At 65.0% G+C, this 56022-nt stretch carries 54 protein-coding genes, 2 pseudogenes and 2 riboswitches (2 of these 58 only partly in view); of the genes and pseudogenes, 26 read left to right on the top strand and 30 right to left on the bottom strand.

Annotated features, from left to right (window positions below; genetic code table 11):
* The 3 genes in view from cobN to ESZ60_RS10360 are tightly spaced (at most 9 nt apart) and all read right to left on the bottom strand, a layout consistent with a single transcriptional unit that may run on beyond the window.
* Positions 1–1015, bottom strand: partial view of a cobaltochelatase subunit CobN gene (gene cobN / locus ESZ60_RS10370; RefSeq protein WP_134680504.1) — the beginning only. The gene continues 2222 nt to the left of window position 1, outside the view; the window shows 1015 of its 3237 coding nt (coding positions 1–1015); the start codon lies at positions 1013–1015; the stop codon falls past the left edge of the window.
* A 9-nt stretch (positions 1016–1024) separates the two neighbouring features.
* Positions 1025–2077 carry a cobalamin biosynthesis protein CobW gene (cobW, locus tag ESZ60_RS10365; protein WP_134680503.1) on the bottom strand — a complete coding sequence of 351 codons (1053 nt, stop codon included), beginning with the start codon at positions 2075–2077 and terminating at the stop codon, positions 1025–1027.
* Positions 2078–2422 carry a DUF1636 family protein gene (locus tag ESZ60_RS10360; RefSeq protein ID WP_134680502.1) on the bottom strand — a complete coding sequence of 115 codons (345 nt, stop codon included), beginning with the start codon at positions 2420–2422 and terminating at the stop codon, positions 2078–2080.
* A 90-nt stretch (positions 2423–2512) separates the two neighbouring features.
* Positions 2513–2722, bottom strand: a riboswitch (cobalamin riboswitch).
* A gap of 38 nt (positions 2723–2760) precedes the next feature.
* Here ESZ60_RS10360 and cobO point away from each other — a divergent pair.
* Entirely contained in the window at positions 2761–3369 is a 609-nt protein-coding gene (cobO, locus tag ESZ60_RS10355; RefSeq protein WP_134680501.1) for a cob(I)yrinic acid a,c-diamide adenosyltransferase, read from the top strand.
* Between the two features lie 2 nt (positions 3370–3371).
* Positions 3372–4817 (top strand): cobyric acid synthase, encoded by a 1446-nt coding sequence (locus tag ESZ60_RS10350; protein ID WP_134680500.1) that lies wholly within the window; start codon positions 3372–3374, stop codon positions 4815–4817.
* On the opposite strand, the gene cobD is transcribed toward ESZ60_RS10350, so the two are convergent.
* Genes cobD through ESZ60_RS10335 form a run of 3 tightly spaced genes read right to left on the bottom strand, consistent with a single transcriptional unit; the run spans position 4797 to position 7503 of the window.
* A complete protein-coding gene (cobD, locus tag ESZ60_RS10345; RefSeq protein ID WP_134680499.1) occupies positions 4797–5768 on the bottom strand; it encodes a threonine-phosphate decarboxylase CobD in 972 nt (323 codons plus the stop codon). The two genes, ESZ60_RS10350 and cobD, sit on opposite strands and share 21 nt — an antisense overlap.
* Positions 5769–5770: 2 nt before the next feature.
* On the bottom strand, positions 5771–6715 hold the full coding sequence (gene cbiB / locus ESZ60_RS10340) for an adenosylcobinamide-phosphate synthase CbiB (protein ID WP_134680498.1): 945 nt from the start codon (positions 6713–6715) through the stop codon (positions 5771–5773).
* Positions 6712–7503 carry a propanediol utilization protein gene (locus tag ESZ60_RS10335; RefSeq protein WP_134680497.1) on the bottom strand — a complete coding sequence of 264 codons (792 nt, stop codon included), beginning with the start codon at positions 7501–7503 and terminating at the stop codon, positions 6712–6714. The genes cbiB and ESZ60_RS10335 overlap by 4 nt, the downstream gene beginning before the upstream one ends.
* Before the next feature lie 336 nt (positions 7504–7839).
* A riboswitch (cobalamin riboswitch) is annotated at positions 7840–8031 on the top strand.
* Positions 8032–8181: 150 nt separating this feature from the next.
* Between ESZ60_RS10335 and ESZ60_RS10330 the strand changes: the two are divergent.
* From ESZ60_RS10330 to ESZ60_RS10280, 11 genes and pseudogenes are all read left to right on the top strand, one after another.
* Positions 8182–9188: pseudogene (locus ESZ60_RS10330) on the top strand (ABC transporter substrate-binding protein).
* Positions 9185–10217 (top strand): annotated as a pseudogene (locus ESZ60_RS10325) (FecCD family ABC transporter permease). Before ESZ60_RS10330 ends, ESZ60_RS10325 begins: the two co-directional pseudogenes overlap by 4 nt.
* Positions 10214–10984, top strand: a complete 771-nt coding sequence (locus tag ESZ60_RS10320) for an ABC transporter ATP-binding protein (RefSeq protein WP_134680496.1) — start codon at positions 10214–10216, stop codon at positions 10982–10984. Before ESZ60_RS10325 ends, ESZ60_RS10320 begins: the two are co-directional and overlap by 4 nt.
* A 67-nt stretch (positions 10985–11051) precedes the next feature.
* On the top strand, positions 11052–11486 hold the full coding sequence (locus tag ESZ60_RS10315; protein ID WP_134680528.1) for a pseudoazurin: 435 nt from the start codon (positions 11052–11054) through the stop codon (positions 11484–11486).
* Positions 11487–11510: 24 nt separating this feature from the next.
* A complete protein-coding gene (locus ESZ60_RS10310) occupies positions 11511–11945 on the top strand; it encodes a hypothetical protein (RefSeq protein ID WP_134680495.1) in 435 nt (144 codons plus the stop codon).
* 54 nt (positions 11946–11999) lie between these two features.
* Positions 12000–12506, top strand: a complete 507-nt coding sequence (locus tag ESZ60_RS10305; RefSeq protein ID WP_134680494.1) for a copper chaperone PCu(A)C — start codon at positions 12000–12002, stop codon at positions 12504–12506.
* Positions 12507–12567: 61 nt separating this feature from the next.
* Positions 12568–13914, top strand: a complete 1347-nt coding sequence (locus ESZ60_RS10300) for a PepSY-associated TM helix domain-containing protein (protein ID WP_134680493.1) — start codon at positions 12568–12570, stop codon at positions 13912–13914.
* 124 nt (positions 13915–14038) lie between these two features.
* Positions 14039–14770, top strand: coding sequence for a DUF1007 family protein (locus tag ESZ60_RS10295; RefSeq protein WP_134680492.1), 732 nt, complete (start codon positions 14039–14041; stop codon positions 14768–14770).
* Positions 14755–15687, top strand: coding sequence for a nickel/cobalt transporter (locus ESZ60_RS10290; RefSeq protein ID WP_134680491.1), 933 nt, complete (start codon positions 14755–14757; stop codon positions 15685–15687). The genes ESZ60_RS10295 and ESZ60_RS10290 overlap by 16 nt, the downstream gene beginning before the upstream one ends.
* 148 nt (positions 15688–15835) lie before the next feature.
* On the top strand, positions 15836–17926 hold the full coding sequence (locus tag ESZ60_RS10285) for a TonB-dependent siderophore receptor (RefSeq protein ID WP_134680490.1): 2091 nt from the start codon (positions 15836–15838) through the stop codon (positions 17924–17926).
* A gap of 1 nt (position 17927) precedes the next feature.
* Positions 17928–19154, top strand: a complete 1227-nt coding sequence (locus tag ESZ60_RS10280) for an MFS transporter (RefSeq protein WP_134680489.1) — start codon at positions 17928–17930, stop codon at positions 19152–19154.
* Positions 19155–19200: 46 nt separating this feature from the next.
* Here the strand turns inward: ESZ60_RS10280 and ESZ60_RS10275 are convergent, their stop codons facing one another.
* From ESZ60_RS10275 to ESZ60_RS10260, 4 genes are read right to left on the bottom strand one after another with little or no spacing between them, the layout of a single operon-like run.
* Positions 19201–19986 carry a heme ABC transporter ATP-binding protein gene (locus tag ESZ60_RS10275; protein ID WP_134680488.1) on the bottom strand — a complete coding sequence of 262 codons (786 nt, stop codon included), beginning with the start codon at positions 19984–19986 and terminating at the stop codon, positions 19201–19203.
* Positions 19983–21053 (bottom strand): FecCD family ABC transporter permease, encoded by a 1071-nt coding sequence (locus tag ESZ60_RS10270; RefSeq protein ID WP_134680487.1) that lies wholly within the window; start codon positions 21051–21053, stop codon positions 19983–19985. Before ESZ60_RS10270 ends, ESZ60_RS10275 begins: the two co-directional genes overlap by 4 nt.
* Positions 21053–21928 (bottom strand): heme/hemin ABC transporter substrate-binding protein, encoded by an 876-nt coding sequence (locus ESZ60_RS10265; RefSeq protein WP_134680486.1) that lies wholly within the window; start codon positions 21926–21928, stop codon positions 21053–21055. Before ESZ60_RS10265 ends, ESZ60_RS10270 begins: the two co-directional genes overlap by 1 nt.
* Positions 21925–22965, bottom strand: coding sequence for a hemin-degrading factor (locus ESZ60_RS10260; RefSeq protein ID WP_134680485.1), 1041 nt, complete (start codon positions 22963–22965; stop codon positions 21925–21927). Before ESZ60_RS10260 ends, ESZ60_RS10265 begins: the two co-directional genes overlap by 4 nt.
* A gap of 144 nt (positions 22966–23109) precedes the next feature.
* On the opposite strand from ESZ60_RS10260, the gene ESZ60_RS10255 reads away from it, so the two are divergent.
* Positions 23110–25152: a TonB-dependent receptor domain-containing protein gene (locus ESZ60_RS10255; RefSeq protein WP_134680484.1), complete on the top strand. Its 2043-nt coding sequence runs from the start codon at positions 23110–23112 to the stop codon at positions 25150–25152.
* Positions 25153–25197: 45 nt separating this feature from the next.
* Here the strand turns inward: ESZ60_RS10255 and ESZ60_RS10250 are convergent, their stop codons facing one another.
* From ESZ60_RS10250 to ESZ60_RS10230, 5 genes are all read right to left on the bottom strand, one after another.
* Complete coding sequence (locus ESZ60_RS10250; RefSeq protein WP_134680483.1) at positions 25198–25677, bottom strand: HugZ family pyridoxamine 5'-phosphate oxidase; 480 nt, start codon at positions 25675–25677, stop codon at positions 25198–25200.
* Between the two features lie 66 nt (positions 25678–25743).
* Complete coding sequence (locus tag ESZ60_RS10245; RefSeq protein ID WP_134680482.1) at positions 25744–26478, bottom strand: ATP-binding cassette domain-containing protein; 735 nt, start codon at positions 26476–26478, stop codon at positions 25744–25746.
* A complete protein-coding gene (locus ESZ60_RS10240) occupies positions 26478–27503 on the bottom strand; it encodes an ABC transporter permease (protein WP_209021282.1) in 1026 nt (341 codons plus the stop codon). The genes ESZ60_RS10245 and ESZ60_RS10240 overlap by 1 nt, the downstream gene beginning before the upstream one ends.
* Positions 27504–27566: 63 nt before the next feature.
* Entirely contained in the window at positions 27567–28514 is a 948-nt protein-coding gene (locus ESZ60_RS10235) for a sugar ABC transporter substrate-binding protein (protein ID WP_134680481.1), read from the bottom strand.
* Between the two features lie 76 nt (positions 28515–28590).
* Complete coding sequence (locus ESZ60_RS10230; RefSeq protein WP_134680480.1) at positions 28591–30111, bottom strand: aldehyde dehydrogenase family protein; 1521 nt, start codon at positions 30109–30111, stop codon at positions 28591–28593.
* A gap of 89 nt (positions 30112–30200) precedes the next feature.
* On the opposite strand from ESZ60_RS10230, the gene ESZ60_RS10225 reads away from it, so the two are divergent.
* Positions 30201–30896 carry a GntR family transcriptional regulator gene (locus ESZ60_RS10225; protein WP_134680479.1) on the top strand — a complete coding sequence of 232 codons (696 nt, stop codon included), beginning with the start codon at positions 30201–30203 and terminating at the stop codon, positions 30894–30896.
* Here ESZ60_RS10225 and ESZ60_RS20750 read toward each other — a convergent pair.
* The 10 genes from ESZ60_RS20750 to ESZ60_RS10175 all read right to left on the bottom strand — a co-directional run bounded on the left by ESZ60_RS20750 (position 30893) and on the right by ESZ60_RS10175 (position 38854).
* The gene (locus ESZ60_RS20750) at positions 30893–31381 is read right to left on the bottom strand and encodes a hypothetical protein (RefSeq protein ID WP_167620113.1); all 489 of its coding nucleotides are present in this window, start codon (positions 31379–31381) and stop codon (positions 30893–30895) included. The two genes, ESZ60_RS10225 and ESZ60_RS20750, sit on opposite strands and share 4 nt — an antisense overlap.
* 1583 nt (positions 31382–32964) lie before the next feature.
* Positions 32965–33204 carry a hypothetical protein gene (locus ESZ60_RS10215; protein WP_134680477.1) on the bottom strand — a complete coding sequence of 80 codons (240 nt, stop codon included), beginning with the start codon at positions 33202–33204 and terminating at the stop codon, positions 32965–32967.
* A gap of 285 nt (positions 33205–33489) precedes the next feature.
* A complete protein-coding gene (locus ESZ60_RS10210; RefSeq protein ID WP_134680476.1) occupies positions 33490–33933 on the bottom strand; it encodes an FAD/NAD(P)-binding protein in 444 nt (147 codons plus the stop codon).
* A gap of 23 nt (positions 33934–33956) precedes the next feature.
* Positions 33957–34241: a hypothetical protein gene (locus ESZ60_RS10205; RefSeq protein ID WP_134680475.1), complete on the bottom strand. Its 285-nt coding sequence runs from the start codon at positions 34239–34241 to the stop codon at positions 33957–33959.
* Positions 34242–34457: 216 nt separating this feature from the next.
* Entirely contained in the window at positions 34458–34970 is a 513-nt protein-coding gene (locus ESZ60_RS20745; protein ID WP_245155656.1) for a LysR substrate-binding domain-containing protein, read from the bottom strand.
* A 41-nt stretch (positions 34971–35011) separates the two neighbouring features.
* Positions 35012–35389: a LysR family transcriptional regulator gene (locus ESZ60_RS10195; RefSeq protein WP_209021281.1), complete on the bottom strand. Its 378-nt coding sequence runs from the start codon at positions 35387–35389 to the stop codon at positions 35012–35014.
* A 465-nt stretch (positions 35390–35854) separates the two neighbouring features.
* Complete coding sequence (locus ESZ60_RS10190; protein ID WP_134680472.1) at positions 35855–36673, bottom strand: sulfite exporter TauE/SafE family protein; 819 nt, start codon at positions 36671–36673, stop codon at positions 35855–35857.
* Positions 36673–37542 (bottom strand): NAD(P)-dependent oxidoreductase, encoded by an 870-nt coding sequence (locus ESZ60_RS10185; RefSeq protein WP_134680471.1) that lies wholly within the window; start codon positions 37540–37542, stop codon positions 36673–36675. Before ESZ60_RS10185 ends, ESZ60_RS10190 begins: the two co-directional genes overlap by 1 nt.
* On the bottom strand, positions 37539–38156 hold the full coding sequence (locus ESZ60_RS10180) for an RraA family protein (RefSeq protein WP_134680470.1): 618 nt from the start codon (positions 38154–38156) through the stop codon (positions 37539–37541). The genes ESZ60_RS10185 and ESZ60_RS10180 overlap by 4 nt, the downstream gene beginning before the upstream one ends.
* Positions 38153–38854, bottom strand: coding sequence for a fumarylacetoacetate hydrolase family protein (locus ESZ60_RS10175; protein WP_134680469.1), 702 nt, complete (start codon positions 38852–38854; stop codon positions 38153–38155). Before ESZ60_RS10175 ends, ESZ60_RS10180 begins: the two co-directional genes overlap by 4 nt.
* 179 nt (positions 38855–39033) lie before the next feature.
* Between ESZ60_RS10175 and ESZ60_RS10170 the strand changes: the two genes are divergently transcribed.
* From ESZ60_RS10170 to ESZ60_RS10155, 4 genes are read left to right on the top strand one after another with little or no spacing between them, the layout of a single operon-like run.
* On the top strand, positions 39034–40071 hold the full coding sequence (locus ESZ60_RS10170; protein ID WP_134680468.1) for an ABC transporter substrate-binding protein: 1038 nt from the start codon (positions 39034–39036) through the stop codon (positions 40069–40071).
* Complete coding sequence (locus ESZ60_RS10165) at positions 40068–40880, top strand: ABC transporter ATP-binding protein (RefSeq protein WP_134680467.1); 813 nt, start codon at positions 40068–40070, stop codon at positions 40878–40880. The genes ESZ60_RS10170 and ESZ60_RS10165 overlap by 4 nt, the downstream gene beginning before the upstream one ends.
* The gene (locus tag ESZ60_RS10160; protein WP_134680466.1) at positions 40877–41725 is read left to right on the top strand and encodes an ABC transporter permease; all 849 of its coding nucleotides are present in this window, start codon (positions 40877–40879) and stop codon (positions 41723–41725) included. Before ESZ60_RS10165 ends, ESZ60_RS10160 begins: the two co-directional genes overlap by 4 nt.
* An 18-nt stretch (positions 41726–41743) precedes the next feature.
* Positions 41744–42433, top strand: a complete 690-nt coding sequence (locus ESZ60_RS10155) for a GntR family transcriptional regulator (protein ID WP_245155655.1) — start codon at positions 41744–41746, stop codon at positions 42431–42433.
* Between the two features lie 640 nt (positions 42434–43073).
* Here the strand turns inward: ESZ60_RS10155 and ESZ60_RS10150 are convergent.
* Entirely contained in the window at positions 43074–44021 is a 948-nt protein-coding gene (locus tag ESZ60_RS10150; RefSeq protein WP_245155654.1) for a response regulator, read from the bottom strand.
* Positions 43981–47310: a hybrid sensor histidine kinase/response regulator gene (locus ESZ60_RS10145; RefSeq protein ID WP_134680464.1), complete on the bottom strand. Its 3330-nt coding sequence runs from the start codon at positions 47308–47310 to the stop codon at positions 43981–43983. Before ESZ60_RS10145 ends, ESZ60_RS10150 begins: the two co-directional genes overlap by 41 nt.
* A 206-nt stretch (positions 47311–47516) precedes the next feature.
* Here ESZ60_RS10145 and urtA point away from each other — a divergent pair, with 206 nt between their 5' ends.
* From urtA to ESZ60_RS10110, 7 genes are all read left to right on the top strand, one after another.
* Entirely contained in the window at positions 47517–48782 is a 1266-nt protein-coding gene (urtA, locus tag ESZ60_RS10140) for an urea ABC transporter substrate-binding protein (RefSeq protein ID WP_134680463.1), read from the top strand.
* Positions 48783–48877: 95 nt separating this feature from the next.
* Positions 48878–49804: an urea ABC transporter permease subunit UrtB gene (gene urtB, locus ESZ60_RS10135; protein WP_134680462.1), complete on the top strand. Its 927-nt coding sequence runs from the start codon at positions 48878–48880 to the stop codon at positions 49802–49804.
* Between the two features lie 10 nt (positions 49805–49814).
* Positions 49815–50948, top strand: coding sequence for an urea ABC transporter permease subunit UrtC (gene urtC, locus ESZ60_RS10130; RefSeq protein ID WP_245155653.1), 1134 nt, complete (start codon positions 49815–49817; stop codon positions 50946–50948).
* Positions 50949–50956: 8 nt separating this feature from the next.
* On the top strand, positions 50957–51706 hold the full coding sequence (gene urtD / locus ESZ60_RS10125; protein ID WP_209021280.1) for an urea ABC transporter ATP-binding protein UrtD: 750 nt from the start codon (positions 50957–50959) through the stop codon (positions 51704–51706).
* A 10-nt stretch (positions 51707–51716) separates the two neighbouring features.
* Complete coding sequence (urtE, locus tag ESZ60_RS10120) at positions 51717–52406, top strand: urea ABC transporter ATP-binding subunit UrtE (protein WP_134680460.1); 690 nt, start codon at positions 51717–51719, stop codon at positions 52404–52406.
* Between the two features lie 21 nt (positions 52407–52427).
* Positions 52428–53657 carry a formamidase gene (fmdA, locus tag ESZ60_RS10115; protein ID WP_134680459.1) on the top strand — a complete coding sequence of 410 codons (1230 nt, stop codon included), beginning with the start codon at positions 52428–52430 and terminating at the stop codon, positions 53655–53657.
* 57 nt (positions 53658–53714) lie between these two features.
* Positions 53715–54044 carry an FmdB family zinc ribbon protein gene (locus tag ESZ60_RS10110; RefSeq protein WP_134680458.1) on the top strand — a complete coding sequence of 110 codons (330 nt, stop codon included), beginning with the start codon at positions 53715–53717 and terminating at the stop codon, positions 54042–54044.
* A 27-nt stretch (positions 54045–54071) separates the two neighbouring features.
* Here ESZ60_RS10110 and ESZ60_RS10105 read toward each other — a convergent pair whose 3' ends face one another.
* The 3 genes from ESZ60_RS10105 to ESZ60_RS10100 form a co-directional block, all read right to left on the bottom strand.
* Complete coding sequence (locus ESZ60_RS10105) at positions 54072–55256, bottom strand: PQQ-dependent sugar dehydrogenase (protein ID WP_134680457.1); 1185 nt, start codon at positions 55254–55256, stop codon at positions 54072–54074.
* Between the two features lie 135 nt (positions 55257–55391).
* Positions 55392–55565, bottom strand: a complete 174-nt coding sequence (locus tag ESZ60_RS20740; protein WP_167620110.1) for a hypothetical protein — start codon at positions 55563–55565, stop codon at positions 55392–55394.
* A 295-nt stretch (positions 55566–55860) separates the two neighbouring features.
* Positions 55861–56022, bottom strand: the 3' end of a protein-coding gene (locus tag ESZ60_RS10100; protein ID WP_167620109.1) for a hypothetical protein. 243 nt of this gene lie beyond the right edge of the window; 162 of the gene's 405 nt are visible here — the last part of the coding sequence; its start codon lies off the right edge, out of view — the gene reads right to left on this strand; the stop codon is at positions 55861–55863.

Below are 56022 nucleotides of genomic sequence, written 5' to 3'. Positions count from 1 at the left end.
GCGCGTGCAGGTGATGGGCGAACTCGGTTTCGGGGTCGCGCGGCCCCGGCTGCTTGAACGACGCCACGCCCGCGAAAACGCGGCCATCGACTTCGGGCAGGACGACATGCATGGCCAGATCGGCCGGGGAAAGGCCTCGATCCGAAGCCTGCCATGCCGCGTGCTCAGACGTCGCGAGGGCGACCTGAAACACCGGAACCTGCGCGGCATCGAGCGGCGAGCCGCCCTCTTCCCGCGCCGAAAAACCCGTGGCGTTCACGACGGCGACAGGGCGAAGTTCCGCCAGTTGCGCCCTGACCCAGTCCCCGGCCAGTGCTGCCTTGAGAGACGGCACGAACAGCCCCAGGACACGATAGCCGCGCGTCCGAAAGGCCTGCGCCAGGGCCTCGATCGGGGCCATATCCCCCGCGGCCAGATAGGCCCGGTAGAAGGTGATCACCACCAGAGGTGCTGCGGGATCGCCCGCTTCCGGCGTCCAGATGCCGCAATCGGGCAGCACATCCGGCGCGGCGGGGGCGAGAGCCTCATGCCCGACCCCAGAGGCCATGAGCCGAAGCGCCGTCAGGGCGTTTCCAGGCCCTCCGGCGTCGCATAGCCCGGCAAGTCTGCGCAGCATCTCGGCATCGACCGTCGAGACCTGATCCAATGCCGGATCGGGTCGCCCATCCGCCGGCAGCACGGCGAGCGCGATGCCCTTCTGCCGCGCCAGCAGACCGATCTGCTGCAACCCGTAGGGCCAATAGGAAACGCCGCCGATCAGCCGGATCAGGATGGCGCGGCTGCCCGACAGGGTATTCTCGACATAGGTATCGACCGAAAGCGGGTGTTTCAGCGCCGCGATATTGGCGAGCCGCAATCCGGGAAAACCCTCGCCCGCCAGCTTGTGCGCTGCCGCGAATGCCCCCAGATCGCTGTCCGAGAAGGACAGGACGATCAGGTCGGCAGGGCTTTGACCAAGATCGCGCGGGATCTCGGTTTCCTCAAGCCCGTGGCTTTCGCGGAAAACGACATGCATCGCGGGGCCTCAGACCGCCGCTGTTTCGGGCAGCAGGGCCGCGCGGATGGCGGCCTCGTCGATGTCGTGATGCTCGGCGATGACCACGAGACGCCCTTGGCGCGCCTCGGCCGGTTGCCAAGGCCGGTCGAATTGATGACGCACCCTCGCGCCTACGGCCTGCACCAGCAGGCGCATCGGCTTGCCGGTCACGGCGGCATGGCCCTTGACGCGCAGGATGTTCTGGCGCTGCGCCAGTTCCTCGATCCGGGCGACAAGCTCGGCGGGATCGGCAAGTTCGGGGATCTCGATCACCACGCTGGCAAAGTCGTCATGCTCGTGATCCTCGGCCCCGTCATGATGGCTGGGACGGGCCGCGAGATTATCCTCGGCGGCCGCGCCAAGCCCAAGGATCACGCGGGGATCGACGGCACCCTCGGCCACCTCGACGATGGGCAGGGCACGCGGAGCCTCGGCCAGAATTGCGGCGCGGGCCTTGGCGACGCCTTCGGGTCCGGCCAGATCGGGCTTGGTCAAGAGCACGATATCGGCGCAGGCAATCTGGTCCTCGAAGACCTCGGAAAGCGGGGTGTCGTGGTCGATCCCTTCATCTGCCAGACGCTGGCGGTCCACCGCCGAGACATCGGGGGCGAAGCGGCCCGCCGCCACGGCCTCGGCATCAGCCAGCGCGATCACCCCGTCCACGGTGATGCGCGAGCGGATCGCGGGCCAGTCAAAGGCGCGCAGCAGGGGTTTCGGCAGCGCGAGGCCCGAGGTCTCGACCAGGATGTGATCGGGGCGCGGCTCAAGCGCCATCAGCCGCTCGATCGTGGGGATGAAATCATCGGCCACCGTGCAGCAGATACAGCCATTCGCCAGTTCGACGATATTCTCGGCGGGGCATTCGGGGATGGCGCAGCTTTTCAGGATCTCGCCATCGACGCCGACCTCGCCGAATTCGTTGACGATGACCGCAAGGCGCTTGCCGCCCGGATTGCGCATCAGATGCGAGATCAGAGTCGTCTTGCCCGAGCCCAGAAAGCCGGTGATGACGGTGACGGGAAGTTTCTCGAGATTGGCCATTCAGATCGTCTCCAAGGGCGGGATGCGGGCGATGCAGTTCTTGCGGAAATGCTCGGGACGCTCGCGCCACGGGACGAGCCCGTCAGCGGCGTCGAGATAGCGGGCGAGCCCCTCGCGGATCACCTCGACCTGCCCGGCATCGAGATTGCCATAGACATAGGTCCAGCGCCCCGCCCCCCGCAGCGCAATGGTGCAGCCGCGCGAGCAGTTGGAAAGGCATTCGACAGGGGTGACGGCGACCGCCTCGGGGGCGGCTTCGGTGAGGGTGCGGAAAAGCACCTCGCCCTCGGTCTGGTTGCAGCGGGTGCAGATCAGCAGCTCGATCTGCGATGCCTGTGCGGTCATGGTCCTCGCGTGCCCCACAAAATAACGGCAGGGCAATGGCGAGCGAGCGGCGAAGACGCCGCTTGTCCCACACCGGAGCACCCCGCCCGGTTGAATACTTCACTGCTGGCAGGTCTCCCGGCTTGCGGATCTCGGAGCCTTGCTCCGGCGGTCATCCTGCCTTCCCGGTCCTTTGGACCAGTGGCCTTGGATGCCCTTTCCACTCACGGTCGCGGGGGCGGCTGCGCTCTGGGCTGAAACCAGCCTTGCGCATTCCCATTTTCACCTGTTTGCACAGGCACCAGCACCGCTGCTATGGTCCGGCCCGACAGGACTTGTCAAGCGAATGAGGGCCCCGCATGCAGGACGATGCCGCGCGTCACAGCGAAAAAATGCGCAAGATCAAGGCCGCGCGCGACAAGATGATGGCAACCAAGACCGAGGAAAAGGGCCTGATCATCGTCCATACCGGTCCGGGCAAGGGCAAGTCCTCGTCGGGCTTCGGCATGATCCTGCGCTGCATCGCGCATGGCATGCCCTGCGCCGTGGTGCAGTTCATCAAGGGCGGGCGCGACACTGGCGAGCGGGCGCTGTTGCGGACGCGTTTCGCGGATGAGTGCCGCTTTTTCGTCTCGGGCGAGGGCTTCACTTGGGAAACGCAGGACCGCGACCGCGACATCGCTGCGGCACAGAACGGCTGGCGGATCGCGCGCGAGCAGATCCTTGATCCCTCGATCAGCTACGTCCTGCTCGATGAGATCAACATCGCCTTGCGTTACGGGTATCTCGATGCGGATGAGATCGTGGAGTTCCTGCTGAACCAAAAACCCGCGATGACCCATGTCTGCCTGACCGGGCGCAACGCGCCTGCGGAACTGATCGAGGCCGCAGATCTGGTGACCGAGATGGCGCTGGTCAAGCACCCCTTCCGCGCGGGCATCAAGGCCCAGCCCGGCGTCGAATTCTGAACATGGGCCGCGCATTGATGATCCAGGGGACCGGCAGCAATGTCGGCAAGTCCCTTCTGGTGGCGGGCCTCTGCCGGGCGGCGCGGCTGCGCGGGCTGTCGGTCGCGCCCTTCAAGCCGCAGAACATGTCGAACAATGCCGCCGTGACCTCGGATGGCGGCGAGATCGGGCGCGCGCAGGCCTTGCAGGCGCTGGCCTGCGGGACCCTGCCGCATACCGACATGAACCCTGTCCTACTGAAGCCCGAGACCGAGACCGGCGCGCAGGTCATCGTGCAGGGCAAGCGCCTGACCAGCACCCGCGCGCGCGATTATGGCGCGCTGAAGCCGCGTTTGATGGAGAGCGTGCTTGAAAGCTACCACCGCCTGCGCGCCGCGCATGATCTGGTGCTGGTCGAAGGCGCGGGCAGTCCCGCCGAGGTCAATCTACGCGCGAATGACATCGCCAATATGGGCTTTGCCCGCGCTGCCGATGTTCCGGTCGTGCTGGCGGGCGACATCGACCGTGGCGGTGTCATCGCCCAGATCGTCGGCACGAAAACCGTGATCGACCCGGCGGATGCTGCGCAGATTTCCGGATTTCTGATCAACCGCTTCCGTGGCGATCCTACACTTTTCGATGATGGTTATGCCCTGATCGAGCTTCGGACCGGCTGGCGCGGCTTCGGGGTCTGCCCGTGGTTTCAGGACGCATGGAAGCTGCCCGCCGAGGACGCGCTGGATATTCGCAGCACCAACGGCACGGGTGCCCTGCACATTGTCTGCCTGCAAATCTCTCGCATCGCGAATTTCGACGATCTCGACCCGCTGTCGCAGGAACCGGGCGTGCGGTTGACCATGCTGCCCCCCGGCCAGCCAATCCCCGGCGATGCGGGGCTGGTGATCCTGCCCGGCTCGAAATCGACGCAAGGCGATCTGGCTTTCCTGCGCGAGCAGGGCTGGGATATCGACCTGATCGCGCATCACCGGCGCGGCGGGCGTATCCTGGGCATTTGCGGCGGCTATCAGATGCTGGGGCAAAGCGTCGCCGATCCCGAGGGGATCGAGGGTCCTGCGGGCGAGACGCCCGGTCTGGGCCTCCTCGACATCGCTACGGTGATGACCGCAGACAAGCGCGTCACTGAAACCCACGCCATCCATGCGGCAACAGGGCTTCTCTGCCGGGGCTACGAGATCCATCTTGGCCGCAGCATCGGGCCAGATTGCGCCCGCCCCTTCGCCCATGTCGCGGGCCAGCCCGAGGGCGCGACCAGCCGCGACGGGCGGATCGCAGGTACCTATCTGCACGGGCTTTTCCGCGACGATGCCTTTCGCGCCGCCTATCTGCGCAATTTCGGCGTCGTTACGGAAACGGGCTATGACGCGACGGTCGAAGCGGTCCTGGACGCGCTTGCGGCGCATCTGGAACGGCATCTGGATGTGAAAGGGCTAATCGCGCTGGCCCGTTAGCGCCCTTTCGAGCCGGTGCCAACCGGTTTCGTCCCCCGGCAGGCCGAGCCGGATCCAATGTGCAGAATAGGGAAAGATCCGGGTCCAGATCCGCGCCCGGGCCAGTCGGTCCTGCGCGGCATGCGCATCCGGGCTGTCATAGGTCCGGAACAGTTCCGTGCCCCCGACCAGCCGCCAGCCCGCCAGCCGCGCCGCCCGGTCCAGCCGATCCGCGTCCCAAGCCAGCCCCGCCGCACGGCGCAGCCGCCAGTCCCGATCGCGCAGCGCCGCGATCCCGGCATGGATGGCGGGGCCGCTGACAGCCCAAGGCCCCGCCAGCGCCGCGATGCGCTGGCTCAGCCCCGGCGCGGCCAGGGCAAAGCCCAGCCGCAGTCCCGCCAGCCCGTAGAATTTCCCGAACGAGCGCAGCACCACCACATTCTCGAGCCGCGGCAGGCGGGGGGCCAGCGACAGGCCCGGCTCGGCATCGGCGAAGCTTTCATCGACGATCAGCAGCCCGACCCGCCCGGCAAGCCCGCCCAGCCAGTCCGGATCATGGCGGCGGCCATCGGGATTGTTCGGATTGACCAGAACGGCCAGATCGGCGCCGGCCAGCGCCTCGGGGTCGCGGACCTCCTGAACCGGCCAGCCCTGCGCCGCCAGCGCGGCCCCATGTTCGTTATAGGTCGGAGCCAGGACCCGCGCGCGACCCGGCTCGGCCAGTCGCGGCACGATCTGGATCGCGGCCTGCGCGCCGCCCAGAGGGACGATGCCAGCCTCAGTCGCATAGGCCTGCCGTGCGGCCTGGATCAGCGCCTCGAGATCCGCGCCGGTCGGCAGATCGGTAAAGGCCCGCGCGGGGATTGCCGGGATGGGATAGGGCCTCGGATTGATCCCCGTCGAGAGATCCAGCCAGTCGCCTTCGCCATATTCCCGCCGCGCGCGGTCAGGATCGCCACCATGATCGCGCATCTTCATCCCCAGAACCAAGCCACCGGCGCCAATGTCGCCGCCCCAAGAACCATCGCGCGGCGGTAAAGCGCAAGCCCCCGCCGCAGATCGCGGGGGACAGGATCCTTGGCCCCGGCATTCAGCCACGGCTCATCCGCAATGCGGGTGCCATAGATTCGCGGCCCGGACAGGCGTATGCCCAACGCCCCTGCCATGGCGGCCTCGGGCCAGCCGGCATTGGGCGAGCGGTGTCGCCTAGCGTCGCGCAGCATGATGCGCATCGCCTGTTTCCGCGCGGACGAGACGATCGCGAATATCAGACCGGTCAGCCGGGCCGGTATCAGATTGACCAGATCGTCGAGCCTTGCGGCGATCTTGCCGAAATATTCGTGACGCTCGCTGCGATGGCCGATCATCGAATCCATCGTGTTGATCGCCTTATAGACGGCAATCCCCGGCAGCCCGGCGACCGCCCCCCAGAACAGCGGCGCAACGACGCCGTCGGAGGTGTTTTCGGCAAGGCTCTCAAGTGCGGCGCGCGCAATCCCGGCCTGATCTAGCTGCGCCGGATCGCGGCCAACGATCATCGACACGGCCCGCCTTGCCTCGGCCATGTCCCCTTGGGCCAAGGGGCGCGCGACAGCGGCGACGTGATCGTGAAGCGCGCGCGCGGCGACCAGCGGCCACGCAAGAAAGCCTCCCATCACGACGCCCGCCCAGCCTTGCGGCAGCGCCGCTTGCAGGATCAACGCGGGGATCAGCGCCGCGGCCAGCACGATCAGCACGGTCGCGCCGCCTTTCAGGATCAGGCAAGCGGGCCGCCCGCCATCGTTCAACCGCCGGTCAAGCCACCCGATCAGCCGCCCCAGCCAGGTGACGGGATGACCGACCGCCTGAAAGACACGCTGCGGCCAGCCCAGCAGCGCATCGACCCCGAATGCCACCAGCATCATGGCCGCGAAACTCATGCCGCTGCTCCCGTGTCGAAGCGCAAGATCCGGGAATAGCCCGCGGCCCGCAGCGCGGGCGCGATGCCCTCGGGCACGGCGTCGGGCGCAAAGATCAGCCCCCGCGCCGAGCCGGTATGCGCCCGGACATGGCCAAGCGCGCCGAGCCTTTGCGCCAGATCCTCGGTCGGGTCGGCTGCGGGACCCCGCATCCGGCTGCATCTTCGCGCCGATTCCGAAGCGATCCGCGCGACCTCGACCAGATCCGGACCCGCATGCCAGCGCGCGACCAGATCCGAGACCTCGGGGAAAGCCAGATCGCGGGGGTCGGTCCGCTGCGGATCGCCCCAGAAACCGCCGATGATGACAGCTTGGGGTGGGGCAGGAAGCGGCGCGATCACCTTCGCCTGACGCGGGGCCCAGAGCACCCTGTCAGGGTATGGAAGCATCAGGGGATCGCTGGCCCCTTCGACCGCCAGGCAGGCATCTGCAAGTTCCGCGGCATCGTCATGGCCCGCCGCCCGCGCCAGCGCCACGAGCGCGGCGGTCGAGGCCCCTGCTCCGCCGCCCGGCGGCATCCCTGCCTCCAGCCGATATTCCGCCTTGGGCAGCCCCAGCAGATCAAAGAGCCGGTCGATCCTTTGCGATGACAGAACGGGAGGGGACTGGATCACGCCACAGGCCCGGCTCTCCAGCCGCGCCGCGGTCACGGTCAGGGCCGGACAGCCAAGGGTGACAAGGACCAGCGGGCCATCCTGGCCGAGCCGGCCTTGCAGCCATTCCCCGAAATGACCTGCAATCCGGATCATCGTGCCGCGCAGCCTGATCCTGTGACGGGCCGATCCACAAGGGGCTGGCCGCCACATGCCCCGACATTCCGCCCCCAACGCCGCGGAGTGCTTTGGGACTGGGCTTTGGGAAACACGGATGCGACCGTCACCGGGCATCTCTCATGGCAAGCCTGGCCGGGCAATTGCCACCGCAAACGCCCCTGCCGCGGCGCGCAGCCGCGGCGCGACGGATCGGGAAAAATCTGTCCCGGTTTCTGGCCATGCCCGTCCATCCTCTGCAAAATCGCCGCCTGACTTGCATATCGCCCCGGCAAAGTCGACAGGACGAAACCTGTTGTGCGCGTGGGGGTGGATGGCTATCTGACCGAAGTCGGTTTCCGAGAGGAATCAAAAGGGAATCCGTCGGGACAGAAATGCCTCGAAACTGGACTGCTCCCGCAACTGTAGGCGGCGAGCAGGATGCGAAACAGCCACTGTGACCTTCAGGTCATGGGAAGCCCCCATCCCGCGATGACCCGCCAGACCTACCGACAAATGAAGCCATAACGATCCGGGCGGGGTGCCCGGGGAGGTGCCAGATGCTTCACGCCTGCCGACCCGTCGGGCCGATTTCCGTCTCTGCGTTCCGTCACCGGGCGCGGCCTTCGCATGGTCATTTCCCAAACGCTCTGTTCGCATCCAGACCGGAGCCCCGAGATGACGCTGAAATCCATCCTGACCGGCCTGTTGCTGGCCGGAGCCTGCGTCCTGCCCGCCGCGGCCGAAACGACCTATCCGCTGAATCTGTCGAATTGCGGGGTCGATCTGTCCTTTGACAAGGCCCCAGCGCCGTGACCGTCGGTCAGGCCACGACCGAGATCCTCTATTCGCTGGGCCTTGCCGAGAAGGTCATGGGCACCTCGGTCTGGTTCACCGAGGTTCTGCCGCAGTTCAAGAACGCGAATGCCAAGATCGAGCGTCTGGCTGACAATGACCCCAGTTTTGAAAGCGTCGTCGCCAAGCGTCCGGGCCTCGTGACCGTGCAGTATGAATGGCATATCGGCCCGCAAGGCATCGTCGCCACCCGCGAGCAATTCGCCGACCTGAAGATCCCGACCTATGTGCTGCCCTCGGACTGCACCGGCAAGGACAACAGCAAGGGCTCGGACGGCACGCGCTCGGCCATCTATGCGATGGACAGCATCTATCAGGGCGTCTCGGAACTGGGCCGGATCTTCGACGTCGCGGAACAGGGTGAGGCGCTGGTCGCCGATCTGAAATTGCGCGAGCGTGCTGCCATCGACATGGCCAAGGCACTGAATCTGAAGGATGCCTCGGCGGTCTTCTGGTTCTCGTCGGCGGAAATGGACATCGACCCCTATGTCGCCGGTCGCAAGGGTCCTCCGGGTTACATGATGGACGCCTTGGGGCTTACGAACATCATCGAAAGCGACGAGGAATGGCCGGTCGTCAGCTGGGAAACCATCGCCCGCGCCAATCCTTCGGTCATCGTTCTGGCCAAGATGGACCGCCGCCGCTTCGAGGCGGATGACTATGCAAAGAAGATCGCCTTCCTGAAATCCGATCCGGTGACCAGCCAGATGAAGGCGGTCAGGAAAGACCGCATCATCGTGCTGGACGCGCATTCCATGGACCCTTTGATCCGCAATATCGACGCGCTCGAAACACTGGCCGAGGCCTTGCCGAAGTTCGACCTGAAATGACCGAGGCGGCCATTTCGGGTAACATCGACTGGCGGCAGAAGCTGCTTGTGCGGCTTGGGCTGGGGGTGGCCGTGCTGGTGCTTGCGGTGCTGATCGGTTTCATCGTCGGAGAGACGCCGCTGCCCGTGCCGCAGGTCGCCAATGTGCTTGCCCACAAGCTTTGGGGCGCGGGGCTGACTGCCGACCCGATCGATGCGGGCATCCTCTGGAACTACCGCATGCCCCGCACGCTGGTCGCGGCGGGTTTCGGCGCAGGACTGGCGCTGTCGGGGCTGGTCCTGCAGACGCTGGTCCGCAATGCCTTGGCGGACCCCTATCTGCTGGGGGTCTCGGCCGGGGCAGTCGCCGTCACGATCATGGGCGTCGGCGCGGGGGCCATCGGCATCTCGGGCGGGGGTTTCGCGGGGGCGGCACTTGCCTTTGGCATCGTCGCGGCGCTGGCACGGGTGGCAGGCGGAGGCTCGGCCCAGCTCGTCCTTGGGGCATCGCGGGCTCGCAGCTTTTCAATGCGCTGACCAGCTTCTTCATCGCCAAATCCGCCAATGCCGAGCAGGCGCGCGGGATCATGTTCTGGCTGCTCGGAAACCTCTCGGGCGTGCGCTGGCCGGATGTGGCGCTGGCGGTTCCGGTGGCGCTGGTGGGGCTTCTGGCCTGCGCCATCCATATCCGCGCGCTGGATGCCTTCAGCTTCGGGGCCAGCGCCGCGGCATCGTTGGGGATCGCGGTGCGCCGCGTGATGGTGGTCCTTTTGGGGGCGGTCACGCTGATGACGGCGGTCATGGTCAGTCTAGTCGGAGCCATCGGCTTTGTCGGGCTGGTCGTCCCCCATGCCATGCGTTTCCTTGCCGGGGCGCGACATGGCGCGCTGGTCCGGCCTCGGCCTTGGCGGGGACGGTGTTCATGATCGCGGCGGATATCGTTTCGCGCATGCTGATCCCCGGTCAGGTCGTGCCCATCGGCGTCGTCACCGCCTTGGTCGGCGCGCCCGCCTTCGCGCTGATCCTGATCCGGAACCGGACCCGCGGATGAGGATCACCGCCACGAACCTGTCCCTGCGGGCACAGGGCCGCGCCATCATCGACGGCGTCGATCTTGAGATCGCCTCGGGCGAAACCTTCGGCCTGATCGGGCCGAACGGGTCGGGGAAATCGACGCTGCTGCGGCTGCTGGCAGGGCTCGAGCGCCGCGCCGGGGGCAAGGTCGCGCTGGACGGAGAGAGATTGCGCCGCTTGCCCCTTCGCGAGATTGCCCGCCGCCTCGCCATGGTCGAACAACAGGCCGATACTGCCGAGGCGCTGACCGCAAGGCAGGTCGTCGTACTGGGCCGCACGCCATGGCTCGGTGTGCTTTCGCCCTTTGGCCCGACCGATGCCGCCATCGTTTCGGACACGCTGCGGCAGGTCGGGATGGAAGCGATGAAGGCGCGGCAATGGTCCACCCTTTCGGGTGGCGAGCAGCAAAGCCTGCAGATCGCGCGGGCGCTTGCGCAACGCCCCCGCATCTTGCTGCTGGACGAGCCGACGAACCATCTGGACATCCACCACCAGCTTGCGTTGCTGCGGCTGGTCGATGACTTGCCGCCGACCGTGGTGATCGCGCTACACGATCTCAATCAGGCGATGGGCTGCGACCGGCTGGGGGTGATGTCCCAAGGCCGCATGATTGCCTACGGCCCGCCTATCCAAATCCTGACACCCGAATTGCTGCGCACGACTTTCCGGGTCGGCGCCACCACCCTGACCGATCCGCAGGACGAGAGCACCGTCCTGCGCCTCCACGCATTGGATAATATGTGATGAAATATCTGGGCCTTCCCTTGATGCTGCTCGCCCTCCCTGCTTGGGCGAGACCCATGACGTGCATATGCTCAATCGCGGCGAGACCGGCCCGATGGTCTATGAGCCCTCCTATCTGAACATCGCGCCGGGCGACACGGTTCGCTTTCTGCCGACCCAGCCCGGCCATAATGCCGCGATGATCGAAGGCATGAGCCCCGAGGGTGCCGCACCCTTCAAACCGAAGATCAACGAGACGTTCGAGATCACCCTGTCCGCGCCCGGTGCCTATGGCATCAAATGCTCGCCGCATTATGCGATGGACATGGTCCTGCTGATCGAGGTCAGGGACAAGGCCGGCCCAGCCTTGCCCGCCGCCCTGACCGCCGCCTTGCCCAAGTGCAGCGCCGAGCGTTTTGAACATATCCTCGCGACGCGCGACGCTGCGCAGGACGAGGGGCCGACCGAGAAGGCTGCGGGCGATGGTCAAAACTCTGGCGCGACCGGGCGCATCGGACTATAGATCCGGCATCCATCCGGGGTTTTGATGCGCCAATTCGCCAGATCCTTAGCCCATTGCTTCCCGGCCCTCGGCCGGGCGGTGGCACTGGCCCTGGTGATGCCCTTTGTCCTGCTGTCGCTGATGGCGCAGGGAACGATGGTGGCGCAGGGTGCTGCGCCCGAAAGCTTCATGGTCGTGCTTTGCGCCGATCACCTGCCGGTCGAGATGGTGCTGGACGAGACCGGCAATGTCGTCCCGGACGATGAATACCGCACCCGGCAGGGCGAGCCCGTCTCCCAGACCCCCAAACCGCCCTGCGACTGGTCGTTCCATGCCCAGCCCGTGCTGGAAGGCCTGCCGATGCTGCCGCTTGTGACCGCGTCTCCCGCCGGTTCCTCTGCTCTGGCCCCCCGCCTTGATCTGCGCATGCTGCGCGCCGAGGTGCTCGCCCCTGCGGCACGCGGCCCGCCTGTCGGGTGAATTGCGCACCGCCCCTGCCGGGGGCGGAGACGACATTCACCCAGAGGTAACCCCATGACGCTCAAATTTCTCGCGGCCCCGATCCTGGGCGCGATTTTCCTTGGCAGCTTTGGCAGTTCCGCCATCGCCGAACCCGCGGCAGCCGCGCCGCTGACCATCACGCAACCCCATATCCGCGCCATGCCGCCCCAGGCGCCGGTCGCGGGCGGATATGCGATCATCGCCAATACCGGCGCGCAGGATGACCGGCTGATCTCGGCAAGCTCGCCCCGAGCCGGCGAGGTGCAGATCCACGAGATGACGATGAATGGCAATGTGATGAAGATGCGCGAACTGCCCGAGGGTCTGCCCATTCCCGCCGGCGAAACCGTCGCACTGAAACCCGGCGGATATCACCTGATGTTCCTCGGGGTCACGCAACCCTATGCCGAGGGAGAGACGGTTCCCGCGACCTTGGTCTTTGAAAAGGCGGGCAGCATCGACCTGGACTTCGAGGTCCGCCCCATGCGCGCCGCGCCCGCAGCCGGTCACGGCCACGCATCCGGGCATGCGGGCCATTAGGCCGCGCCCCCAGACCCTTTTCCGGCCTGTCCGCACGGGCCGACAGCTTTTGCGAGGACGCATGTCTGCAGAGACGAAACCCGCTCGCCCCGGCGTGAGCGATCTTTATCGGGCGGTCTGGCGCTGGCATTTCTATGCCGGTCTGCTGGTGCTGCCCTTCATGATCACCCTTTCGGTCACCGGAGCCCTCTATCTGTTCCGGGACGAGATCGACAATTGGTATCACGCCGATCTGAAACGAGTGCAGGTGCAGGAGAGCACGCGGCTCGCGCCCTCGGCGCTGGTCGCCTCGGCGCTGGATGCGGTGCCGGGAAATGCTGTGAAATATACCAGTCCCGCGGATGCGGGTGCCGCCACCGAGATCACCGTCGCGACCGGGGACGGCAGGATCGCGGTCTATGTGAACCCCTATAGCGGGCTGGTGCTGGGGGCGATGCCAGACCGCTCGAGCCTGATGTGGACGGTGCGGACGCTGCACAGCTTCAAGTATTTCGGCACCTTCGCGCGCTATATCATCGAGATCGCGGCGGGCTGGTCGATTCTTTTGGTTGCGACGGGCATCTATCTGTGGTGGCCGCGCGGACAGAAGGGCGGCGTGGTCTCGGTCCGGGGCAAGCCGCAGCGGCGGATCTTCTGGCGCGACCTGCATGCGGTCACCGGGCTCTTCGTCGGGTTCTTCATCGTCTTTCTGGCCTTAACAGGCATGCCCTGGTCCGGCGTCTGGGGCGGCAAGGTCAATGAATGGGCGAATGGGCATAATTTCGGCTATCCGGACGGGGTAAGGGTCAATGTCCCGATGTCGGCGCAAAAGCTTGACGATCTGGCCAAAACCTCGTGGTCGCTGGAACAGGCGCAGATCCCCGAAAGCACCGGCAGCGGCGTAGCTTTCACGCTGGACGATGCGGTTGCCAGGTTCGAAAAATTGGGTTTGCATCGGGGCTTTAGCGTTGGTCTGCCGCAAAAGCCCGAAGGCGTGTTCAGCGGCTCGGTCTATCCCGACGATCTGAGCCAACAGCGCGTCGTGCATCTGGACCAATATTCCGGCGAGGCGCTTCTGGACATGAGCTATGCCGATTACGGTCCAATGGGCAAATGGCTGGAATGGGGCATCAACACCCATATGGGCCAGACCTTCGGTCTACTGAACCAGTTGATCCTGCTCGTCGCTTGCGCGGGGATCGTGCTGCTGGCGGTGTCTGCCGCGGTGATGTGGTGGAAGCGGAGGCCCTCGGGTTCTCTGGGCGTGCCGCCCTTGCCGCAGGATCGGCGGGTATTTCGCGGGCTGATCGCGATGCTCGCGGTCGGAGGGCTGCTCTTTCCGCTGGTCGGGCTTTCGCTCATCGTGATGCTGGTGCTGGACACCGCCGTCGTCCGTCTGCGCATGACAGGCCGCGCCGCAAGCGCCTGAGGCGGGCCTGCCCCGCCTTTTCCAGGACTGTGTCGTCCTGTGGCTCACCGCAACGTATATTGACCCCGGCCGGCCTTCGGGCAAAGGGGGCACCGGAAAAACCTGACCGCGAGACCGAGGATAGATGCTGCGCCCCGAACGATACGCTGATGACTGGACCGCCCGTGAACCCCGGCCTGCCGGGCGCGCCCGTGGCGCCGTCGCCGCCTTGCTCGCGGCGCTGAGCGGCGCGTGTCTGGCCGCGGCTCCGGCGGCCGCCCATCCGCATGTCTTTATCGAGGCGGATGCGGCGCTGATCTTCGACCAATCCGGCCGGCTCGAGGCGATCCGCGTCACCTGGACCTATGACGAGTTCTACAGCCTGATGATGATCGAGGACGGCCAGCTCGACAGCAATGGCGACGGCACGCCCGAGGCCGAGCGTCTTGCCGCCTTCGCCGGCCAGGACGTCGATTGGGCGGCGGGCTTTCCCGGCCATATCCTGGTCGAGCAGGGCGCGACTTTGCCCCTCGATCCGCCGCTGGAGCATGAGGCCGCCTATGCCAAGGGCCGGATCGTGACCTCGCATCTGCGCCCATTGACCGAACCGTTGGCGGTGACGGCCGCGCAACCCTTGCGGCTGCGGCTTTACGATCCGGAATATTTCGTGGCCTACGACACGCCGCGTGCCCCGAGCATCGAGGGCCGCAGCGACTGCAAGGTGACCCGCCACGCACCCGACAGCAGCGGACAGGGCGAGCTTCTGGCCGCCTTGCAGGATCTCGACATGACGGCCGATTCCATCTCGGTCATGGAGATGCCGGATGTCGGCATCACCTTTGCCGAAGGGTTCGAGGTCACATGCGGCGCGCGCTAACCCTTGGGGCCGGGCTCGCGGCGCTTGGACTTCTGCTGGTCATCTGGCAGCATCACGCGCAGATCGCCGGCTGGGCGATTGCGATGCAGCGCGAGGCTCAAAACGGCCTCGCCCGGCATTTGCAGGCGCTGAAGGCCGGGTATGGCGGGGCGCTTGCCGCGCTGATGGCGCTGTGTTTCGGCTACGGCTTCGTCCATGCCGTCGGTCCGGGGCATGGCAAGTTTCTGGTCGGGGCCTATGGCGCCACACGACCAGTCGGGCTGAGGCGGCTGGTTTTCGCAACATTCGCCTCTTCGCTCGGGCAGGCGGTGACGGCGCTGGCGCTGGTGCTGGGCGGGATCGGGCTGTTTTCCCTGACCCGCCAGCAACTGACCGGGCTGGCGGAAACCACCCTGACCCGGGTCAGCCTGATCTCGATCCTGCTGATCGGCCTCTGGCTCGTGCTGCGCGGCATGCGCCGCGGCGCGCGACTGATCGCGGCGGGCCGGTCGGCCAGAGAGCCGCGGCGCGCGCATCGTCATGGCGAGCACGCTCATGATCACACGCATGGTCACTGCGAAGCCTGCGGCCATGCCCATGCGCCTTCGCCGCAGGATCTTGCCAGCGCGTCCTCGTGGCGCGAGCTTGCCGCGGTCATCCTTGCCATTGCGATCCGCCCCTGCAGCGGCGCGATCCTGCTGCTGGTCCTGACCTGGCAGATGCAGATCCTGCCCGCGGGCATCGCGGGCGTCTTTGCCATGGCCAGCGGAACCGCATGCCTGACCCTGCTGGTCGCGGTCATGGGACATGCCCTGCGCAAGGGCGCGATATCGGGGCTGGCGCAATCCGTGCTGCTGCGCATTGTCGGTTCGGCAATCGAAACCGCGGCCGGTCTGGCCGTCGCGCTTTTGGCGGTCGAGGGGCTGGGGCTGGTCTGACGCCCCACCGGCACGATCCCGGCAGGCCCGGCCGGGATGCATCTTGGCCACAGGACCCGAGTTTTTTTGTCTGCTATCCCTTCAATGCTTACTCTTTTTATAGGATAAGCAGACAAGGGCTGCGCCTGACCAGAAAACGGACAAGAGAATGAAACCGAGAAATTTCCTCGCCATGCTGCTGGGCGGCGTCACTTTTGCAGGCATGCTGCATGCCCAAGACGCGCTCGAACTGGAGCCGGTCATTCTGGAGGCGGAAAGCGATGAGACGCTGCAACAGAACGGCTATATCGCGATCTCGGGACGGCAGGCGACGCGGGTCGAAACGCCGATCCAGCGCCTGCCCCAGGCGGTCAGCGTCATCACCCAGGATCAATTGCAGGATCAGGCGCCGCGCACCATGCTTGAGGCGCTGAATTATACGGCCTCGGCGACGCCGGGAAATTACGGCTATGACACGCGCTACGATTCATTTTGGCTGCGCGGTTTCCCGGCATTTCAGACCGGCGTGTTCCGCGACGGCTTGCGCAGCTTCAACGGGCTGTCCGCCTGGTATCGCAACGACCCCTATACGCTCGAAGGGATCGCCGTGCTCAAGGGTCCGGCCTCGTCCATGTTCGGGGTCAGCACGCCGGGCGGCTTGGTAAATGTCGTGAGCAAGCGCCCCAAGGACACGCCCTATAACGAGACCCGCCTAAGCTTTGGCAGCCATTCCCGCGTCGAGGCCGCCGTCGATTTCACCGGCCCGCTGGATGCGACCGGCGACACGCTTTACCGCTTTGTCGCTCTGGCCCGCGATGCCGATACCCATATCGACGGCTATGCCGATGACCGCATCCTGCTCGCCCCCTCGGTCAGCTTCCGACTTGCCGATGATCAAAGGCTGCTGGTGAGCGCCGAATATGCCAAGGACCAGACCGGCGCCGTGGCCTATTACCATTTCGGCGAGGATCTGGACGTCACCGATGCCCCGGCGGGCGACCCGGATTACAACCGCTTCGATCTGGAGCAATTCCGCATCGGCTATGAATATAGCTGGGAGATATCCGAGGACACCCAGCTGCGCCAAAGCTATCGCTGGAGCAAGGTGCGCGCCGATATGCGCTATGGCACGCGCTACGGGATCTATCCCGATCTGCTGCCCGGCTATTGGGAACGCTATCACGAGACGGCAAAATCCCATGTCCTCGACCTGATGCTGGAACACAGGCTCACGACCGGGGATTTCCAGCACAGCCTGGCCTTCGGGGTCGATTATCTGCGGGGCGAATATAGCGCGGATTACGGCGGAACCGCGCTGGGTCAGGCCGCGAACGAGGCGCTGGTCGCCCCCTTCTATGCCGCGCGCGAGCAGGTTCAGACCGGCGTCTATGTCGCCGACCAGATCGAGCGCGACGCGCTGACCCTCTCGCTTTCGGCGCGCTATGACTGGGTCGATACCGATTATTCCGATGCCGTCTATGGCACCACGACCGTCACGTCCGGCGAGCAAAAGGACGAGGCTTTCACCGCGCGTCTGGGTGTCTCCTACGAGATGGCGAATGGCGTGACGCCCTATGCCAATATCGCAAGTTCCTTTGCCCCGAACGTGGCGCAGGTCTATGACGACGGTTCCGACCCGACCGGCAGCCCTGCCGATCCGACCGAGGCGCTGCAAAAGGAGATCGGCGTCAAATACGCCCTGCCCGACCAGCGCAGCGTGATCTCCGCCGCATTGTTCGACATCCGTCAGGATAATGGCATGGTGCTGGTCGTGGGCGAAGACGGGCGCAACCGTGGGCTGCAATACGACCTGACCTCGCGCGGGATCGAGTTCGAGGCGGTGAGCGATCTGGAAAACGGCGTGAGCCTGATCGCGTCCTATACCCATATGAAGGTCGAGATCAACAAGGGCAGCCCCGGCACCGAAGGCAATGAGCTTTCGGGCGTGCCGAACGACACCCTGTCGCTTTTCGTGAAATATGAACCGCAATCCGGCGCGCTGGAAAATGTCGGGCTGATGGCCGGGATGCGCTATATCGGCAAGAGCTATGGCGACGATCTGAACACGATCGAGAATGCCAGCCGGAACTATTTCGACCTTGGGGCGCGCTATGATTTTGCCGGGCTTGGCCATGAGGGCACGCAATTGCAGCTGAATATCCGCAACCTCTTTGACCGCGAGGGCCAGACCTGCACGGCAGGCTGGTGCTATCGCGACGAGTCGCGCATGATCGATCTGAGCCTGTCGCGCCGCTTCTGAGATGGAGAGGAATCTGCGCCGCCTTGCCCTGCCGGCGGCATTGGGCACGCTGGGCGGGCTCTATGTCACGCAGAGCATTCTGGGCGGCTTCATCTGGTCCGCCCTGCCCGCATTCATGCGCGCGCAGGGCATGGCGCTGGAACATCTGGGGTTTCTCTCGCTTCTGGTGCTGCCCTGGGCGCTGAAGTTCCTCTGGAGCCCTTGGGTCGAGCGCTGGCGGCGTCCAAAGGGGCGCGCGCCCCGGACCAAGGCGCTGATCGCCTCGGGCGGCGGCCTGGTCATGGCCGCCCTCTTGGTCATGTCGGATCAAGGCGGAACGCCGCTTTTCCCGTTGATCGCGACGCTTTTCGTCATCGCGACCGCGACGGCCACCGTCGATATCGCCTGCGATGGCCATGCGGTCGAGGCATTTCCTTCCAGCGCCTATTCCTGGGCCAACATGATGCAGGTGGGCGGCGCCTATGTCGGGGCAGCGCTTGGCGGAGGGCTGGTTCTGGTCGCAATCGACCGCTGGGGCTGGCAGCCGGGCCTTGCCGTGCTGGCCGGTCTGTGCCTGACTTGCACTCTGCCATTCCTGGTGCTGCGTCAACCCGCGCCGCGCAGCGAACCGGCGGCCGGCGGCGCGAGCCTGCGCCGCGCGCTTGCCCGGCCCGAATTGCGGCGCGGCCTGCTGGTCACCGCGCTTTTCGTGGCCGCGATGAAGTCCACGCTGGCCTTTTTCGGGCCGTTCCTCGTGGACAAGGGGTTCAGCCTGACCGAAGTCGGGCTTTACAGCGCCTCGGGCAGTCTGGTGGTCGGGCTGATCGGCGCGGTGCTGGGCGGTGTCGTCGTCGCCCGGCTCGGAACGCTTGCGGTCCTGATGATCGCCCTGTTCGGCCAGGCGGTCGTGCTGGCCTATTGTCTTGGCGTCGCCGCCGGGCTGCCATTGCCGCTGGGGCCATTGGCGGTGCTGACGCAGATCATCTCGAATGCCTGGCTGGCCTTTGGTTTTGTCGCGCTTTACGCCCGTTTCATGCAATGGTCCGATCCACAGCAGGCCGGCGTGGATTTCACCCTGTTCCAATGCATGGATGCTGGCATCGGCATGGTCCTGGGTGTCGTCGGGGCCCAGATCGCCGGAGTTTTCGGCTATCCCGCCCTGTTTTCCAGCGCCCTGCTCTGTTCGCTCTTCTGCGCCTATGGCATCGCGCGTCAGATCGACCTTGGCACCGCATCGGGGGTTCGATGACCCAAGAAGGGGGGCCGCCCCGCCCTTCCTGGCGAGGCCGATGCTCCTAGCAGGCCTCGGGCAGGCTTGCCTGCGGCAGGATCCAGATGCCCTGAGCCGGAACCGCATTCACCCGCAGGGCGCAGCCATAAGCATCCGAGAGGATCGCATCGGTCATCACCTCGGCGGGGCAGCCCTGCGCCAAAACCTTGCCCCGGCCCATGAGGATCACCTTTTGCGCGAAGAGCGCCGTCAGGTTGAGGTCATGCATGACGGCAAGCACGCCGCCTCCCCGGCGGGCGTAATCCGCCGCCAGCCGCATCACCGTCAGCTGATGCGCGACATCAAGGCTGCTGACCGGCTCGTCAAGAAACAGCCAGCGTGGGCCATCCACGCCGACCGGCTGCCAGACTTGCGCCAGCACGCGCGCCAATTGCACGCGCTGCTGCTCGCCCCCGGATAGCTCCTGATAGAGCCGCCCCGAAAATCCGGGCAGATCCACCGCCGCCAGCACGGCCGGGATCAGCGCATCGTCCCGCTCGCCCCGCGCCTCGAGCCCGATGCGGACCACCTCGGCCACGGTGAAGGGAAAGGACAAAGCCGCCGCCTGCGGCAGCACGCCACGACGGCGGGCCAGTTCCTCGGGAGAAAGCGAGTCGATCTCGTCACCGCCCAGGGCGATCCGGCCGCGATGCGGCAATTCGCCGGTCAAAGCGCGCATCAGCGTCGTCTTGCCCGAACCGTTCGGGCCGACAATGGCGGTGAACTGCCCGGCTTGGGCCTCGATCGAGACTCCATCCAGGATCCGCTTGCGGCCGATCGCGACCGTAATATCTTGAGCGATCAGGCTCACAGGTCCAGCACTCCACGATTGCGCAACAGGATCCACAGGAAGAACGGCCCGCCGATCATCGCCGTGACAATGCCGATGGGCAATTCCGCCGGTGCGATGAGGGTGCGGCTGGCCATATCGGCCCAAAGCAGCATGACCGCGCCCAAAAGCCCCGAATTCACCAAGAGCCAGCGATGATCGGGACCGCTGGCCAACCGCAACAGATGTGGGACGACGATGCCCACGAAGCCGATCCCGCCCGAGACGGCGACCGCGGCCCCCGTCGCCGCGGCAACGGTCAGGATGGCGCGGTTCTTGACGCGCTGGACGCGGATTCCGACATGACCCGCCGCGGCCTCGCCCAGGGCCAGCGCATTCAGGCCGCGGGCCAAGGCGGGCGCGCTCAGCACCCCAGCCGCCATGATCGGCACGGCCACCATCAGCTTCGGCCAGGTCGCACCGGCCAGCGAGCCCAAGCCCCAGAAGGTCAGATCGCGCAATTGGCTGTCATTGGCGCGCAGGATCACCAGCCCGCCGATCGCGCTCATGATCGCGCCAAGCGCGATCCCCGCCAGCAGCATGGTCGCGACCGAGGTCCGCCCTTGCCGGGTGGCGATGCGGTAAAGCAGCATGGTCGTGATCCAGCTTCCGGCAAAGGCAGCGAGTGGGACCAGCGCCCAGCCCAGCCAGCCAGCGATGGCCGCAGGCAACGCGCCGCCCAGAACGATCGCCGAGATCGCACCCAGTGAGGCACCGGAACTGACCCCGACAATCCCCGGATCGGCCAGCGGATTGCGGAAAAGCCCCTGCATCAGCGCCCCCGACACCGCCAGGGACGCGCCCACGCAGATCCCCATCACCATGCGCGGCAGACGGATGTCGAGCAGCACCACCCGGTCCTGCACGGCAAGCTCGCGCCCCGCCGCCAGATTCGAAAGCGCGCGGCTCAGCGAGGTGCCAGAGGCACCCCAGCCCAGCGAAGCCACAGCCGTTATCAGCAGCAGCAGCACCAATATTGCGCCGGTCAGCCGCGCGCGCTGGCTGCGATCCCCGGCAATGACGGCGGGGATGGGACGGACGGCCTGCATCACCGCGCCTCGTAGACAAGCTTGTGCAGTTCCAGCGCCGCCTCGCCTGTGCGGGGGCCGAAGCCCAGCAGCTTCAGCCCATCCATGACGACGATCCGGCCGTCGCGGCCCGCCGGGGTCTGGGCGATGGCGGGAACGGCCCGCGCGGCCTCGATCACGGCGACGTCATCCGCGCCCCCGTTCGCGGCGGCATCGGCCTTGGCGTCTCCGCGACGCATCATCAGGATCACATCGGGCGCGGCCTCGATCACGGCTTCGTCGGTGATCTGCTTGTATCCCTGCATCCCACCAAGCGCGTTTTGCGCCCCGGCAAGGCGGATGATGCCATCGGCCGAGCTATCCTCGCCGCCCGCCATGACCCTTCCGCCTTGAAGCGAGAGGATGAACAGCACCCTGCGCGGCGTCTCGACGGCCTTGGCCAGCGTTTCGGCTTGCGAAAGCTCGGCGGCAAGACGGTCTTGCAATGCGCGGCCCTGTTCGGGCACGCCAAGCGCCTCGGCCACGGCATCGACCTTGGCCAGCACACCCTTCATGTCATAGCCCTCGGGGATGGTGACATAGGGCAATTCGGCCGATTTCAGGACCGATACCGCCTCGGGCGGGCCGGCCCCCTCTTCGGCAAGGATCAGGTCGGGCGAAACCGACAGCACGCCTTCGGGCGAGAGCGCGCGCATATAGCCGATATCGGTCAGGGCACTGGCCTCGGGCGGCCAGTTCGAGGTGGTGTCGCGACCGACCAGCCGGTCCTGTTCCCCAAGCGCATAGACGATTTCCGTGACCGAACCGCCGATGGCCAGCACCCGGCTGGCATCGGGATGGCTTTCGGCATGAAGGGGCGCGGCGAGGCAGATCGCCACGAGGGCCAGCTGTTTCACGCCGCGGCCTCGGCCAAGGCGGGCAGGCCATCGACCAGCGCGGCCCATTGCGCCGCATCGCCGCCCTTTTCCGGACGCAGGCCGAAACATTGGAAGATCAGCGCGCCCTCGGCGTCGAAAGCCTCGACCGAGAGGGCGGGGCCGCGCTTGGTGGGCTTGTCGACGGCCCAAACCTCGGCGACGTGATCGCCGCGCAGATGCAGGTTGAAACGCGGGTCCAGCACATTGAGCCAAGGTCCCATCGGCTTGAGCGTCTCGAAATGGCCCGAATGGATCTCGATGCAGCCCATATTGCCGACAAAGAACATCACGCCCGCGCGCTCGGCCTGGACGCGTTCCAAGAGCGCCGGGACCGATTCGACGGCGAGGCGGCGGACAAAGGGTGCCCCCGCGATCCGATAGGCCCCCAGCCGGTTCATCTTGAGCCGGCGGATCAGCGTGTTGAACTGATGCGTATCGGTCATCTCGGCCCATTCGCGGCGCAGCGCATCGACGCGTTCAGGCGCGGGCCGGGCCGGCTCGACCGGCTCGCGGGAGGCGAACTCGGCGCTGTCGGATTGATCAGCAAGGGCGAGGTCGCGCTTGAGCACCTCCCAGGCGGCAAGGTCCGAGGTTGCGCGCAGATGGACCTTGTGGACCGCATCGCCCGCCGCGTCAAAGACCTGGATCGAGCGTTTCACGCCCGACTCGCTTGCCTTCTCGACGGCAAAGGCATGCACCCAGTGACGCGGAAAGAAGCGCATGTCGATCTCGGGATCCAGCGTCATCGCCGCGTGATCGCCGTCATGGAAATCATTATAGGTCCCGACCTTCTCGATCACGCAGGACCGGTTGCGGGTCAGCGCCATGACCTCGCCCAGGGACTGGACGGCGGGGATCAGGCGACCGAGCGTCGGGTCGATGCGCAGCGCGGCATGGCCGACCTGGGCGGCGACCAGACAAGCCTCGGGCAGGCCAAGCTTTGCGGCCAGATCGACGGGGCGGCCAGTATCCTCGGCGATGATCTGGCGCAGGGCGGCGGGGGAATGATCGGTCATAGTGAGCCTTCTTGGTGTGGTGTCCCTGGCAAGTCGGCTTGAGGCACTTTCGAATGATTGACATTTTTACTCATGAATTTTAACCGGATGCAAGATGCCAGCCCCGTGCCAGCCAAAAATCATGAAAAATCGACTCGGGGACCTATGACACAACATTCATTCCGCGCCACATTGCTGGCGGGCACGACCTGCCTGACCGCGATCCTTGCTTTTCCCGCCTTTGCTCAGGACATGACCGCGCCGGTCGTCACCTTGCTTGACCCGCTGGTCCTGCGCGCCGGCACGCCCAAGGTGGCCTCCGAAGTGCCGCAATCCGTATCGGTCGTCGATGCGCAGGCGCTTGACGACATCGCGCCCATCCATATCGGCGAGGTGCTGGCCACCGTGCCGGGCGTCGCCGGGACCGGCTCGGGCAGCTTCTTCGGCCAGGGCTTCAATATCCGTGGCTTCGGCGCAAATGGCCTGGCCGGGGGCGAGGCCGGGATCGTCCAGCTGATCGACGGCGAAGAGAAATACTACGAATCCTACCGTCAGGGCGCGATCTTCGTCGAGCCGGACTTCCTGCGCCAGGTCGAGGTGCTGCGCGGTCCCGGCTCATCGACGCTTTACGGCGCGGGTGCGCTTGGCGGCGTCATCGCGATGGAGACGATCGAGGCCTCGGACCTGATCGCCGAGGGCAAGACATTCGGCGGACGTGCCAAGCTGGGCTATTCCTCGAATCCCGACAGCGTGCTGGGCAGCCTTGCTCTTGGCTGGCGTCCGGCGGAGGATTTCGAGGGTGTCGCGGCCTTTGCCTGGCGTAAGCTGGGAGATACCAAGGATTCCGAGGGCAACACCACGATCCGCTCGGATTCGAACACCCCGAACCTGCTTCTGAAGGCCAAGAAGACCTTCGGCGACCAATATGTCGCCTTCTCGTATCAGCATCTCGAGGCCAAGGGCGACAATCAGGATTTCGACCAGATGCATGGCGCGCAGAAAGACCTGTATTATCCGGGCTTCTCCTGGGGTGTGGGCGACATCACCACGCGCGACCAGACCGCGCGGCTGGTCTGGGGCTGGAACCCCGCCGAGAACCGCTACATCGACATGAAGGCGGTGCTGTCCTACACGAACACGATGAAGGACGTCCGGCAGGGCGATGATCCGGCCGAGCCGATCATGGACGCTTTCCTTGGCAAGCGCGACTACCGGCTGTGGAAATTCAAGCTCGACAATACCGCCGATATTTCGGGCGAAGGCTATGAGCATTTCCTGACCACCGGGGCAGAGGTCTGGCGGCAGGACCGCTCGTCCAGCGTGCCCTCTTCGTCGCATCCCGAAGGATACACCAATGGCTGGTCGGTCTTCGCTCTGTCCGAGGTCACCTGGGACAAGTTGACGGTGAATTCCGGCCTGCGCTACGAAAAGCAGCGCACCGAGCCCAAGGACAGCGTCAGCTTTGACACCGAGGCTCGCGAATTCGAAGCGGTCGAGCCCCAAGTGGCCGCGATCTATCGCCTGAGCGACGCCTGGTCGGTCTTTGGCTCGGTCGCCTTCGTGAACCGCATCCCGACCGTGGACGAGCTTTACGACGGCTCGATGGTCACCAACCCGAACCCGAATCTCAAGGATGAAAAGGGCAAGAACCTCGAGATCGGGACCTCGTACTCTGGCAGCTCGATTCTGGCCGAGGGCGATCAGGCGGTGATGAAACTCACGCTCTATCGCAACCATATCGACGACATGATCATCCGTGCCGGCGACGGCCCGATGGCCTATTACACCAATGTCGAGCGCGCCTATCTGCGCGGCGGCGAGCTTGAGGCCAGCTATCTGCTGAATGATTGGGAACTGGGCGCGGCCGTGACCGTGACCGAGGGCGTCGATCAGGACGATGTCGATCTGGAATATCTGCAAAACAATCGCGTGATGCTGCAAGCGGTCTGGAATGCGAACGAGGCCTGGAGACTCGGGGCCCGCAGTACGCTGGCCGCCGGGCGCGACAAGCCGAGCGGCGAACGTCGCGCTGGATATGGCGTGCACGACGTCTTCGCCTCTTGGTCCCCGCAATCGGGCATGGCCGAGGGGATCGAGGTCCATATGGGCGTCGATAACCTGACCGATACGGATTACACGCCTGCGAGCTGGCTGGGCGGTCCGGCGCCGGGGCGCAACTTCAAGCTGTCGCTGTCGCGCAGCTTCTGACGACACGGCAAGGCCCATCCGACCGGGTGGGCCTTGCCCATTTCCTCAGCCCTGCAGCATATCCGCAGGCGCAAGCTTGAAGGCACGGCCAAAGCCGCCATTCAGCAGCCCCGATTGCGGCACCAGCCTCCAGAAGCGGAAATCCGGCAAGTCGATATAGACCTTGGCCTTGGGATCGCGGGCCAGCCATGCCTCTCGGATCTCGGGCGTGGTCGCGATCTGCTCGGCGCGGACCAGGATCGACAGCCGGGCATGGGTCATCGCATCGCCCTTGCTTGCGGCCTCATCCGTGACCAGAAGCCCGGCGCGCGGATCGGCGATCAGCGCACGGCTATGCGCGGCCAGACCCGAAAGCAGGGCAACCGGCGCGCCCTGCCCGTCGATCTGCACCGCGATCCGGGTCACAAGCGGTGCGCCCGTTTCAGGGTCGAGACTGCCCAGACTGGCATGGCGCATATGGGCAAGCAGGCGACGGGCCAGCGTGCGGGCCTCGTCATCGGTGGGGCGGATCGGTTCCTGTTTCATGCCGCGCAATCTGACGGCAGGCATCGTCCGGCACAAGCCTTATCCCTGCCGGAACGGCCCTTCAGGTCACGTCATGACGACATATTCGGTCAGTTGCCCGATCGAGGTCTGAGCCTTGGGCACGTCAAAGACCTTCGTCCCGTGACTCATGATCACGAAACGGTCGCAAACCTGATAGGCGTGATAGAGGTTATGGGTGACCAGCACGCTCGAAACATTCTCGGATTTCAGCTTAAGCACCTGATTCAGAAAAGCCTCGGTCTCGCGGACGGACAGGGCCGAGGTCGGTTCGTCCAGAAGCAGGATGCGGCGCTTGAAATAGACCGCGCGGGCGATGGCGACGGCCTGTTTCTGGCCGCCCGACAGATCTCCGACCAGCATGTCGGGCGAGTCGATGCCCGAGATATGGACCGCGCTTTTCAGCACCTCCATCGCGATCTCGCGCATCTGCGCGAGCTTCAGCATCCCGCCAGCACTGCAACGCTCGCGGCCCATGAAAATGTTGCGCGTGATCGAGAGCGAATCCACCAAAGCGGTGTTCTGGTAGATCGTCTCGATCCCCGCCTCGGCGGAATCGTTGCGGCAGGTAAAGAGCGTCTCATGACCGTCCACGCTGAGATGGCCTGCGCTGGGGCGGTGAATCCCCGAGATCAGGTTGATGGCGGTGGACTTGCCCGCACCATTGTCACCCAGAAGACCGATGACTTCGCCTTCTCCGATATGAAAGCTCAGGTCGCGCAAGGCGGTCAATGCGCCGAAGCGTTTCGAGATATTGTGCAACTCAAGGATCGGACGTCCCATCAGCCACGCCCCTTTCTCTCGATGAGGCTGTTGAAGGCGGCGGCGCCCACGATCAGCACGGCGATGAACATGTCGAGATAGAAGCCCGGCGCGCGCAGCAGCAAAAGGACATTGGTGATCGTATGGATCAGCATCGCGCCAAGAAAGATCCCGAGGACCGAGCCCCGTCCCCCGGTCAGCGACAGCCCACCGATGACGCAGGCCGCGATGGCCTGAAGCTCAAGCCCCGTCCCCTGTCCCGGCTGCACGCTGCCGACCCGGACCGTGGCGAGGATGCCGGCGAATGCCGCCATGCCGCCCGCGATGGCGAAGGCCGCGATCTTGACTTTTCCCACATCTATGCCGATCGCGGTTGCCGCCGAGCGGTTGCCGCCGGTGGCAAAGACATGATTGCCGAAACGATGGCGATGCAGCAGAAAAAAGAAGGCGACCGAAAGCGCGAGAAACCACCAGAAGGCCGCGTTGACACCCAGGAAGGTGCCGCCGAACAGGTCCGAAAAGACCGGCCCCGGATCGAAGCGCACCTGCACCGCGCCATTGTAAAGCAGCACTGCGCCGCGCCAGAAGAGCAAGCCCCCCAGCGTGACGATGAATGACGGCAGCCCGGCGCGCAAAGTGATCCAGCCATGCAGGATGCCGATTGCGACCCCGATCAGGATGGCCAGCCCTGCCGCCAGAAACGGATTCAGTCCGCCCGCAACCTGCACCGCCATGACCACGGCGGTCAGGGTGTAGATCGAGCCCACGGACAGATCGAATTCTCCGGCGATCATCAGGATACCGACCCCCAGCGCCAAGCAGCCAAGCACCGGAATGGCCTTCATCAGGATGGTCAGGTTGCGGGCGCTGAGATAGCGGAAATCATCGGGCGCGATCAGCGCATAGGTGATGCAGGCCAGTTGCAGCAGCAGGAAGGCGACGAGGATCGCGCCCGCAGGTGCGCTGATCAGCCGCATCAGCGCCGAGCGGCGGTGCAGGCGGGGCGGCGGTGTCGCCGCAGGCAAGCTAGGTGACACGGTGGACATGTGATGTTGTGATCCCGAAAAGCGCCCTTCGGGTCCGGCCCGAAGGGCGCGATGGATTTGGGTTTAGCGATAGGTGCCGATCAGGGGCGTCACCGTGCCAATGCGCTCCTTGTCCAGGAAGGCGCCCTGCCCGGTATCGACATCGGTCGGGGTCAGCCCGTATTTCTTGGCCATGGCGATCTGGGCGATCGGGTAGAAGCCTTGCAGATAGGGCTGCTGGTCCATGGTCGCGAACATCGTACCGGACGAAACGGCATCCGCGATTTCGACGGCAAGGTCAAAACCGCCGAAGGGGACCTGCACGCCCGCATCGGCGATCGCGCCCGCGCCCACGGTCGAGGTCACCGAGCCCGTGCCGAAGACCGCCTTGACGTCTTTGTTGGCGATCAGGAACTGGGCCATGATGTTCTGCGCCTCGGCCAGATCGAGGCCCGCGCGCACGGTTTCGACCTTGATGCCCTTTTCCGACATGGCCTTTTCGATGCCGCCGCCGCGCGCCACGGCAAAGCTGGCCTCGGGGATTTCGCGGGGGTTGAAGACCACGTCCCCTTCCTTCAGCCCGAACTGCTCGATCATGCGGTTGCCCAGCTCATAGCCCGAGGCGAACTCGTTCATGCCGACATAGGCCTGACGGCAATTGCCCTTGGCGCCTTCGAGGTCGTCATTGTTGAAGCCGATGACCACGATCCCCGCCTCGACCGCGTCGCAGATCGATTTGTCGAAGGCGTCCGAACTGGAGATCGACACCGCGATCCCGTCCACCCCCGCTGCCGTCGCGGCCTCGATCAGGTCGTTCTGGCGCAGCGGGTCGTTATTGGCATATTGCACATCCAGATCGACGCCGAACTGTGCGGCCGCGTCCTGCGCGCCCTTGACCACCGGATTGAAGAACTGGACGCTGGGGTCCAGATAGATGATCATCGTCGCCTTGACATCCGCCGCCTGCGCGGCAGTCGTCATCAGCAGCGCAGCCAGTGCAGTGGCCACGCCCGTCCCGAACCTTCCCTTCATGTCGATCCCTCCCTTGGACCTTTTGTGACCCGGGACTTGCGGCTCCTCTTCCGCTCATCCCGGGGGCGTCGTCATTCTATCCCTCGAACCATCGTTGTGGCTTGCCAAGGGTCACATGAATGCCCTTGATCTGTGAATATTCGTCAAAGCCATAGCGACCCAATTCGCGGCCGAGGCCGCTTTTCTTGTAGCCGCCGACCGGCAATTCAGGCGTTCCGTCGATGACGCTGTTGACCCAGCAGCGCCCGGCGCGGACACGGCGAATGGTCTGCATCGCGTTTTCCAGATTGGTCGACCAGACCGTGGCCGACAGGCCGAATTCGGAATCATTGGCCATGGCCACCGCCTCGTCGGCATGGCGGAAGCCGAGGGTCGAGAGGACCGGGCCAAAGATTTCCTCGCGCGCGATCGACATGTCGGGGCGCACGCCTTGGAAAACCGTGGGCTGGTAGTAAAGACCCTTCTCGGATTGCGCCGCACCGCCGGTCAGAAGCTCGGCCCCGGCGGCCTCGCCGGCCCGGACATAGGCATCGACCTTTTCCAGATGTGCGGGCGAGATCATCGGCCCGAAACGCGTGCGCTCGTTCAAGGGATCACCAAAGGGGATCTTGCGCGAGATCGCCAGCACGCGCTCCAGCAGGGCCTCGCGCACGTCTTCATGCACGATCAGCCGACTGCCCGAGATGCAGCATTGCCCGGCATTGTGATAGACGCCGTAAGCCACGCCATCCGCCGCCGCGTCCAGATCAGCATCGGCAAAGACGATCTGCGGACCCTTGCCGCCCAGTTCTAGGCCCACGCGCTTGACCTGCCGCGCCGCCAGTTCCGCAAGCTGCGTGCCGACCCGCACCGAACCGGTAAAGGCTACCATGTCGGTGCGCGGATCTTCGGCCAAAGGCTGCCCCGCCGCCGCGCCATAGCCGGTGACGACGTTGAAGACCCCGTCCGGAACGCCTGCATCCCGCGCGATCTCGGCCATCAGGATCGAGGTGCCCGAGGTCAGTTCCGAGGGCTTCAGGACCACCGTGCAGCCCGCGCCAATAGCCCATGGCACGCGCTCAGAGGCAATGATGAACGGAAAATTCCAAGGCGTGATGATGCCGACGACGCCCACCGGCTCGCGCAGCACCAGCCCCAGACGGTTGTCGCCGATGTCGTTATGGCTGTCGCCATGCATCCCGCGCACCTGTCCCGCCGCATAGGACCACAGATCCGCGCAATATTCGATCTCGCCCCGCGCCTGAGCGATGGGCTTGCCAACCTCAAGACTTTCGACCAGTGCAATTTCGTCCACCCGCGCAAGGATCAGTTCGGCCACGCGGAACATGATCCGCGAGCGTTCCGCGCTGGACATGCGCGGCCAAGGGCCTTGGTCAAAGGCGCGGCGCGCGGCGGCGATGGCGCGGTCCAGATCCTCGGCCCCGGCCTCGGGCCAGCTGCCGACCAGCTTGCCGGCATGGCCGGGACTGTGGCGCTGGACCTCTTTGCCCGAAGCCGCGGCTACGGATTTGCCGTCGATCAGCATCTTGTAAGAAGCCTGACGCGAAAGCCTGCTGTCGGTCAGATCGGGGCTGAGAAAATTCGGTACGGAATTCATGCGCAACAAGCCTTGCAAAGAGAATTCACCTTCTATGTATGGTAGCGTATGGTAGTGTAAACCACCTGTCAACGAGTCATGCTGTGTCCATGAAGGCCAAGCCTGCGCTTCTCGCCAAGGAAACCGATCCGGGTGTCTCGACCGCCATGCAGGTCGAGCGGGAACTGCGCGAGGCGATCATTTCACTTGATCTCAAACCGGGCGCGCGTCTGTCGGAACAAGAGGTTGCGGATCGATTGCAGGTCTCGCGCCAGCCCGTGCGCGAGGCGCTGATCGCTTTGGGGCGGGCGCATCTTGTCGAGACATGGCCCAAGCGCGGCACCACGGTCGTCAAAATCTCGGTGCGCAAGATGACTGAGGCGCGATTTGTCCGCGAGGCGATCGAGACGGCCGTGGTGCAGCGCGCCTGCGCGGCCTTTGACCCCTTTGCCCGACGCCGGATCGACGCCATTCTGGACCGCCAGCGCGCCGCCTGCGAGGCAAATGACCATACCCTGTTTCGCAAGCAGGACGAGCAGTTTCACGCCAGCATCGCCGAGGGCGCGGGCTGCGCTCTGGCCTGGAGCGTGATCGCCGATATCAAGGCCCAAGTCGACCGGGTGTGTAATCTGCAGATCCGTCAGGCAAGTTCGATGGCCGAACTTATTGCCCAGCACGAACGGATCGTCGAGGCCATCGACCGCCGCGATGCCGATGCCGCCACAACGGCGATGCGCGACCATCTCTCTGCGATCCTCACCGACCTCCCCGAGATCGCGCTGAACTATCCCGAGCTTTTCGACTAGACGCCCCTGACCGGGAGGGTGCTGATCGTTCGGCCCGCACTCGGATCTGGCGCGGGCGGGCAGCCGCGGTGAACGCGCTCGCCCAGATACCACTCGGGATTCGGTGAGATTTTGGCCCGCATCCCTCCGCGGCCAGGGATATTGGCCTTGAACATTGCGCCCGGGATGCGGAAGCCGAGGCCTTGCGAGAGGTTGGAAGTCAACCCGGCGTAAAGCAGGCGCAATTCGGTTCGGCGCGTGCGGCCTAAGTCGCGTGGACTCTTGGTATTGCCATCGGTTTGATGGTCTGCTTCATCATTCCCGTTGCAAGGAGATTTGCCGTAGGAACGCTGAACCAACTGGTTTAGGGGGCGCAGCGACTGGATGTGTGTTGACGACGTTCTCTGGATCGTGCGCAGCGGCTCGCCCTGGCGCGCTCTACCGGATGCCTTCGGACCCGTGGAACTCGGCCGTCCGCCGGTTCGGCCGCCGAACAGCACCTTCATCCGCGCCCATCATCATATATCGGGCGCGGTGTGAGCCAAAGAAACGTCCAGTGGACTTTTCGACCCGATAGTGGGGATTGCGAAAAAGCCCAATGGCGGATCCCGCTGCGGGCTGAGCACCGGGCTGCACATGGCGGTGTGGTTCCCCGGAGTGCATTACCTTGACCGCCGCGCTTAAGGGTAACGCACCGCAAGCCGCGAAACCGATCGCCCATCCGCCTGCCGAGGTAGTCATGGCCGACACGGCCGCCTTCGGGTCCACCCCAACACTCCCGCACGAGTCCTAAAGTATCTGCTGGACCGCGACCTCTCCGCCCAGAGACACCTGACCGAATGTTTCTTGAATTTCATGCAATTCCGCCACGTGGCCACCCGCTACGAGAATATCGCCCGAGATTGCCTCGCGGTCGTCACAATCGCGGCCATCGTCTTGTGGATCAGGTAGCTTGTCCACAGCCCACAGGGCTAATGGCCATGGCCCGGCTGGGATTGCCGATGGGAACAATATGCGGAGGCAGGCCCACTGGCCTTGGCGATTTAGGTGCCGTTCCGCGAGAACCTGTAGTATTCGCGCGATCCCGCGCAGGGCGTGCCTCTGGCAGGTCGGGCCATGCTTCTGGCTCGGCAAAGGCTTAGTTAGTTCAGAGGCCTACCTGCCTCTTGTCACGACCGCGGCGGCAAACTCGCACTTTCGCCTCTCGGCGGTCGCGGCGGACACGGGCCGGTGCTGGCTTGGGACCGGTGTGGCAAGGCTTGGACTGCGGGCATCACCGCGTTTAGAATCCTCTATCCTTCGCGCGGTCACCCTCCCTGTAGCGCTCCCGCCGCCATTTGCCCGACGCCAAGGACCAGGTCAATGCCGCACCTGACCGGCAACCCGGCGATAGAGCGCTATCGCAAAACGCTGAGAAGACTGGAAAATTATCCCACGGCGCTCATTCGCCACCCCGTGGAGGAATGCCGAGGGGCGCGGCCTGAACGTCTCGGCGGCCAGGCTGGTCGCGACCGGGATTGCCCATAGCAGCAGAAGCGCTGCCGAAGCCGAGCAGGGCCGCAAGGCGCTTACCTTGAGGGGACGGGGTCGCCATCCGGCAGGCGGTGCATCACTGTCCGATATCGAGGGGCCAAGCCCCGACACATCAGAGGCATGGGCATCGCGCCAAGGCGCGCAGCGGCAAAATCGACGATCCCCCGAGCCAGAGCGCCAATACGTAATGGCAACGAGAAGCTACCAGCAAAGCCGGAGATGGTCTCAAGCGTCGTCTCTGATCACCTGCGACTGAGGATCACAAAGGATGGCGTGATGCCGGGCCGGCCGCGACAGGCCTGAGGATTGGTGCCGGTGAAGCCCGCCCGTGAGCCTCTGCCACGGTCGCGCAAAGCTACAGTGGTATGCGCGCCCGCCGACCAACACGCTCAGGATGCGGGGATTAGCAGGCCCGCGGCGCCGACGGTCTTGCAAGTCACCGCCGTGGCCAGCCCCAAGCCCAGCGGATCGGGCGCAGCCAGCTCCAGCGGCGCCCGGGCTGCGAGCGCCGGATTGGTCGCTAGGCATTGTCTCTGCGCAGGGCCGATTGTGTTAATCACCGCGTCGAATTCAACATGCCCTGCTTTTGAATATGCGGTCGCCGGTCGATCCAGACCGCGCTGGCGCGGATCTCGGCCGAGATGATCCGATCCGACAGAGAGTGCAGCCCACCCTCGGCCATGGACCGGTGCAGCACGGTCTCGACCTGCAGTGCCAGCCGGTGGCAATGGACATCCCAGAACCTGGGCAGATGGCGCAGCGGGCAGCCCGATGCCTGCGGGCGCGCACGGCTCATATTCGTGGAACCTACGCGCTGGCGGTAGAAGGTCGCGTGCCTGCTCTGGCCTCCGGCCTGATCTTCCAACACGGCATCCCAGATGCAGCCGGAAGCTCTGAGGAGCCCGCAAGCGACGGAGGGGTGAAATTTGCCTCGAGGTCCCGCATGACCCTCTCATGTCCGAACGTATCCATCGGCGCCAAAGACAGGTCAGCGGGGCCGCGATGGTCCGGCCGGTCCGGCATTGCGAGGAGATTGCCCGGAGCCCCGACCGAGCCGTGGATCAGGACGCGTGCATCACGGTCAAGCATCAGTCTGACCGAGGCCCGCGACGGCTCGCGGCCGAGCCACGGGCGAGTGCCCTGAGGCCACAATAAGGCTTCCCGCAGGGGCCTGTGCCCCATCCGAGAGCATCAGTTCCACAGCGCCTTGGGATCTCCTTGCCATCCTCACATCCCACGACGATGGCGTGCAGATGCGAGGAAAGCGTTCGCCCGCTTCGGTGAAGGAACCCGGGGCAAGGCTCAGCCAGTCTTGGAACGACTCGCGATGGGCCGTGACATTGATGCAAAGCGTCGGCTCGGGCGGGAAATAGACGATACCGCGCCCCAGCAAGATGCGCGGCTTGATCAGCCCGATCCGGACCGGGACATGCCCTGCGCCAGTGGCCAGCCAGCGTCGCGTCGCAAAACCCACCGCCCAGAATCGTTCCCGGCGGGCGAAAGAGTTGCGCGGGTTATGGCTCATCCTCCGGTACCCAGAACGTGGCGTTATGGGTGGGACGAGTGATTGTCCAGCTTGGCGCCAAAGCGGCCCATAGTCACGGCCAGATCGGTCTGCAGCAGCGGATGGTCCAGCGGATTGAATGGCGGGACCTGCTCGCCAACGCTATGGACCTCTGAAAGATGCCGATGCAGCGATATCCCTCGATCCGCGCGCGCACGCTCGCCGCATCGCCGGCCAGCCTGCCCTTCTCCGATGGAGAGCGAGGCTGGCTCGCGGTCGTGACGCCCGTCATGCAGTTCGGCCATGCGGCGCGGACCGAACGAACCCATCCTGCCAGTCCTAGGACCGGGTCGCGCGCATGATGACTTGCGTCCGGACGCCAAACCTGACCTTGCGGCGCGGAACCGTGGGACGAGTTATTCGCGCAGATCTGGAAATGTGGGCAGTGATCCGCCGCATCCGCCTGCCTGAAGGTAAAGCGGCTTTCGGAACGCCTGTATCCCGGACAAAGCAGCTCCAAACGGCACCCGCCGAACGCCACGCGTTCAGGTCAATCCCAGAGAGGTCAGACGGTCCTGCATTTCGGCGCAGATTTCTTTCAGATAGGCGGTCAGCCGGCCGGCGCTGTCGACCCGGGGCCGATCCACCGGATGCAGGGCCGAGACCTCGAAACCCGGTGCCTGCGCGAAACCGCGCAGCGCGACCCGCTCGCCCAGATAGCCAAGTGCGGTCAGCGGGTTCAGGATGCTGAGGCCGATGCCATTGCGGACCATTTCGCAGGCGCCGTTTGCCGATTGCATGCTGACCGGCATCCGCCGCCTCACCCCGGCCTCATCGAACATGCGATCAAGGATCAGACGATAGGGATCCTTCGGACCCAGCGAGACGAAGGGCTGATCCTCGAAATCCTGCAAGCGCAGCGCCCCTTTGCCGCTGGCCAAGGGATGTCCCGCCGGGATCAGGCAGACATGGCGGAAGCTGCCCAGCCGGATCACCTCGGTCGTGGGATCGGCGTAATCGCCCTCGATCAGCCCGATGTCGAAATTGAAACCCGAGATCGGCGACTGGTTGCGCGGATCGCCATTGTCGATCTCGATGGTCAGCCGGGCGCATCGGCCTGCAGCCGCGCCACCGCCTGAGGCAGCAGGCTTTGGGCAAAGGTCGGCAGGGTCGAGACCTGCAGGATCTCGCCATAGGCCGCCCGCATCCGGTGCAGCGACAGGTTGATCCGGTCCAACCAGGAATAGGCTTCTTCGATGGCGTGATACAATTTCAAGGCCCGCGCCGTCGGATGCAGGCGCTGCCGCCGCCGCTCGAAGAGCCGGAAACCCACCGAGGTTTCCAACCGCAACAATTCGCGCGTCAGCGTGGGCTGGGACGACCCAAGCGCCGCCGCCGCCGCGGTGACGGTCCCGAATTTCACGATCGCACGAAAGATATCGACCTGACGCAGATTCAAGCCCGGCTGCATATTCATGCCTTTCACTGTCACGAAGCCGTCAAATTCATATCGAAAATGAATTAACTGGGATGGCCTTTTCTGTATCGCGGATTCCCGCCCCCGCTTAGCATTCCGGTAAAACCAGCCAGCACGAAGCCCGATGCCCATGACGACCCGCAACAATGTCCTGACCCGCTCTTTCGAGGCTGGCTCGGATGCTCTTCTGGCGGCGGCCGAGGGCGGTTTCGGTGCCGATCAGGTCGCGATCTGCGCCTGCCTTCATGACCGCCCCCTGACAGAGGCGGATCCCGGGATTTTTTGCGGCGCAAGAGGTCCGATCACATCGCGGTACGCAGCAGATCTATCCGGCCTCGGTCAGCAAGATATTCTATCTCGCCGCCCTTGCCGCGGCGCAGGCCGCGGGCCGCATCGTGCTGGATGACGAGGATCACCGCGTGAGACCGTCGCGTCTATGCGCGCCATCTAGCAGGTGCCGCTTGGTCACGTGAACAGGCTGTAGAGAAACCGTGCCGAGACCGTCAGCAGAAAGAAGCCAAAGGCCATTTCCAGCCGCCGCCGCGACAGGGCGTGGGCCAGTCTGACGCCCAGCCTTGCGGTCAGCAGCGCCGTTGGAATGGTCAGGGCAAAGGTGATGGGCGAAACGAAGCCAAGCGCGTCGGGAGGTAGCCCGGCCCTTCCCCATCCCGCGGCCATATAGCCCAGCGTGCCGGGAATCGCGATCAGCACCCCGACCCCGGCCGAGGTTGAGATCGCACGATGGATCGGCACGCCGTGCAAGGTCATGGCAAGATTCGAGAGCGCGCCGCCCCCGATCCCCATCAGCGCCGAAAGAAAGCCGATCACCGCGCCATAGATCGTGAGCAGGGCGCGGCCGGGCAGCGTCTCGGCAAGGCGCCAGCCTTGTCCCCCCGTCAGCAGCCTGATCGCGATGACCGTCGCGACGGCGACGAAAACGATCTGAAACACCCAAGGATCGGCATATCGGGCAATGACCGAGCCCGCCAGCACTCCGATCAGGATCGGCAGCGCCCAGATGCGCAGCAAAGCCATATCAACCGTTCCCCGATGCCAATGGCCGCGCGCCGAGGCGATCGAGGTGGGCACGATCACCGCGAGCGAGGTCCCGACCGCGAGCGGCATCGAGATTTCCGGCGCATAGCCAAGAAGCTGGAAGATCTCGAAAAACACCGGCACGGAAATCGCGCCGCCCCCGATCCCGAACAGGCCCGCAAGAAAACCGATCAAGGCGCCGGAGACGGCCAGCGCAAGGACAAGCTCGATCAGGGTCGCGACATCCATCAAGGCCAGCCCGCCGCGCGTCGCGACAGGCTCGCCCCGTCAAGCCCGCCAAGCCCCTGTTCCAATGCCCGGGCATATCGCGCTGCGGTCGCATCGGAAATCGGCATCTCCGCGCCTTCGTCACGCGCCAGAAGCAAGGCCAGGTTCAGGTCCTTTGCTAGGCCCGCCAAGTCAAAGGTGCCGGCCAGATCCTGACCGGCCAATGTATCGACCACGGCCTGCAGGCGGTTTTTCAGCACGGTTGTACCAGCGGAACTGTCCGCGATCATGCTGATCGCCAGTTCGGGCGCGATGCCCGCGCCGCGCAGCAAAGCCAGCGCCTCGCCCAGCGTCTGCCAATAGATCGCGAGCGGCAGGTTGATCGCCAGCTTCATCCGCGCAGCCGCCTCGGGCGTGCCCAGATATTCGACCCGGCGGCACAGATGATCCAGAACCGGCCGGGCGCGCGCGAAAGCCGCGGCGCTGCCGCCCGCCATGCCCAGCAACTGCCCCTTCAGCGCGGGCGCGACCGTCCCGCCGACCGGAGCATGCAGAAATTCCACCCCCACCGCGCCGACCTTCTGCGCCAGCGCCGCGGCCTCGCTCGGCAAGAGCGTCGACATCTCGATTAACAGGCCATCGCCAAGGCCCGCGTCGATAAGCGCCTTGGTGACCTGAGACACGGCCAGATCATCGGCAAGCGAGGTGATGATGACCGGACAGGCGGCCAGACCCGCCATATCGACCTGCTCGGCCCCCGCCGCGACTGCCGGGGCGCAGCGATCGGGATTGCGGTTCCAGACCCGGACCTGATGCCCCGTTCCGATCAGACGCTGCGCAAAGGCGCTGCCCATGCGGCCCATTCCGGCAATGCCGATCACCTCGCTCATTCGTCCTCCTTCGGCCCAAGGCCAAAAATCTCTAGCGTGCTTTCTCCGGCCCGCAGTCGCGCCATGACATGTTCCTCGCGCGCGGCACGGGCCTGGGCGGCCTCAAGCGCCTTGTCGATCTGATCCCGCGCGACAACGACCATGCCATCGGCATCGGCAACCACCAGATCGCCCGAGGCGACCTCGGTTCCTGCGAGCAGCAGGTTCGCCCCGATCGCCCCGGCATGCCGCTTTGTCGAGCCAAAGATCGTCAGGCCGTGGGCAAAGACCGGGAAACCCGCGCGGATGATCGCCATGCTGTCGCGCACCGCGCCGTCGATGATCAGACCGGCGATCCCGCGCAACTGACAGGCCAGCGCCATGATCTCGCCAAAGGGGGCGCTGTCGGTCCTGCCACCATAATCGACGACAAGCACATCGCCCGGCCCGGCTTGGGCGATGACCCTGTGCAGCGCCAGATTGTCGCCCGGCTGGCACCGGACCGTCACGGCCGGCCCGGCCAGTGCCATGTCCGGAGCAAGAGGCCGCGGCGGCGCGGTCGCGATGCGCGCCTGCGGCCATGCCTCGCCCAGCGTGGCCGCGCCTAGTTCCGCTAATCGGGCATAAGGGGTCACGCCGCCGGACCGCCGATCCGCAGGTGCAGATCCTGCAACCCGTCCACATGCACGACCAGCTCATCCCCCGACACCACCGCGCCTACGCCTGCGGGCGTTCCGGTCATGATGACATCGCCGGGCGCCAGCCGGAACTGTTCGGAAAGCTTCGAGATGATCTCGTCGATCTTCCAGATCATCCAGCCGATATCGCCATCCTGTCGCGTCTCGCCATTGACCGACAGCGTGATCCGGCCTGCGGTCAGAACGCCCGTGTCTTCGATCCGGCTGATCGGACCGATCGGGGCCGAGTGATCGAAGGATTTCGTGATCTCCCAGGGCAGGCCGTTTTCCAGCGCCCTTGCCTGATGGTCGCGCCGCGTCATGTCGAGCCCGACGGCATAGCCAAAGACATGTCCCGCCGCCTCGGCCACGGGAATATGATGCCCGCCGGATTTCAGCGCGACGACCAATTCGCCCTCATAATGGAAATTCTCGGTATAGACCGGATAGGGGATCTCGCCGCCATTGCGGACCACGGAATCATTCGGTTTCTGGAAGATCACCGGCGGGTCGCGTTCGACCTCGCCGCCCATCTCGATGACATGGGCGACATAGTTCTTGCCGATGCAATAGATCCGCCGGACCGGGAATTTCTCGTCACTGCCGACAATATCCAGATAGGCCTGCTGGGGCGGTGTCAGGGCATAAGCCATCATAATCTCCTCCTCGGGACGTACGACCCGCTTTCCCGATCATGCATCCGGATAAAGATATTCCAACCTAAATTTTTTTGGATCGTATATTTTTTTGATTTTCTTCGCAGATGGTATAGCCTCGACAAGGGGGACGCGGATCTGAGGAGGCCCGCCGCCCGCGACATGGGAGGAGAAACGAGATGACGGAAGCAACGAGACTTTCCCGCCGTGCCTTCGGGGGGCTTGCGGCAGCGGCGGCAGCGACCTTTGCCATTGGGCGTCCCGGGATCGTGCGGGCGCAGGCGGCGATCACCTTCGCCGTGCCCAATCCCTCGGCCCTGACCTGGCTGCCCTATTGGGTGGCACTCGGCGAGGGCTATTTCGGCGAAGAAGGGCTTGCCCCGACCCTGCAGGCCATCGACGGCTCTTCGGCCGTGCTGCAGGCCATGTCGGCCGGGCAGGCGCAGATCGGTGCCCCCGGACCGGGGCCGGTCCTTGGCGCGCGGGCGCGCGGCGTGGACGTGAAATTCATCTATAACCTGTTCCCGAAATCGGTCTTTGGCCTTCTGGTCAAGAAAGACAGCGCGGTGCAAAGCCCGGCCGACCTGAAGGGGACCGTCGTGGGAGTCGGCACCGCAGACGGGGCCGAAGTGTCCTTTACCCGCGCCATCCTGACGGATCTGGGGATGAAGGACGGGGTGGATTATACCTTCCTGCCGGTGGGCGATGGCGGAACGGCTGCGGTCGCCTTCCTGCGCGACGAGGTCGGCTCGTATGCGGGTGCGATCTCGGATGCGGCGATCCTTGGTGCGCGCGGACTGGAACTGCGTGAAATCACGCCCGAGAAATATCTGGGCTTCTTTGGCAATGGCATCGCCATGCTGGAAAGCCAGATGGCCGCGACCCCGGATCTTGCGCCGAAATTCGGGCGCGCCCTGGTGCGGGGAATGCGCTTTGCCAGCGATCCGGCGAACCATGACAAGGCCCTGGCCCATTGCGCCACCGGCAATCCGCAGGAAGGCGAGGACAAGAAATTCGCCGCAGCGCTTCTGGCGGCGGCAATCGAGCGGATGACGCCGACCGAAGCCTTTGCCGACAAGGGCTATGGCTATCAGCCGCCCGAGCATTGGCAGATGATCCATGACGCCGCGGTGGCCTCGGGGGCGTTGGAAAAGCCGCTCGATGACCTCTCGGCGGTCTATAGCAATGAATTCGTCGAGGGCTGGAACGCGTCATGACGATGGCCGAGTCCCAGATCCTTCCGGACAGCGCCGCCATTCCCCGATCGGTCTATGAGATCTCGCGCCTGTCCAAGACTTATGCGCGAAATCGCCTGGTCGCATTGACGGACGTGAACCTGACCCTGCGCGAGGGCGAGTTCGTCTCGGTCATCGGCTCGTCGGGCTGCGGGAAATCGACGCTGCTGAAGATCATGTCGGGACTCATGCCGCCGACCTCGGGGCGCGTCACGCTTGAGGGCAAGCCCGTCACCGGCACCCGCGCCGATATCGGGATGATGTTTCAGCAGGCGACGCTGCTGCCCTGGATGACCACGATTGAAAACATTGTCCTGCCGATCGAGATCCGGCAGGGCAAATCCGCCGCCCGCGCCGCCCGCGCGCGGGCACAGGAGCTGCTGGACCTCGTGGGTCTGGGCGATTTCGCGCATGTTTATCCGGGCGAATTGTCCGGCGGCATGGCGCAGAGGGCCTCGATCTGCCGGATGCTGATCACCCGGCCCGCGGTCCTGCTGCTGGACGAGCCCTTCAGCGCGCTGGACGAGTTGACGCGGGATTTCATGAACATGGAGTTGCAGCGGATCTGCCACGAGACCCGCGCCACCGCCTTTCTCGTCACCCATTCCCTGGCCGAGGCGGTGATCCTGTCCGACCGCATCCTGGTGATGAAGCCGCGCCCCGGCCGCATCGTCGAGGAGGTGGTGATCCCCCTGCCCCGGCCGCGCACGCTGGAGATGATCAATACCCCGGAATTCGGCCGGATCGTGGCCCATATCCGCGACCTGCTGGGCAAGGAGGCCGAGCAATGACCGATACCGTTTCCGACGACCTGCCCGACACCGTCTGGATCGAGAAAACCAGCTGGATCGACGCCATGCCGCGCTGGCTCGCCATGTCGCTTCTGTTCATCGCCGTCGTCACGCTCTGGGATCTGGTGACGCGCTGGGGCTGGGTATCGCCGATCATCCTTCCGAGCCCCGCCGAAACGCTCGCGGATCTGATCTTCGTGGGGCGCAATCTGATCACCGGCGATTACATGCTCGGCGCGCTCTGGACGACCACCAAGACGGTCTTCTTCGGCTTCCTGATTGCTGCGAGCATCGGTTTCCTGCTGGGCGTTCTGGTCGGCGAGACCAAGTTCGGCGAACGCGCGGTCATGCCCTATCTGGTTGCGATCGACACCATGCCCAAGGTGGCCTTCGCGCCGCTCTTCATCGCATGGCTGGGCTTCGACATCGCCTCGAAGGTGGCGCTCGCGGCCTTTATCGCGACCTTTCCCATCGTCGTCGCCACCGCTGCCGGTCTTTATGCCGCCTCCGAAAACGAACGGATGCTGTTCAAATCCATGGGTGCGACGCGGATGCAGACGCTGCTGCGGCTGAAGCTGCCGACCGGCCTGCCCTATATGTTCACCGGCCTGAAAATCGCCGCTGTGGGCGTCATGGCCGGGGCGATCACTGGCGAATTTCTGGGCGGCGGCAAGGGGTTCGGGGCCTTGATCCGGCAATCCGCCAGCCAGATGGACACCCCGCGCGTCTTTGCCCTGATCCTCTACTTGAGTCTGCTCGGGCTTCTCCTGTACTTCACCGTCGTCTGGGCGCAGCGCAAGTTCGTGTTCTGGAACAAGGACCAACGGCCCGGTGCCCTTGGCTGAACGGCAATGGGGGAAAAGGTGCCAAGCGATATGCGCAACCTGTCGGAACAGGTCTATAACCTGATCCGGCGCGACATCCTGCAGGGGCTGCTTTTTCCCGACATGAAGCTGCAGATCGAGACGGTCTCCGAACGCTATCAGATCGGCGCCGTTCCCGTGCGCGAAGCGCTGAACCGTCTCTCTGCCGAAGGGTTGGTGGAACGCAAGAGCCAGCGCGGATTCTTTGTCTCGCCGCTCAAGATCGAGGATCTCGAAGAGCTGGTCAGGACGCGGATCTGGCTTGAGACGCTGGCCTTGCAGGAATCCATCAGCCATGCCGACGAGGCTTGGGAAGAGGCGCTGGTGGTCAGCTTTCATCGCCTGTCGCGCACCTCGCGCCGCCTGATGCCCGGCGACGGGCGCGAGGCTTCCGAAGAATGGGACATCCGCCACAAGGAATTCCACATGCAGCTGATCGACCGCTGCGGCTCGAGCTGGCTGCTGAATTTCTGCGCGACGATGATGGATCAGGCGGCGCGCTACCGGAATATATCCATGAATATCCATTCGAGCCAGGCCCGGCGCGAGGGCGCGCTGGCCGAACATCAAGCCATCCTGGACGCTGTCCTCGCGCATGATGCGCCGCTTGCCTGCCGATTGCTGGGCGAGCACTATCAGGCCACGCTTGCCGCATTGCGCGCGCCCTTGCCAGATCGGCCCGCAAAGTGATACCCGGAACCGGCCTGACGTCGCTCGCTGCTGGTCCTGCGTGTCGCCGACTTGACGCGCGCGGTCCACATGGGCCTGCAACGCACGGAAACATCAGCTTGTCTCGCCGAACGTGATCTTCGAAGATGGCAAACGCCATCTCATCGGCACGCATGTTCCCGCGCCGCGTCCGAGGCTGCACGGGCGAGCTTAGCCTTCCCCCGCGCACCGAGCGCGGATCTGGCGCATGATTTTGGTCGTCACGGGCTGAAGCGCGGCGGATTCAGGTTTCGGCGCGGCGGCCTTTCTCGGCAGGAACAAGGCTACAGGCAGACACGCGACAGTGCGGGCGGGCGCTCATGGCGCAGGCGCGCAGGCAGGCCTGCTCGGTCTTCCAGTAGGCACGACGGCAACGCTCGACCGGGTCGCCCATGTGGGGATCGCGGAGGAGCTTGCCGTGACATGCCCGGCGGTCATTGGTAGGGCTCTGGGCGAAGATCCTACCGCTACGATCTTGCGCGCGCTTCAACGCGAAGGATCGCGGAACGACCTAAGCCGCGCCGTTGCGTCACGGCGGCGCCCTCCATCAGCGCTCCTACATGGCTCGACCCTTCCAAGCATGAAAATCGCATCCGATGGAAACCCCAAGGGTTTCGGCGCGTCAGCGCCCGTCGGACATGGTGCGATCTGCGAGAACGGCGGCGGATGTGCGGTTATCGACGCCCATCTTCTCGAAAACCTGCTCGAGATGTTTGCTGACGGTGCGCCCGCTCAGACCCAGAATGCCGCCGATATCGGTATTGCTCTTGCCTTGCGTCAGCCAGAACAGAACCTCGGCCTCGCGCTCGGTCAGGCCGAAGCGTTGGGACAGCACCTGTTCGCCCGGTCTTTCGCGCCGGTCCCGGATCGAGAGCAAAAGCTCCTGTCCGCCACCCTTGCCGATATAGCTGATCTCGAGCCAGGCCGAGGACAGCTTGCGCACCTGCGACAAGGGCAATTGCCGCAATTGTTGGAGCCATGTCCGAAATTCGCCTTGCGCCGCGCCGCCCGAGGCATCGCGCCAGCCCTCGGGCAGAAGCGTCAGCAGGTCCTGTGCGCGGGGCGATGCCCAGGCCAGGTCTCCGCTGGTCGAAAAGGCGGCCACGGCCCGCCCATTGGCATCAAGCGCCCGCCGCGCGCCGGCGAGCTTCTGGGCATTGAGCAGATGCACCCCGAGCCGGGCGATCAGCTCGTCCAGGTTCAGCGGTTTGGTGACGTAATCGACGCCGCCCGCGCGCAGGCCTTGCAGAATATGCTCGGGTGCGGAAAGGCCGGTCATGAAGATCACCGGCACCGCCGATGCGGCCGGAAGGGATTTCAGAAGCCGGCAGGTCTGGAAACCGTCAAGGCCCGGCATCACCGCGTCCATCAGCACGACATCCGGGGTCACCCGGCCCGCAAGACGCAGCGCCGCCTCGCCGTCGCGGGCGGCCATGGCGGTGATTCCGGCCTGCTCGACGGCCTCGGCCACCATCATCAGCGAGGCCGGATCGTCATCGACCACCAAAGCGATGCTGCGGCTTTCCTCGTCAACCGGCATCTTGCAGGGCCGCGTAATCGTCAAGAACATCCATGATCCTTTCAAAATCCACTTCGGCCAGTGCATCCCGCAATGGCCGCGACAAATCCGGGGGAAGCGCGAGCGCGGCCAGCCGAAGATGCAGGTCACGCAGCCGGCCCATCCGCGCCAATTCGCGCAGCGCCGCGAGATCGGCGCGGCGCGGCGGCGCGACCGCCGCAGAAGGCTCCGTCTCGGCTGCCGCGCGCCGCTCGATCTTGAGCAGATCGTCGATCCTTGCGCGCAGGTCGTCGAGGATGCAGGGCTTGGCGATAAAGGCGTCATGCAACGGGATCTCGGGCGCGCCGGACTGAGCTTCCAGCGCATGGCCCGACAGGACGACGACCGGCGTCGCGGCGTGGCCATTGCCGCGCAGCCATTGCAGAAAGTCCCAGCCGCTCATGCCCGGCATGTCCACGTCGATCAGGAAGAGGTCGGGCGTCACGTCCTCCAGCGCCTCCATGGCGGGCGCGGCACCCGCGAACAGCACCGTGTTGAAGCCCTGCGGCCGCAGATAGCTTTCCATCAGCGCAAGATGCGTCGGGTCGTCATCCACGATCATCAAGAGCCGCAGCCGCCCGTCGGCAGGTTCGGCCACAGCCGGGCCGACCGGGTTTGTCTGCGCCGGTATGTCGCGGGTTTCGGCCAGGTAAAGTTTGAGCCGGAACAGGCTGCCGCGGCCCGGCGTGCTGATCACCGAGACCTCGCCGCCCAGGATATCGACCAGCAGCCGGGTGATCGTCAGCCCCAGCCCCGAGCCGTGGCGGGTCATGTTGCTTCCGCGCTCGAAGGGTTTCCAGATCCGCGACATATCCTCGGGGGCGATGCCGATGCCGGTATCCTCGACCTCGATCGTGGCAACCTGATTGCGCCAGCCGATGCGCAGCGTGACGCGTCCCCGGTCGGTGTAGCGAAATGCATTGGCCAGCAGGTTGATGACGATCTGGCGCAGGCGCTTTTCATCGACCAGCACCCATTCGGGCAGCATTCCCATGCGCTCGATCACGAATTCGAGCCGCCTTTCGCGCGCCGTTTCCTGAAAGATGTCGGTAATCTGGCGCAGCAGGTCGGGCAGTTGGACTCGGGTGCGGTTCAGTTCGAGCCGCCCGGCCTCGATCTTGGAAATATCGAGCAGACCCTCGATCAGCCCGGCGAGATGCTCGCTCGAGCGGCGGATGGCGCGCACCGCCTCGCGCCGCCCGACGGGAAGGGTCGGATCTGCGTCGAGAAGCTGGGCATAGCCATAGATCGCATTCAGGGGCGTGCGCAATTCATGGCTGATCCCCGCCATGTAGCGGGTCTTGGCCAGATTGGCGGCCTCGGCCTTTTCCTTGGCTTCCTGCAGGGCGCGATCCGTCCGCTCATGGGCGCGGATCTCGCGCAAAAGCCGTTCGGCATGGCGTTCGGTGTCGCGTTGTGCCGCCAGACGCGCCTCGCGGGTCAGCAGGAACAGCCAGACCGCCACGCCAGAAGCCACCATCGTGGATGCGAGGATCACCCCGAGCAGCGGATCGAGGCTTGGCTCGCCCGCCCTGCGCCGGATCATCCAGAGCAGCATCGCAACCCCGCCGGTCACGATGCCCGTGCCACCCAGAAACCTGGCCAGTCGCCCGCGCAATGCCTGGGTGATCCGCGCGGGCAGAATGGCCTCGGCGCGGCTGCGGGTCATTTGCCCCAACTTGGCATGGGGCTTGCAGACATCGTTGCAATTTGCATTCAGAGAACAGCAGAGCGAGCAGATCGGCGCCGCATAGAAGGGGCATTCCGTCATGTCCTCGCGGTCGAAGCGGTAATCGCACAGGCAGCAGGTGATCAACCCTTGCGGCATGTCGGGCGTGGGGCGCGCCACGTAATAGCGCCCCCCCGTCCCCCATGCGATCAGGGGCGCGGCCGCGATCGCGACCAGCAGCGCGACAAAGGGCGAAAGCGCCCCCGCCTCCGGGCCGAACAGGCCTGCATGGGCCAGAAACGCGGCCAGCGTGCCCGCCGTCAGCGCCCCCAACCCGACCGGATTGACGTCATGAAGATGCGCCCGCCGGAATTCCACCCCCTTGGGCGAGAGCCCCAAGGGCTTGTTGATCGTCAGATCGGCGAACAGCGCCCCGATCCAGGCCAGGGCGACATGGGCATAGACCGAGAGCGTGCCCTCGAGCGCCGCGAAGACGCCCAGTTCCATCAAGAGCAGTGCAATCGCCACGTTGAAAAACAGCCAGACCACCCGCCCCGGATGGGCATGGGTGATCCGCGAAAAGAAATTCGACCAGGCGATCGAGCCGGCATAGGCATTGGTCACGTTGATCTTGAGTTGCGACAGGATGACAAAGAGGCCAGTCAGCAGCAGCGCAAGGCCCGGCCAGGGGATCACCAGGGCATAGGCGGCATGGTAGAGCGCAGTCGGGTCGATGGCATGGCTGAAATCCACGCCCTCGCTTTGCGCCAGCGTCACCAGCCACGAGCCCGCGAGCATCTTGACCGTCCCCAGGATCACCCAACCCGGCCCCGCCGCGACCAGCGCGACCCACCAGCGCCGCCGCTCGCGCGCGGTCTGGGGCTCGGGCAGGAAGCGCAGGTAATCGACTTGCTCTCCGATCTGCGCGATCAGGGCCAGCACCACGCCCGAGGCCGCGCCAAAGGCCATCAGCGGCGTCACCGACCGGTCTGGCGCGACCTCGATCCGGCCGTGGAAACCGGTCCAGCCGGACAGATCATGTCCCGCGAAGGCCAGCAGCAGAAAGGGCAGCACATGCAGCACGATCCACAAGGGCTGGGTCAGTGCCTGAAAGGCCGAGATCTTGGAAAATCCGTTGATGACCAGCGGGATGACCGCCAGCGCGGAGATCAGATAGCCGATTGAAAGCGGTATCCCGAAAAGCAGATTCAGCGCCATGCCGAGGATCGCGGCCTCAAGCGCGAAGAAGATAAAGGTGAAGCTGGCATAGATCAGCGAGGTGATCGTCGAGCCGAAATAGCCAAAGCCCGCTCCCCGCGTCAGCAGGTCGATATCGACCCCGTAACGGGCCGCGTAATAGGAAATCGGCAGGCCGGTGACGAACAGGATCAGCCCGCCCCAGAGGATCGCCATGAGCGCGATATCAAAACCCCAGTTCAGCGTGATTGCCGCCCCGATGGCCTCGAGCGCAAGAAACGAGATCGACCCCAGCGCGGCATTCGCGACCCGCCCCGCCGTCCAGCGGCGCGCCCGCCGCGCGGTGAAGCGCAGGGCGAAATCCTCCATGGTCTCATTCGCGACCCAGCGGCTATAGAGCCGCCGCTCGCGCGTCGCCTGAAAGGCCGTGATCATCCTGTTTTCCCTGTCCGCCGGACTTGCCGGCATGTCGCCCACGGTTTTCCGCGGTGCGGCGTAATCTTCCCAACCCCTAGCTTAGGGGGAAAATTGCGCAACTGAATACGTCAGATGACGTATGTCGCAGTGCAGCATTCCGGCCCAGTCTTGGCGAAGGACGGCGTTTCGCGCGCCACAGACCTCCCCCGAGACAGGAGCTTTCCATGACCGAAAAGACCCCGACATCCCCCTTGGGCGCGCCGTCGCGCCGCGCCTTTCTGGCCGCCTCGGCCGCGCTCTCCGCCTCACTTTTCCTGCCCAAGGGGCTGCGGGCGCAGGATTTTCCCACCGCGACGGTGAACACCACGGGGCTTGCGGTCACCGATACCGACGTGACCGTCGGCATTCTGCATTCGGTCACCGGAACCATGGCGATCTCGGAAACCGGATCTGTCCAGGCCGAGAAACTTGCCATCGACCAGATCAACGCGCAAGGCGGCGTCCTCGGGCGGCAGATCAATTTCGTGCAAGAGGATGGCGCATCCGACTGGCCGACATTCGCGGAGAAGGCGCGGAAACTTCTGGTGGACGACAAGGTCGCTTCGGTCATGGGCTGCTGGACCTCGGCCAGCCGCAAGGCCGTGCTGCCGGTCTTTGAACAGTATAACGGGATGCTCTATTACCCGACCTTCTATGAGGGCCTCGAGGAATCCCCGAACGTCATCTATACCGGTCAGGAGGCCACGCAGCAGATCATCGCGGGCATCGACTGGGTGACCAAGACCAAGGGCGCCAAGTCCTTCTATCTGCTGGGTTCGGACTATATCTGGCCGCGCACCTCGAACAAGATCGCCCGCAAGCATATCGAGAAGCTGGGCCTCGAGGTTGTCGGCGAGGAATATTACCCGCTGGGCCATACCCAGTTCAACTCGGTCATCAACAAGATCAAGCTGAAGAAGCCCGACGTGATCTATGCCATCGTCGTCGGCGGCTCGAACGTGGCCTTCTACAAGCAGTTGAAAGCCGCCGGCATCGACATGACCAAGGAAAAGCCGCTCTTGCTGACCATCTCGGTCACCGAGGACGAGATCCGCGGCATCGGCGGCGAGAATATCGACGGCGCCTATGCTTGCATGAAATATTTCCAGTCGCTCGACAACCCGAACAACATCGAGTTCGTCAAGGCTTTCAAGGCTGCCTATGGCGAGGACATGGTGATCGGCGACGTGACCCAGGCGGCCTATCTGGGACCGTGGCTGTGGAAGGCCGCCGTCGAAAAGGCCGGCAGCTTCGACATCGACAAGATCAAGGAAGCCAGCCCCGGCATCGAGCTTGCCACCGCTCCCGAGGGTTACGTCAAGGTCCATGAGAACCACCATCTCTGGTCCAAGACCCGCGTGGGACATGCGCAGGCCGATGGCCAATACAAGGTCGTGTTCGAAACCGCCGATCTGGTCGAACCCGATCCCTTCCCCGAAGGCTATCAATAAGCACATTCCGGCCGCGCGGTCCCTCTCTGCGCGGCCAGATACGCCGGGTCTGATGACCCGGCGACTTTCCCGAAATATGCGCCCGGAGGTGTGCGATGTTCGCCGATTACAGTTGGGGCGAGCTTGTGTCGATTTTCGCGATGCAGGGCTTTGCCGGCCTGATCCTGTTTTCCGTCTTTGTGCTGATGGCGCTGGGTCTCGCGATCATTTTCGGCCAGATGGGCGTCATCAACATGGCCCATGGCGAGTTCATGATCCTTGGGGCCTATGTGACCTATCTGGTCTCGCGCCTGTTTGAGACCTATCTGCCCGCGCTTTTCGGCATCTACTTCTTTCTCGCCATGGCGCTGGCCTTCGTGGTCGCGGGCGCGCTGGGGATGGTCGTCGAATGGGCGCTGATCCGCAGGCTCTACAAGCGGCCGCTGGACACGCTCCTGGCGACCTGGGGCCTGTCGCTGATCCTGCAGCAGCTTTTCCGCACCGTCTTCGGGGCGCGCGAAGTGGGCGTCACCATCCCGCAATGGATGATGGGTTCGCTGCCGCTGACAGACACCATCGAGGTGCCGATCAACGGGCTTTTCGTCATGGCGCTGGCCATGGGGATCTCGGCCGCGATCTATGTGCTGATGTTCCGCTCGCGCTGGGGCTTGCAGGTCCGCGCCGTGGTCGCGAACCGTGTCATGGCCGATGCCGTGGGGATCAATACCGAGCGCACCGACCGGCTGACCTTCGGCATCGGCTGCGGCGTCGCCGGAGTCGCCGGCGCGGCCTTCACCATGATCGGCTCGACCGGGCCGACCTCGGGGCAGCTTTATATCGTTGACACCTTCCTGGTCGTCGTCTTCGGCGGCGCGGGCAGCCTGATCGGCACCATCGCCTCGGCCTTCTCGATCAGCCAGGCGCAGTCGATCCTTGAGTTTTTCCTCTCCGGCTCGATGGCCAAGGTCCTGACCCTGCTTGCGGTGGTCGGCATCCTGATGGTCCGGCCACAGGGCCTGTTCGCCCTGAAACTGCGCAAGTGAAGGGCGAGCCATGACCGAATTTCCCGCTATGGCGACCGGACGCGACGGGCGCTTTCTGAACCGGACGGAGGCGATGGGGGCCGTGGCGCTTGCGCTGCTGATCTTCGTGCTGCTGCCGCTGGCGCTCGACCCGTTCCGGCTGAACCTTTTCGGCAAATACCTGACCTATGCCTTTGTCGCGGTGGGCCTTGTGCTGTGCTGGGGCGCGGGCGGCATCCTGAGCCTTGGGCAAGGGGTCTTCTTCGGGCTGGGCGGATATGCGCTGGCGATGTTCCTGAAGCTTGAAGCATCCACGCCCGAGGCCACCAAGATCCAGTCCACCCCCGGCATTCCGGATTTCATGGACTGGAACCAGATCACGGCGCTGCCCGGCTGGTGGCAGCCCTTCCACTCGCTGAGCTTCACCATTTTCGCGGTCGTCGCGGTTCCGGTGATCTTCGCCTTCATCATCGGCACGGCCATGTTCCGGCGTCGCGTGGGCGGGGTCTATTTCTCGATCATCACCCAGGCCGTGGCCGCGATCCTGACCATCCTGATCATCGGCCAGCAGGGCTATACCGGCGGCGTCAACGGCATTACCGACCTGCGCACGCTCAAGGGCTGGGACATCCGCACCGACGAGGCCAAGACGGCGCTGTATTTCGTCAATGGCGGGCTGCTTTTCGCCTGCCTCGCGCTCGCGCAATTCGTCCGGCGCTCGAAGCTTGGCCGTATCCTGATCGCCATGCGCGACCGCGAGGACCGGGTGCGTTTCTCGGGCTATGACGTGGCTTCGTTCAAGATCTTCGTCTTCTGCCTCGGCGCGGGTTTCGCGGCCATTGGCGGGGCGATGTTCACGCTGCAGGTCGGCTTCATGTCGCCCAGCTTCGTCGGGATCGTGCCGTCCATCGAGATGGTGATCTTCTGTGCCGTCGGCGGGCGCAATTCGATCCTTGGCGCGGTCTGGGGCACGCTTCTGGTGAACTGGGCCAAGACCAGCTTTTCCGAAAGCTTCCCCGAGCTTTGGCAATTCGGCATGGGCGCGCTGTTCATCGCCGTGGTGCTGGTCTTTCCCGACGGGCTTGCCGGTGTCTGGAAACAGCATGTCGAGCCGCTTTTCGCGCGCCTGAAACCCCGCCCCTCTGCCCCGCAGCCAGCCGAATGAGTGCCGCCATGTCCGAAACGAAAGACGCTTTCATCCTGACGGTCGAGGATCTGACCGTCTCCTTCGACGGGTTCAAGGCGGTGAACGGTCTGAACTTCTATGTCGAGCCGAATGAATGCCGCGTCATCATTGGCCCGAACGGCGCGGGCAAGACCACCGTGCTGGACCTGATCTGCGGCCGAACCCGCGCCACCGGCGGCTCGGTCCAGTTCAAGGGGCAGGAGCTTCTGAAGATGCGCGAGGACCAGATCGTCCATGCCGGCGTCGGGCGCAAGTTCCAGAACCCCTCGGTCTATGAGGATCTGACGGTCTTCGAGAATCTCGAGATCTCCTATCCGCGCGGCTATTCGGTCTTTGGTGCGCTGGCCTTTCGCCGCGATCAGGCGGTGCGCGACCGCATCGCCGAGATCGCCGAGATCATCTTCCTGCAGGACCATCTGCAGGAAAAGGCGGCCTATCTGAGCCATGGCCAGAAGCAATGGCTCGAGATCGGCATGCTGCTGATCCAGGACCCCGAGCTTCTGATGCTGGACGAGCCGGTCGCCGGCATGTCCGTGGCCGAGCGCGTCAAGACCGCCGAGCTTCTGAACCGCATCATCGCGGACCGCTCGGTGATCGTGATCGAGCATGACATGAAATTCGTCGAGGACATCGCGACGCGGGTCACCGTCCTGCACCAGGGCAAGCTCTTGGCCGAAGGCTCGATGGCCCATGTCCAGGCCGATCCCAAGGTCATCGAAGTCTATCTGGGCCATTGAGGGGGCACTTATGCTTGATATCGCGGAACTCCGCTCGGCTTACGGCGAAAGCGAGATCCTGCACGGCATGTCCATGTCCGTGCCCAAGGGCCAGATCGTCGCCATCATGGGCCGCAACGGCATGGGCAAGACCACGCTGATGAAGACCCTGATGGGGATCGTGCCCACGAAATCCGGCGCGATCCGGGTCGATGACAAGGACGTCACGGCGATGAAGCCGCATGAGCGCGTCGCCTCGGGCATCGCCTATGTGCCGCAGGGCCGGATGATCTTTTCCGCCATGACCGTGCAGGAGAATGTCGAGACCGGCCTGACCGTCACCGGCGAAAAGGTCGTGCCCTCGGACATCTACGAGCTCTTCCCGGTGCTTCTGGAAATGAAGAACCGGCGCGGCGGCAACCTGTCCGGCGGCCAGCAGCAGCAATTGGCGATCGCGCGGGCGCTGGCCTCGAATCCCAAGGCGCTGCTGCTCGACGAGCCGACCGAGGGCATCCAGCCCTCGATCATCCGCGAGATGGCCCGCACGCTCCGCCGCATCCGCGACGAGCGCGGGCTGACCATCATCGTGTCCGAACAGGTGCTGAGCTTCGCGCTCGATGTCGCCGACCGCGTGATGGTCATCGAGAATGGCGAGATCGTCCATGACGCGCCCCGCGACGGCATCGACGAGGCGAAAATCGCCCGTTTCCTATCCGTTTGACAGCCAAAAGGGAGTTTTCAATTGGCCGATACCCTGATCTCCGTCGATCTTTCCGAGAGCCCGCTCACCAACGAGAAGATCCACAACCGCTGGCATCCCGACATCCCGATCGTGACCTGGGTCGAGCCCGGCGACGAGTTCAAGATCGAGTGCTATGACTGGACCGGCGGCCAGATCAAGAACAACGACGACGCCTCGGACGTGCGCGACGTGGAACTGGAACAGGTCCATTACCTGTCGGGCCCGATCGGCATCAAGGGCGCCGAGCCGGGCGACCTGCTGGTGGTCGAGATCCTCGACATCGGCGCCAAGGAAGAGATGCAATGGGGCTTCAACGGCTTCTTTTCCAAGCAGAATGGCGGCGGTTTCCTGACCGAGCATTTCCCCGAGGCGCAGAAGTCGATCTGGGACTTCCACGGCATGTTCACCAAGTCGCGCCATGTTCCGGGCGTGAAATATGCGGGTCTCATCCATCCCGGCCTGATCGGCTGCCTGCCCGATCGCAAGATGCTGGACATGTGGAACTCGCGCGAGAAGGACCTGTTCGACACCGACCCGACGCGGGTGCCGGGCCTCGCCAACCTGCCCACCACCAAGGCCGCCCATATGGGCGCGATGAAGGGCGAGGCCCGCGAAAAGGCCGCCGCCGAGGGTGCGCGCACCGTCCCCCCGCGGGAGCATGGCGGCAATTGCGATATCAAGGACCTGTCGCGCGGGTCGACGATCTATTTCCCGGTCTATGTCCCCGGCGCGGGCCTTTCGATGGGCGACCTGCATTTCAGCCAGGGTGACGGCGAGATCACCTTCTGCGGCGCCATCGAGATGGCCGGCTGGCTGCATCTGAAGGTCAGCCTGATCAAGGAAGGCATGTCGAAATACGGCATCAAAAACCCCATCTTCAAACCCTCGCCGATCGTTCCGAAATATGACGACTACCTGATCTTCGAGGGGATCTCGGTCGATGAGGGCGGCAAGCAGCATTACCTCGACGTCCATATCGCCTATCGCCAGGCCTGCCTGAACGCGATCGAATACCTGAAGAAATTCGGCTATTCTGGCGCGCAGGGCTACGCGATCCTCGGGACCGCACCGGTGCAGGGCCATATCTCGGGGGTGGTGGACGTACCGAATGCCTGCGCGACGCTCTGGCTGCCGACTGACATCTTCGATTTCGACCTCAAGCCCAATGTGAACGGCCCCACCAAGATGCTGGACGGCTCGGTCGACGTGCCGCTGGCGCCCGATCTGTGATGCTTGCCGGCCGGGGGCGCTGCCTCCGGCCGATACCACTTTGCTGCGGAGCTACCGATGCCCACCTACGACTATATCTGCACCGGATGCGGCTCTTTCGAGGCCTATGCCTCGATGGCCGATTTCGACAAGCCGCATGACTGCCCCTGGTGCGCCGGGCCGGCGCGCCGGGCGATGCTGACCGCGCCGCTGCTTGCGAATATGGATGCCGGCCGCCGCCGCGCCCATGCCACCAACGAGCGCAGCGCGGACAGCCCCCGCCGGTCACATGGCGCGGGCTGCTCCTGCTGTTCGGGCGGCGCGAAAAAGAATCCCTCGGGCACGCTGCACCGCCCCGACGGATCAAAGAGCTTCCCGGCCAAGCGGCCCTGGATGATTTCGCATTAGCCGCGGACGTCGCAGCCGGAACGATCCCTATTGCGCCGGCGTCAGACGCCAAAGCGCGCCATTCTCGGAATCGGTCAGGACCATGACGGCCCCGTCCGCGGCGGTATCGACATCCCGGATGCGGGCCTGACCCTCAAGATAGCGTGCCTCGCCCAGAACGCGGCTGCCCTCAAGGTCCAGACGCACCAGCGCCCGCCCGGCCAGGGCCCCGATGAGGGCATCGCCTCGCCAGTCGGGAAACATCTCGCCCGCGTAAAAGGTCAGACCGCTTGGCGCGATGACCGGGTCCCAGTAGTAAAGCGGCTGCTCCATGCCCGCTTGCGCGGTCAGCCCCTGACCGATGGGGCTGCCGCTGTAATCCATGCCATAGGTGATTACCGGCCAGCCATAATTCCTGCCGGCCTCCGGACGGTTCAATTCGTCGCCCCCCTTGGGACCATGCTCGACGGTCCAGAGCGCCCCATCCGGTCCAAGCGCCGCCGCTTGCAGATTGCGATGCCCATAGGACCAGATCTCGGGCCGGCCGCCCCTGATCTCCGGATTGCCCGAGGCCGCCCCCCCTTCGGGCGCAATGCGCAGGACCTTGCCCAGATGGGTCGAGACATCCTGCGCCAATTGCCTTGGCTCGGGCTGCGAGCGCTCGCCGGTGGTGACGAACAAGGCCCCGTCCCGACCAAAGACAAGCCGCGAGCCGAAATGGCTGGTCGAGTTCCAGGCCGGCTCCTGACGAAAGATGACCCGGACATCGCTCATCCGCCCGCCATCCGCAGACAGGCTGCCCGTGGCGACGGCGGTGGCGTTGCGCCCGCCACCGCGCGGCTCGGCATAGCTCCACCATACCCGGCGATCCTGCGCAAAACCAGGACCGATGGTCACGTCCAGCAGCCCGCCCTGCCCGCGCGCATCGACCTCGGGAAGACCCGCGATCGGTTCCGAGACCAACCCGTCCGGTGCCACCAGCCGCATCTGTCCAGGCTTTTCGGTGACCAGCCAAGACCCGTCCGGCAGTTGGTCCATACCCCAGGGCTCGTTCAGTCCTTGGGCCACGACCTCGCGCCGCAGATCCTGCGAGGGCACTTCCTTCGCGCGTGTCTGCCCGGCAAAGGCCGGAGCCTGATCGGGCGCGTTCGGTCTGCTTTCATTGAACTCCTGAGCGCAGGCCGCGCAAGGCAGAATTGCGCAGACAAGGGCGGCATGGAACGGAACCTTCATCGCAACTCTCCTCTGCGGGCATCGGGCCGGGCTCAGGTCGAGCTTAGCCGGAAAAGCTGCGCGGCTGGGCTCAACTCTCCGTGCCGCCTCCCCGGTCGCCCAGAACTGCGCGGACCCTTGCCTGCTCTTTGAGGATCACTGCGGCCAGACGGAAAAACCCATGCACCATCCTCGAGCAAAGCCGTAGAAGAAAAAGGTCAGGGCAGATCCCAGATGCAGGGCCAGCGTCAGGCGCAACGCCTCCGGGTCTGCCGCCTCACGCGCAAGCCCGCTGGCCGCGACGAGCGCGAGCGGCCGGAAGACGGTCATTCCCCCCAGCCCAGACCCTACGCGCGGGTCCGACCAGCAATACCCCGCCGGGGTCTGCGGGGGCAAGGTAGGGCTGAACAGCGCAAACAGGGGCGCGGGCCCTCCGGCCGCAGCGTCACGCTGCGTTCCGCCGCCGCCATACGGATCTTGCGCGAAAAGGGCGAGGCCGGGGTCTGGGGGAGCGCCTGCATTCAGACCAATCCGCCATCTCTCTTCATGATCGGATCCGCGATCCGGCTGGCCTTGTCCGAGGCAAAAAAGGCGATGATGGTAGCGACGTCCTCGGCCGACGCGGTTAACGCGCCAGCGCCGCCTTGTCCTTGGCGGCGCGGAACAGACCGGTTTCGAGCGGCAGGCGGCCACGCCTTTCAGCCGATAGCCGCGCGGCGCAAGTCGCATCATCGAGCTTGTCCGCGCGATGATCGCGCCGCCATCCTCGGCGCGATTGGCCGCGGCC

The organism is Paracoccus ravus (assembly GCF_004522175.1).
GTDB lineage: Bacteria > Pseudomonadota > Alphaproteobacteria > Rhodobacterales > Rhodobacteraceae > Paracoccus > Paracoccus ravus.
Note: the sequence above shows the minus strand (reverse complement) of the source record. Positions and strands in the feature narration are given on the sequence as shown.

Bases quoted from the DNA above. Each gene is read 5' to 3' on its own strand.
- ESZ60_RS10300 (WP_134680493.1), top strand. From the start codon at position 12,568: ATGTCTGCAGAGACGAAACCCGCTCGCCCCGGCGTGAGCGATCTTTAT.
- ESZ60_RS20740 (WP_167620110.1), bottom strand. From the start codon at position 55,565: ATGACCGTCTTCCGGCCGCTCGCGCTCGTCGCGGCCAGCGGGCTTGCG.
- cbiB (WP_134680498.1), bottom strand. From the start codon at position 6,715: ATGAGTTTCGCGGCCATGATGCTGGTGGCATTCGGGGTCGATGCGCTG.
- ESZ60_RS10170 (WP_134680468.1), top strand. From the start codon at position 39,034: ATGACGGAAGCAACGAGACTTTCCCGCCGTGCCTTCGGGGGGCTTGCG.
- ESZ60_RS10150 (WP_245155654.1), bottom strand. From the start codon at position 44,021: ATGTTCTTGACGATTACGCGGCCCTGCAAGATGCCGGTTGACGAGGAA.
- ESZ60_RS10305 (WP_134680494.1), top strand. From the start codon at position 12,000: ATGACGCTCAAATTTCTCGCGGCCCCGATCCTGGGCGCGATTTTCCTT.
- urtB (WP_134680462.1), top strand. From the start codon at position 48,878: ATGTTCGCCGATTACAGTTGGGGCGAGCTTGTGTCGATTTTCGCGATG.
- ESZ60_RS10335 (WP_134680497.1), bottom strand. From the start codon at position 7,503: ATGATCCGGATTGCAGGTCATTTCGGGGAATGGCTGCAAGGCCGGCTC.
- ESZ60_RS10250 (WP_134680483.1), bottom strand. From the start codon at position 25,677: ATGAAACAGGAACCGATCCGCCCCACCGATGACGAGGCCCGCACGCTG.
- ESZ60_RS10295 (WP_134680492.1), top strand. From the start codon at position 14,039: ATGCTGCGCCCCGAACGATACGCTGATGACTGGACCGCCCGTGAACCC.
- ESZ60_RS10235 (WP_134680481.1), bottom strand. From the start codon at position 28,514: ATGAAGGGAAGGTTCGGGACGGGCGTGGCCACTGCACTGGCTGCGCTG.
- ESZ60_RS10360 (WP_134680502.1), bottom strand. From the start codon at position 2,422: ATGACCGCACAGGCATCGCAGATCGAGCTGCTGATCTGCACCCGCTGC.
- ESZ60_RS10270 (WP_134680487.1), bottom strand. From the start codon at position 21,053: ATGCAGGCCGTCCGTCCCATCCCCGCCGTCATTGCCGGGGATCGCAGC.
- ESZ60_RS10310 (WP_134680495.1), top strand. From the start codon at position 11,511: ATGCGCCAATTCGCCAGATCCTTAGCCCATTGCTTCCCGGCCCTCGGC.
- ESZ60_RS10185 (WP_134680471.1), bottom strand. From the start codon at position 37,542: ATGAGCGAGGTGATCGGCATTGCCGGAATGGGCCGCATGGGCAGCGCC.
- ESZ60_RS10195 (WP_209021281.1), bottom strand. From the start codon at position 35,389: ATGAATATGCAGCCGGGCTTGAATCTGCGTCAGGTCGATATCTTTCGT.
- ESZ60_RS10285 (WP_134680490.1), top strand. From the start codon at position 15,836: ATGAAACCGAGAAATTTCCTCGCCATGCTGCTGGGCGGCGTCACTTTT.
- ESZ60_RS10175 (WP_134680469.1), bottom strand. From the start codon at position 38,854: ATGATGGCTTATGCCCTGACACCGCCCCAGCAGGCCTATCTGGATATT.
- urtA (WP_134680463.1), top strand. From the start codon at position 47,517: ATGACCGAAAAGACCCCGACATCCCCCTTGGGCGCGCCGTCGCGCCGC.
- ESZ60_RS10350 (WP_134680500.1), top strand. From the start codon at position 3,372: ATGGGCCGCGCATTGATGATCCAGGGGACCGGCAGCAATGTCGGCAAG.
- ESZ60_RS10280 (WP_134680489.1), top strand. From the start codon at position 17,928: ATGGAGAGGAATCTGCGCCGCCTTGCCCTGCCGGCGGCATTGGGCACG.
- ESZ60_RS20750 (WP_167620113.1), bottom strand. From the start codon at position 31,381: ATGAAGGTGCTGTTCGGCGGCCGAACCGGCGGACGGCCGAGTTCCACG.
- ESZ60_RS10230 (WP_134680480.1), bottom strand. From the start codon at position 30,111: ATGAATTCCGTACCGAATTTTCTCAGCCCCGATCTGACCGACAGCAGG.
- ESZ60_RS10210 (WP_134680476.1), bottom strand. From the start codon at position 33,933: ATGAGCCATAACCCGCGCAACTCTTTCGCCCGCCGGGAACGATTCTGG.
- ESZ60_RS10290 (WP_134680491.1), top strand. From the start codon at position 14,755: ATGCGGCGCGCGCTAACCCTTGGGGCCGGGCTCGCGGCGCTTGGACTT.
- ESZ60_RS10110 (WP_134680458.1), top strand. From the start codon at position 53,715: ATGCCCACCTACGACTATATCTGCACCGGATGCGGCTCTTTCGAGGCC.
- ESZ60_RS10190 (WP_134680472.1), bottom strand. From the start codon at position 36,673: ATGGATGTCGCGACCCTGATCGAGCTTGTCCTTGCGCTGGCCGTCTCC.
- ESZ60_RS10145 (WP_134680464.1), bottom strand. From the start codon at position 47,310: ATGATCACGGCCTTTCAGGCGACGCGCGAGCGGCGGCTCTATAGCCGC.
- ESZ60_RS10160 (WP_134680466.1), top strand. From the start codon at position 40,877: ATGACCGATACCGTTTCCGACGACCTGCCCGACACCGTCTGGATCGAG.
- ESZ60_RS10315 (WP_134680528.1), top strand. From the start codon at position 11,052: ATGCTCAATCGCGGCGAGACCGGCCCGATGGTCTATGAGCCCTCCTAT.
- ESZ60_RS10205 (WP_134680475.1), bottom strand. From the start codon at position 34,241: ATGGGTTCGTTCGGTCCGCGCCGCATGGCCGAACTGCATGACGGGCGT.
- cobD (WP_134680499.1), bottom strand. From the start codon at position 5,768: ATGCGCGATCATGGTGGCGATCCTGACCGCGCGCGGCGGGAATATGGC.
- ESZ60_RS10105 (WP_134680457.1), bottom strand. From the start codon at position 55,256: ATGAAGGTTCCGTTCCATGCCGCCCTTGTCTGCGCAATTCTGCCTTGC.
- urtC (WP_245155653.1), top strand. From the start codon at position 49,815: ATGACCGAATTTCCCGCTATGGCGACCGGACGCGACGGGCGCTTTCTG.
- ESZ60_RS10165 (WP_134680467.1), top strand. From the start codon at position 40,068: ATGACGATGGCCGAGTCCCAGATCCTTCCGGACAGCGCCGCCATTCCC.
- cobO (WP_134680501.1), top strand. From the start codon at position 2,761: ATGCAGGACGATGCCGCGCGTCACAGCGAAAAAATGCGCAAGATCAAG.
- ESZ60_RS10260 (WP_134680485.1), bottom strand. From the start codon at position 22,965: ATGACCGATCATTCCCCCGCCGCCCTGCGCCAGATCATCGCCGAGGAT.
- urtD (WP_209021280.1), top strand. From the start codon at position 50,957: ATGTCCGAAACGAAAGACGCTTTCATCCTGACGGTCGAGGATCTGACC.
- ESZ60_RS10320 (WP_134680496.1), top strand. From the start codon at position 10,214: ATGAGGATCACCGCCACGAACCTGTCCCTGCGGGCACAGGGCCGCGCC.
- ESZ60_RS10225 (WP_134680479.1), top strand. From the start codon at position 30,201: ATGAAGGCCAAGCCTGCGCTTCTCGCCAAGGAAACCGATCCGGGTGTC.
- urtE (WP_134680460.1), top strand. From the start codon at position 51,717: ATGCTTGATATCGCGGAACTCCGCTCGGCTTACGGCGAAAGCGAGATC.
- ESZ60_RS10255 (WP_134680484.1), top strand. From the start codon at position 23,110: ATGACACAACATTCATTCCGCGCCACATTGCTGGCGGGCACGACCTGC.
- cobW (WP_134680503.1), bottom strand. From the start codon at position 2,077: ATGGCCAATCTCGAGAAACTTCCCGTCACCGTCATCACCGGCTTTCTG.
- ESZ60_RS10215 (WP_134680477.1), bottom strand. From the start codon at position 33,204: ATGAGCCGTGCGCGCCCGCAGGCATCGGGCTGCCCGCTGCGCCATCTG.
- ESZ60_RS10240 (WP_209021282.1), bottom strand. From the start codon at position 27,503: ATGTCCACCGTGTCACCTAGCTTGCCTGCGGCGACACCGCCGCCCCGC.
- ESZ60_RS10245 (WP_134680482.1), bottom strand. From the start codon at position 26,478: ATGGGACGTCCGATCCTTGAGTTGCACAATATCTCGAAACGCTTCGGC.